Here is a 57,076-nt window from a genome sequence, read left to right on the forward strand (position 1 = left end):
GCGTCGATCACCTCCCGGTGATCACGCCAGCGTCCGCCCCGCTTCGGCGTCCGGTCCGGAAGCAACGGCTCGATCCGCGCCCACTGCGCATCTGTTAACGGCACACCCAGACCAACGACCAGCTGATCCAAACGAAACTGCCTAGCCGGAGCGCCGAGGGGCTGAAGCGCCGGGGAGCCGGGAAGTCGCGCTGCCCGGCGGTCGGTTGGCCGGAGGGTTGTCCGTCGGGCGGCCGTCAGCCGGCTCGGGGACGGTCGTCAGCCGTCGAACAGTCACCAGCCGCCGTCTCCCGTACGGTCGGCCGGGGCCGCCGCGCCAGATGATCGTCCGGGACGCTGAAGGAGCACCCGGCACCCGGCCCGGGCGGCCGATGACCGGGACGAGCGGCGGCCTGTGACCGGCGCCCCGAAGCCCGGTGATCCGCGCCGCCCCAGCCAGCGATAACCGCCCGGCACCCGTCCCGGCTCAGCCCAGCGGATGTGCTGCAAGCAGTTCGCCGAGGGACTCCTCGTGGGCGGCGGCGGGGCCGAGGGACAGTTCGAGCTGCTTGGCCCAGGCGTGGTAGCGGTGCAGCGGATAGTCGGTGTCGGCGCCGAAGCCGCCGTGCAGATGCTGGGCGGTCTGGACGACGCGGCGTACGCCCTCCGAGGCCCAGATCTTGGCCACCGCGACATCTCCGGCGAGCGGTAGCGGGCCGTCCGCTTCGGTGGTGATGCGCCAGGCGGCCTGCCACAGCGTGGCCTCCATGGCGCGCAGGTCGATGAAGCGGTCGGCGGACTGGCAGGCGACCGCCTGGAAGGTGGCCACCGGGAACCCGAACTGTTCGCGCTTGCTGGTGTAGTCGCTGGTCATGGCCAGTACGCGCTCGCCGAGCCCCAGGGCGAGGGCGCAGGTGCCGGTGGTCAGAACGTTGCGCAGCGCATCCCACGCGGTGGGGTCGGTGATCGTTTCCCTGGCGCTGATACGAACGGAATCCAGCCGGACCTCGGCCTGCCGCTCTCCGCTGGTGGATATCTGGTCGGCGAGCGTGAGTCCTGGGTGGGTGCGGGGGACGAGGGCGAGTACGGCGTGGCCGTCGGGGGTGTGGGCGGGGAGCAGGATGCGGTCCGCGGTTCTGGCCCAGGGGACACTGGTCTGAACGCCGTCGAGAACCCATTCGGTGCCTTCCTGATGGGCTTCCACGGCGAGGTCGGCCGGTTCGTGCCCGGTGCGGCCCTGGGCGGCGACGGTGACGACGAGCTCCCCGGAGCCGATCCGGGGGAGCACTTCCGTACGGAGTTCGTCGGTCGCACCACGCTGGAGGGTGAGCGCGGCGGCTCCGGACTCCAGCAGCGGTACCCGTGCCAGTACCTTGGCGGACTCGCGGAGTACGAGGCAGAGTGCGATCGGGTCCAGGCCTGCGCCGCCGTGCTCGGGCCCGATCGTCAGGCTCAGCAGATCGGCGTCGGCGAGCTTGCGCCACAACGCGCGGTCGAAGTCGTCCGCGACCGCGCCGGGGGTGAGCGCCGGGCTGGGCACACTGTCCGGAGCGACCCCCGAGAAGACGGCCCTCGCCGCTTCGACGGCGGCCTGCTGCTCCTCGGTGAAGGTGAAGTCCACTGCTCTGTCCTCCCACGCGGCGCGTCGATCTGACGAAGCGTCAAAATAGAACAGGTTGCAGGAATTGGGAATGGCGGAAGCGGCGGAAGGATGAGGGAGTCGGGGGCCGGGAGCGGCCAGTGAGCGGGTGGGAATGCTTGCGGGGCTTGGCTGGCACCTGTTTCGGAAGCTGCCCTTTGGTGCCCGTGCCCGTGCCCGTGCCCGTGCCCGTGCCGGCACCGGTTGTCGGTTGCCCGTTGCTGGTGTTCGCGTCGGTGCCGTGTGCTTGCCGGAGCGGAGGCGAAGCCCTTCCCCGCTTTTCACGGCAGGCACCGCTGACGGGTGGCCCCGTACAGCGCCCCGGGCCCGAGGCGCCGCCCGGTGGGGCGGCAGGGGCGGAGGCCGCTGGCATCCGCGCCCCGCCCGTCGCATGAGGCCGGTCCGCTTGGCTCGGTGTTGTCGGTCCTATCGGTCGAAGTCCAGCTCGACCTTCTCCGTGACCGGGTGGGACTGGCAGGCCAGGACGTAACCCGCGTCGACCTCGTCGGATTCCAGGGCGAAGTTGCGGTCCATGCGGACCTCGCCCGAGACCAGGAAGGCGCGGCAGGTGCCGCAGACGCCGCCCTTGCAGGCGTACGGGGCGTCCGCGCGGTTGCGCAGGACCGCGTCGAGCAGCGATTCGCTGTCGTGGACGGGCCAGCTGCCGGAGCGGCTGTCGAGGGTGGCGGTGACGGTGCTGTGCGCGGGGGTGGCGGCTCGGGGGGCGGTCGGGGCGCCGTTGTCGACGTGGAAGATCTCTTCGTGGATGTGGGTGCGGGGGACCTCGAGGGCGCGGAGGGCGCGTTCGGCGCCCTGGACCAGGCCGTAGGGGCCGCAGAGGTACCAGCCGTCTACGGAGTCGATCTTCAGGAGCGAGGGCAGCAGGGAGCGGAGGCGGGCCTCGTCCAGGCGGCCGGAGGGCAGGCCGGCCTGTTGTTCCTCGCGGGAGAGGGCGTGGATGAGCTGGAAGCGCTGCGGATAGCGGTCCTTGAGGTCGGCCACCTCCTCCAGGAACATCGTCGACGCCGCCGTCCGGTCACTGCGAATGAGGCAGAAGCGGGCGTCCGGCTGCTGGGCGAGCAGGGTGGCGGCGATGGACAGCACGGGGGTGATGCCGCTGCCGCCGACGATTCCGACGAAGTGGCCGGGGCGTGGTTCGAGGGTGAACCGGCCTGCCGGGGCCATCACGTCCACTGTGTCGCCGACCGCCAGTTCCTTGAGGGCGTACGTCGAGAACGCACCGTCCTCGACCAGCCGGATGCCCACCCGGAGTACGGGCTGGTCGGTGGCCGGGGTGCAGATGGAGTACGTACGGCGGATCTCCTGGCCGTCGACCGATCTGCGCAGCGCGATGTGCTGCCCGGGGGTGTGCCGGAAGGCCGTGCGCAGCTCGGGCGGGACCTCGAAGGTGACGGCCACCGCGTCGTCCGTGAGCCGCTCGATCTCCCGGACCTGGAGCGGGTGGAACATCACAACTCCTTGAAGTGGTCGAAGGGTTCGCGGCAGGACTCACAACGGCGCAGCGCCTTGCATGCCGTGGAGGAGAACCGGCTGAGCAGGGTGGTGTCGGTCGATCCGCAGTTGGGGCAGCGGATGGTGAGGTCGACGGCGACCGGTCCGCCGGCCGGCCCCGTGGGGCGGGGCGGGGCGATCCCGAACTCGGCGAGCTTGCGGCGGCCCTCGGCGGTGATCGCGTCCGTCGTCCATGGAGGGCTGAGGACCGTACGGACCTCGACCTCGGGTATGCCGTGGTCGTGCAGCACCCGCTCGATGTCCGCCGACATCGCCTCGATGGCGGGGCAGCCGGTGTACGTCGGGGTGAGTTGCACCTCGACCCGGTCGGGGGCCGTGAGCTGCACACCGCGCAGCACACCCAGCTCGGCGAGGGTGAGCACCGGCAGCTCGGGGTCGGGAACGGAGCCGGCCAGCGCCAGCAGTTCCTCTTCGAGGGCGGTGGTGGTCACCATGTCGCCCCCGGGTGGCTGCGATGGAGGTGCTGCATCTCGGCGAGCAGCCGTCCGAACGATTCGGTGTGCAGGCCCTGGCGGCCCGCCCCGGCCCGCCAGGCGCCGTGTGCGGGGCCTTCGGGGACGCTGAGGGTGGCTTGCTCCAGCCCGGCGGTGACGCGGGTGGTCCACTCGTCGTGCAGGGCTGCCCAGGGCACCGTCTCCAGTCCGTCCACCGGCTCGAAGAGTTCGCCGGTGAAGCGCCACAGGGAGTCCAGGGCACGCTGCATCCGGGCGTGACTCTCGTCCGTGCCGTCGCCCAGGCGCAGCGTCCACTGGTGGGCGTGGTCGCGGTGGTAGGCGACCTCCTTGACCGCCTTTCCGGCCAGGGGCGCCAACTCGTTCCCGGTGGTGGCGAGATGGTCGAACAGCAGCTCCTGGTACGTGGAGAAGTAGAGCTGGCGGGCGATGGTGTGGGCGAAGTCGCCGTTGGGCTGCTCCACGAGCTGGAGGTTGCGGAACTGCCGCTCCTCACGCAGATAGGCCAGCTCGTCCTCGTCCCCGGCCAGGGAGAGCAGCACACGGGCCTGGCCGAGCAGGTCCAGCGCGATGTTGGCCAGGGCGACCTCCTCTTCCAGGACCGGGGCGTGGCCGGCCCACTCGCCCAGGCGGTGGGAGAGGACCAGGGCGTCGTCACCGAGGGGCAGGGCCGGGGTGGCGGTGAGGTTCCTCAAAGGTGATGCACCCCGTCCGGGATCTCGTAGAAGGTCGGGTGGCGGTAGGGCTTGTCGCCGGCCGGCTCGAAGAAGGCGTCCTTCTCGTCCGGGGAGGAAGCGGTGACCTGTGCTGAGGGCACCACCCAGATGGAGACGCCTTCCGAGCGGCGGGTGTAGAGGTCGCGGGCGTTGCGCAGCGCCATCTCGGCGTCCGGGGCGTGCAGGCTCCCGGCGTGGGTGTGGGAGAGACCGCGGCGGCTGCGGACGAAGACCTCCCACAGAGGCCAGTCGGTGGGCGCCACGGCGGTGGCGGCGTTTTCGGCGGGGAGCGGTGTCGTCATCGGGTGGCCTTCCCGTGCTTGGCGGCGTGGGCGGCGGCTGCCTCGCGCACCCAGGCGCCTTCCTCATGGGCCTGTCGCCGGCGGGTGATCCGTTGTTCGTTGCAGGGGCCGTTGCCCTTGAGGACCTCGCGGAACTCGGCCCAGTCGATCGGGCCGAAGTCCCAGTGGCCCCGCTCGTCGTTCCAGGTCAGGTCCGGGTCGGGGAGGGTCAGCCCGAGGGACTCGGCCTGGGGGACGCAGATGTCCACGAAGCGCTGGCGCAGTTCGTCGTTGGAGTGCCGCTTGATCTTCCAGGCCATGGACTGCGCCGAGTGCGAGGACTCGTCGTCCGGCGGCCCGAACATCATCAGGGACGGCCACCACCAGCGGTTCACCGCGTCCTGCGCCATGGCGTGCTGGGCCTCGGTGCCGCGGCTGAGGGCCAGCAGGAGTTCGTAGCCCTGGCGCTGGTGGAAGGACTCCTCCTTGCAGATGCGGACCATGGCACGGGCGTAGGGGCCGTACGAGCACCGGCACAGCGGAACCTGGTTGGTGATCGCCGCGCCGTCCACGAGCCAGCCGATGGCTCCGACGTCGGCCCAGGTCAGGGTCGGGTAGTTGAAGATCGAGGAGTACTTCTGGCGGCCGGAGTGCAGCTTGTCCAGCAGTTCGTCGCGGCCGGTGCCCAGGGTCTCGGCGGCGCTGTAGAGATACAGGCCGTGGCCGGCCTCGTCCTGCACCTTCGCCATCAGGATCGCCTTGCGGCGCAGGGACGGCGCCCGGGTGATCCAGTTGGCTTCCGGCTGCATGCCGATGATCTCGGAGTGGGCGTGCTGCGCTATCTGCCGCACGAGTGTCGAGCGGTAGGCGTCCGGCATCCAGTCCCGCGGTTCAATGCGCTCTTCCGCGGCCACGGTGGCGTCGAATGCGGCCTCTCGGGCCGTCTCTTCCGGCGCGATCGTCGTCATGTGGTGCCCCCTCGCTGCTCCCGACCGACCGATCGTTCGGTTCAATGGTGAGTGGGCGGACCTCGGGTGTCAAGCCTGTGGATAACGCGGGGGAAGGTGTGCCCGGCGGTGCCGCGTAGGTACGGTTCCGGAGCGGAGTCATCGCTTGGATTCTGGGAACGGGGCGGGAATGCAGTCATACGGGGACGAATCGCGGCCACTGGCCGCGCTCTCGCTGCCCTCGCGGATCGTCATCGGAGTGGCGGCCTGCGCCATCGCGGTCGTCGTCGCGATTCATCTCGCCATGATGTTCTTGCATGTCGCGCCGTCGAACACGCTCAGCAAACAGCAGGGCGCCCTGATCAGCGACTATGTCTATCCCGAGTACGAGCAGAACTGGAAGCTTTTCGCACCCAACCCCCTCCAGCAGAACAGCGCGGTCCAGGTCCGCGCACAGCTGCGTACCGAGGGCGGCGCCTCGCGCACCACGGGCTGGACCGATCTGACCGCCCGCGACGGCCAGGCCATCCGCCACAACCCGATGCCCAGCCACACCCAGCAGAACCAACTGCGCCGCGGCTGGGAGCTCTTCCTCAACACCCACAACGCGCAGAACCGCCCGGCCGGCCCGCGCGGTGAGCTCTCCGAGCGCTACATCCGGCGGCTCGTGATGCTCCGGATGGACGCCGAGTGGACCGGGAACGGCGCCCGGGTCGAGCGGATTCAGGTCCGCTCGCAGACGACGGCGGTCCGCCCGCCGCCGTGGAGCACCGAGAAGATCAGCGACAAGCCCGTGTACCGCGTGCTGCCCTGGTGGCAGGTCACCGCAGCCGACCTGCCCGAGGGGGCGAACCAGTGACGTCACCGACGCCCCAGCAGCCTCAGCAGACCCCCGGCGCACAGCAGACCGTGCACTCCACGGAGCCGGCCGAGGTGCCCGAGCAGCCGCAGGCGCCCCAGGAGCCCGCCCCGTACGAAGAGACCCGTATCGAGCGGGCCATCGGCCGCGGCTTCCGGTACGCCACGGGCCGGGCGCTGGCCCCGTACCAGACCGCCGTGGTCCGGATCGGCTTCTCGGCGACCTGGCTGCTGTTCCTGCTGCGGGAATGGCCGCACCGCGCGGTGCTCTACGGGCCCGACAGCCCCTGGAGCCTGGACATGGCGCGCCGCCTGCTCGGCGGCAACCACGCCTTCTCGATACTGCCCTGGTCCGACGGCCGCGGCTGGTTCGAGTGCGTCTACCTGCTGTCCATCGTGTCCAGCGCGCTGCTGATGCTCGGCTGGCGCACCCGCACCATGTCGGTGCTCTTCATGGTCGGCGTGCTCTCGCTGCAGAACCGCAGCATCTTCATAGGGGACGGCGGCGACAACGTCATCCACCTGATGTCGATGTATCTCGTGCTGACCCGGTGCGGGCAGGTCTGGTCGCTGGACGCGCGCCGTGCGAAGCGGGCCGCGGCCGCGGCGGAGACCGATGGTGCACCCACCGGCTCCCGTGATCTGCCCGGCATCGTCCTGTGGTCCGTGCTCGGCCTCGCTCTGGCCGCCGCCCAGCTGGGCGGCAACTACGGCCTCAGCTGGTTCGAGAACGGCCCGTTCCCGCACATCGGCTGGAGCCTGGTGCTGTGGGGGCTGTGGGCGGCGCACGGACTGTGGTGGGCGGTGCAGCGGTACGCACCCGGCGAGCCGCGCATCGTGCTGGACACCCTCGCCAAGCTCGCCCACAACGGCGCACTGCTGGTGATCATGGTCGAGGTCTGCCTGATCTACGCCACCGCCGGCTGGTACAAGATCCAGGGCAGCCGCTGGCAGGACGGCACCGCGGTCTACTTCCCGATGCACCTGGACTACTTCTCCCCCTGGCCGGCGCTGTCCGAGCTGCTGGGCAGCAACGGCGTGATGATCATGCTGATCACCTACGGCACCGTGATCGTGCAGGTCGCCTTCCCGTTCACGCTCTTCAACCGCCGGCTGAAGAATGTGCTGCTGGTCGTGATGATCTGCGAGCACCTCTCGATCGCGTTCCTGCTGGGGCTGCCGTTCTTCTCGCTCGCGATGATCACCGCGGACGCGGTCTTCCTGCCGACGAAGTTCCTGACCTGGATCTCCGCGCGCGTCTCCGGCCTGCGCGAACGGCTGTTCTCGCGCGGCGAGCCGGCCGGTGCGACCGGCGGGTCCGGCGGCGGTGAGCCGGACGCCCGTACGGACCACGGCGGCGGTGGCCATACGCTCGTGGGGTGAGCAGCGAGAAAACCGCCCCCGCCGAGCCCCTCCAGTACGACGAGGGGTACGGGCCGCAGATCGGCGTCGGACCGCACCCCGAGCCCTGGCCGCAGGACGAGCGGTTCGACCCCGAGCTGCTCGCGCACGGCGACCGCCGCAATGTCGTCGACCGGTACCGCTACTGGACGCGCGAGGCGATCGTCGCCGACCTCGACACCCGCCGCCATGACTTCCATGTGGCCGTCGAGAACTGGGGCCACGACTTCAACATCGGCTCGGTCGTCCGGACCGCGAACGCGTTCCTGGCCAAGGAGATCCATATCGTCGGGCAGCGCCGCTGGAACCGGCGCGGCGCGATGGTGACCGACCGCTACCAGCACGTCCGCCACCACCCGGACACCGCCGACCTCACCGCCTGGGCGGCGGCCGAGGAGCTGCCGATCATCGGGATCGACAATCTCCCCGGCTCCGTACCGCTGGAGACGACCGTGCTGCCGCGCCGCTGTGTGCTGCTGTTCGGCCAGGAGGGGCCGGGGCTGACCGAGGAGGCGCGCCGGCACGTCTCCGTGGTCTGCTCGATCGCGCAGTTCGGGTCGACCCGTTCCATCAACGCGGGGGCCGCGGCCGCCATCGCGATGCACGCCTGGATCGGGCGCCACGCGCGGATCGAGGAGCCGGGCGCCCTCTGACGGGCCCTGACGGTCGCCGGGCGGGGCCGGGAACAGCTCCCGGCCCCTGACCGCACCGGTCACGCCGGGCGGCGCACCTCCACCGTCCGGAAGCGGTTCGCCACGAAGGCGCTGTCGCACAGCACCGCATTGGCCGCCGGGTTGCCGCCCGAACCATGGAAGTCCGAGAAGGCCGCGGTCTGGTTCACATAGACCCCGCCGGTCAGATTCAGCGACAGCTGGGCGCACTCGTCCAGGCAGGCCTCCGACACCAGCTGCTCGACCTCGGGCGAGGTGGTGTACGCGCCGACCGTCATGGCGCCCTGGTCGCGGACCGTGCTCCGCAGCAGGGCCACCGCGTCGGCCGCGGAGTCGACGGCCACCGCGAAGGACACCGGGCCGAAGCACTCCGAGCGATAGGCCGCCTCGTCGTCCGGCTTGGCGGCGTCCAGCTTGACGATCACCGGCGTCCGGACCGTCGCCCCGGGGAACTCGGGGTTGGCCACCTCACGGGAGGCCAGCGCCACCTCCCCGAGCCCGACCGCGGCCTCGATCCGCTCCTTGACCTGCGGATTGACGATGGCGCCCAGCAGGGCGTTGGCCCGGGCGTCATCGCCCAGCAGGCCGCTCACCGCGCCCGCGAGATCGCTGACCACCTCGTCGTACGACTTCGGTCCGGCGTCCGTGCCGATGCCGTCGCGCGGGATCAGCAGATTCTGCGGGGTGGTGCACATCTGGCCGCTGTAGAGCGACAGCGAGAAGGCGAGGTTGCTGAGCATGCCCTTGTAGTCGTCGGTGGAGTCGATGACGACGGTGTTGACGCCGGCCTTCTCCGTGTAGACCTGCGCCTGCCGGGCGTGGGCCTCCAGCCAGTCGCCGAAGGCGGTCGAGCCGGTGTAGTCGATGATGCGGACCTCGGGACGGACGGCCAGCGTCTTGGCCAGTCCCTCACCCGGCTTGTCCACGGCCAGGCACACCAGGTCGGCGGGGAAACCGGCCTCGGTGAGCACCTCGCGGGCCACCCTGACGGTCAGCGCCAGCGGCAGCACGGCGCGCGGGTGCGGCTTGACCAGCACCGGGTTGCCGGTCGCCAGCGAGGCGAACAGGCCGGGGTAGCCGTTCCACGTCGGGAAGGTGTTGCAGCCGATCATCAGGGCGACACCGCGCGGCACGGCCGTGAAGCTCTTCGACAGCTCCAGCGGGTCACGCTTGCCCTGCGGCTTGGACCACGGGGCCTGCTCCGGCGTGCGGATCTGCTCGGCGTACGCGTACGCCACCGCCTCCAGGCCGCGGTCCTGGGCGTGCGGCCCGCCCGCCTGGAACGCCATCATGAAGGCCTGGCCGCTGGTGTGCATCACGGCCTGGGCGAACTCATGGGTGCGCGCACTGATCCGGGCCAGGATCTCCAGACACACCGCCGCCCGCGTCTCGGGGCCGGCGTCCCGCCAGGCGGGGAGCGCGGCGCGCATGGCCGGCAGCAGCACGTCCACATCCGGATGCGGGTAGCTGATGCCCAACTCCGGGCCGTACGGCGAGACTTCCTCGCCCGACCAGTCGTCCGTGCCGGGCTGGTCGAGCTCGAACCGCTTGCCGCGCAGCGCCTCGAAGGCGGCCAGCCCGTCGGGCGCGGCGGTCTCGCCGTACGCCTTCGGGTGCTCGGGGTGCGGGGACCAGTAGGCGCGGGTGCGGATCGCCTCCAGCGCCTGGTCGAGGGTCGGGCGGTGCTTCTCGATCAACTGCGCTGCGGGCATTTCGGCGGCCATCGATGACCAACTCCTCGTCGAGCCGGGCGAGAGTGGATAGGGGCTGGGAGCGGACAGGCAACGGAGTTAGAGTAACCGAACGATCGGTCGGGGCAAGAGGGCCCGGCCAGCCTGTGGAAAAGTCGGTCGGGGAGGATCAGCTGGCATGACGGCAATCGAGCCCAGCAGCACCGTGGCAGTGGTGGGAACCGGCACCATGGGACAGGGCATCGCGCAGGTCGCGCTGGTCGCCGGCCATCGCGTCCGCCTCTATGACACCGCCCCCGGGCGCGCCGCGCAGGCCGCCGAGGCGATCGTGGGACGGCTGGACCGGCTCGTCGAAAAGGGCCGGATTCCGGCGGACGAGCGGGACGCCGCCCGCGCGCGCCTCTCCCCCGCCACCGCCCTCGCCGAGCTGTCCGACGCCGCACTGGTCATCGAGGCGATCCTGGAGCAACTTCCCGCCAAGCAGGAGCTGTTCACCGCCCTGGAGGACGTCGTGGCGGCGGACTGCCTGCTGGCCACCAACACCTCCTCGCTGTCCGTGACCGCGGTCGCGGGCCGGCTGCGCCACCCCGGCCGCTGCGTGGGCCTGCACTTCTTCAACCCCGCTCCGCTGCTCCCCCTGGTCGAGGTGATCAGCGGCTTCGCCACCGACGAGGCGGCCGCCACCACGGCGTACGACACCGCCGCGGCCTGGGGGAAGCGGCCGGTGCGCTGCGCCGACACCCCCGGCTTCATCGTCAACCGCATCGCCCGCCCCTTCTACGCCGAGGCCCTGCGGGCCTACGAGGAGCGGGTCGCCGACCCCGCCACCATCGACGCGGTGCTGCGCGACGGCGCCGGATTCAGGATGGGGCCCTTCGAGCTGACCGACCTCATCGGACAGGACGTGAACGAGGCGGTCACCCACTCCGTGTGGCAGGCCTTCTTCCAGGACCCGAAGTTCACCCCCTCCCTGGCGCAGCGCCGGCTGGTCGAGTCCGGGCTGCACGGCCGCAAGGCGGGGCGCGGCTGGTTCGACTACTCCGAGGGCGCCCGCCGCCCGGAGCCGCGGACCGCGGAGCCCTGCCCGCCGCCCGATTCCGTCGGTCTGCACGCGACGCTTCCCGGGCCCGCCGAGGTGCTGCGCGAACTCATCGAGGAGGCGGGCATCAAGGTGACCCGTGATCGCACTCCGGGGGAGTCGGAGGGCTTCCTCCGTCTGCCCGGCGGGGCCCGTCTGGCGCTGACCAACGGCTGTCCGGCCACGGCTCCCGGCCATGAGAGGTCCCTCCGCTTCGACCTCTCCCTGGACTACCGCGCCGCGACCCGGATTGCCCTGGCGGCCTCGGCGGCGGTCTCCGAGGAGGATCTCGCGGAGGCCGTCGGGCTGTTCCAGGCGCTGGGCAAGCAGGTCAGCGTGATCGAGGACGTCCCGGGAATGATCGTCGCCCGGACGGTCGCGATGATCATCGACTTCGCCGTGGATGCCGCGGCCCGCGGGGTCGCCACCCCTGAGGACATCGACACGGCCATGCGGCTGGGCGTGAACTACCCCGGCGGCCCCATGGAGTGGGTCGAGCGGCTCGGCGCCCCTTGGGTGTGGGATCTGCTGGATTCGATGCACCACCAAAACGCCGGTGGACGCTATGTACCGTCCTGGGCGCTGCGGCGCCGTGCAGACCTCGAGGAATAGGTGCTCTAATCATGACCATGGCCAAGCGCGACACCTATACGCCCGATTCGCTGCTCGCGGTGGCCGTCGAGGTGTTCATCGAGCGCGGCTACGACGGCACGTCCATGGAACACCTCTCCAAGGCGGCCGGTATCTCGAAGTCCTCGATCTACCACCACGTACGCAGCAAGGAAGAGCTGCTGCACCGCGCCATAAGCCGCGCGCTGGACGGGCTGTTCGGCGTGCTGGAGGAGCCGGGCGCCGTCCAGGGGCGGGCGATCGAGCGGCTGGAGCATGTCACCCGGCGCGTGGCCGAGGTGCTGATGGACGAACTCCCCTATGTGACGCTGCTGTTGCGGGTACGCGGAAACACGGACACCGAGCGGTGGGCCATGGAGCGCCGCCGGGAGTTCGACCACGAGGTGTCGGACCTGCTCAAGCAGGCCGCCGCCGACGGTGATCTGCGGGACGACGTGGACATCCGGCTGGCCACCCGGCTGCTCTTCGGCATGATCAACTCGATTGTGGAGTGGTACCGGCCGGGGCGGGGCGGCGCGGCGAGCCGTGACGAGGTCGCCGAGGCCGTGGTGCGTACGGCGTTCGCGGGGCTGCGCAAGCCGTGATCCGCGCCGTCCCCGCGCCCTGAGAGCCTGGTCGACGCGGCATTTCCGCAGGTCCAGCGCCGGTGAGGAGCACGCCAGTGGTGTGCCCGGAGCCGGTCAGTCCTCTTCGGGGCCGAGGTCGGTCTCCTCGAAGACGAGCAGGGTGCGGGTGCTCAGTACCTCCGGTATCGACTGGATACGGGTGAGGACCAGCTCGCGCAGCTCGCGGTTGTCCTTGGTGTGCACCAGCAGCAGCACATCGAAGTCGCCGCTGACCAGCGCGATGTGCGTGGCTCCCGGGAGCGCCGTGAGCTGCTTGCGCACGGTCCGCCAGGAGTTCTGCACGATCTTCAGCGTGATGTAGGCGGAGGCGCCCTGACCTGCCCGTTCCTGGTCGATGAGGGCGCTGAAGCCGCGGATCACACCGTCGTCGATCAGCCGGTTGATCCGGGCGTAGGCGTTGGCGCGCGAGACATGGACGCGCTCGGCCACGGAGCGTATCGAGGCCCTGCCGTCGGTCTGCAGCATGCGCAGGATCGAACGGTCGATGGTGTCCAGCGGGCGCGCGGCCGGTGCGGGCGGAGCGGAGACCGTCGGCGGCGGGCCGGCCGCGGCTGCCGGTTGCCCGCCGGAACTGGCCATCTGTTCGTCCGGCATGTGGTCCCGCCTCCCCTTTATGGACGCCCTGGCTTCATCTCAAGCTGTGGAGAACCGTTTGTCCACAGGCTGAGCCCGCCTGTAGCCAAAATGCATCAGCGACCGAACAATCGGTAGGGCAGGGCGTACCCGCCCTGGCCGATTCCATCCTGCCCACCCGCCGCCCGCCCGCCACCCCCACGAGGCGCATCGCGCCACCCCCTTCGATCCGAGGAGGTGCTCGACATGACGGTCCTTGAGCAGCCCGGCAGCAGCAGGAACACGAGCAGCCTGGCCGGTCCGCCGCCTGCCTGGCGGCCGCGCGTCGACCCCGCGCCCCTCCTGCCCGACGCGGAGCCGTACCGCCTTCTGGGCACGGACGCCGCGGCCCGGCTCGACTCCGGACTGCTGACCCGGCTGTACACCCAGCTGGTCCGCGGCCGCCGGTACAACGCGCAGGCCACGGCGCTGACCCGGCAGGGACGCCTGGCGGTCTACCCGTCCTCCACAGGCCAGGAGGCCTGCGAGGTCGCCGCGGCGCTGGCCCTCGAGGACCAGGACTGGCTCTTTCCCAGCTACCGCGACACCCTCGCCGCCGTGGCGCGCGGCCTCGACCCCGTACAGGCCCTGACTCTGCTGCGCGGCGACTGGCACAACGGCTACGACCCCCACGAACACCGCATCGCGCCCCTGTGCACCCCGCTCGCCACCCAGCTCCCGCATGCGGTGGGCCTGGCGCACGCCGCCCGCCTCAAGGGCGACGAGGTGGTCGCGCTGGCCATGGTCGGCGACGGCGGCACGAGCGAGGGCGACTTCCACGAGGCGCTGAACTTCGCGGCGCTCTGGCAGGCACCGGTCGTCTTCCTCGTCCAGAACAACGGCTTCGCGATCTCGGTGCCGCTCGCTAAGCAGACCGCCGCGCCGTCCCTCGCCCACAAGGCGGTCGGATACGGCATGCCGGGCCGCCTGGTCGACGGAAACGACGCCCCCGCGATGCACGAGGTCCTCACCGACGCCGTGGAGCGGGCCCGCAGGGGCGGCGGCCCCACCCTGATCGAGGCCGTCACCTACCGCATCGAGGCGCACACCAACGCCGACGACGCCACCCGCTACCGCAGCGACGCGGAGGTCGAGACCTGGAAGGCGCACGACCCGATAGCCCTTCTGGAGCGTGAGCTGGCCGCCCGCGATCTGCTGACCGACGATTTCGTCAGTGCCACCCGGGACGGCGCCGAGGACATGGCCGCCGACCTCCGGGAGCGGATGAACGCCGACCCGGAGACGGACCCGATGGACCTGTTCACCCATGTATTCGCCGAGCAGACCAGCCAACTGCGCGCACAGGCCGCACAGTTGCGTGCCGAGCTGGACGCCGAGGCCGCCGGACACACCGAGGACGCAGCGGGCACCGACGGGCCCGCCGAGGAGGCCAGGCCATGACGACCACCGCTCCGGCGACCGCGCGCAAGCCCGCCACCATGGCGCAGGCGCTGACCCGCGCGCTGCGCGACGCCATGGCAGACGACCCGTCCGTCCATGTGATGGGCGAGGACGTCGGCGCCCTGGGCGGCGTCTTCCGGGTCACCGACGGACTCGCCAAGGAGTTCGGCGAGGACCGCTGCACGGACACCGCGCTCGCCGAGGCCGGCATCCTGGGCACCGCCGTCGGCATGGCGATGTACGGGCTGCGGCCGGTCGTCGAGATGCAGTTCGACGCGTTCGCCTATCCGGCGTTCGAGCAGCTGGTCAGCCATGTCGCCCGGATGCGCAACCGCACCCGTGGCGCGCTGACGATGCCGCTGACCATCCGTGTCCCCTACGGCGGCGGCATCGGCGGCGTCGAGCACCACAGCGACTCCTCCGAGGCGTACTACCTCGCCACCCCGGGACTCCAGGTCGTCACCCCGGCGACCGTCGAGGACGCCTACGGGCTGCTGCGCGCCGCGATCGCCTCCGACGACCCGGTCGTCTTCCTCGAACCCAAGCGGCTGTACTGGTCCAAGTCCGACTGGTCGCCCGACGCGCCCACCGAGGTCGCCCCGCTGGGCCGCGCCGAGATCCGGCGCCGGGGCAGCAGCGCCACGCTGATCACCTACGGCCCGTCGCTCCCTGTCTGCATGGATGCCGCCGAGGCGGCCCGTGCCGAGGGCTGGGACCTGGAAGTGGTCGATCTGCGGTCGCTGATGCCGTTCGACGACGAGACGGTCTGCGCCTCGGTGCGGCGGACCGGGCGGGCCGTGGTGGTCCATGAGTCCAACGGGTTCGGCGGTCCCGGAGGGGAGATCGCCGCACGGATCACGGAGCGCTGCTTCCACCACCTGGAGGCGCCGGTGCTGCGTGTGGCCGGCTTCGACATCCCGTATCCGCCGCCGATGCTGGAACGGCACCACCTTCCGGGCGTGGACCGGATTCTGGACACCGTCGCCCGCCTCCAGTGGGAGTCGGACTGGACCGAGGGACGTGGTGAGTGATGGCCGTGGTCCGCGAATTCACCCTGCCCGACCTGGGAGAGGGCCTCACCGAGGCGACGATCGTGCACTGGATGGTCGAGGTCGGCGAGGTGGTGGCCGTCGACCAGCCGGTGGTGGAGGTCGAGACCGCCAAGGCGATGGTGGAGGTGCCGTGCCCGTACGGGGGCGTGGTGACCGCCCGCTTCGGCGAGGAGGGGGCCGAGGTCCCCGTGGGGGCGCCGCTGGTGACGGTCGCCGTCGGGGCCGTGCCGGATGACCTCGCCGGGACAGGTCCCGCGGCGCCGGGCTCCGGCGCGGGTGCGGAAGGCGGTGCGCCCGATGCGGGTGCGCCGACGGCGCCGGCTGCCGGAGGGGCGTCCGCGGACGGAGCGGGGGATTCCGGGTCCGGGAATGTGCTCGTCGGGTACGGCACGAGTGCCGCGGCGGCGCGCCGGCGCCGTATCCGGCCGGGGACCGGAGCGAGCCCCGGGGCGGGCGTGCCACGACCGCCCGGCCGGGCGGCGGACGGCTCGGCCGGCGCCGGAGCGACCGAGGGGATGCCCGGTGTCCCAGGGGCGGTTCCCGCCGGAGCGACTGCCGTGGGGGCAGCCGGTACGGACGGGTCGGCCAGGGCGGACGGGTCTTCCAGGGCCGGTGCGGTGGAGGACGCCGGCCGGACGGTGGCCGTCATCTCCCCGCTGGTGCGGCGGATGGCCCGGGAACACGGCCTGGACCTGCGGGATTTGGCGGGTTCCGGACGGGACGGGCTGATCCTCCGCACGGACGTCGAGTGCGCGATCCGGGCGCTGCGGGAGCGGGAGACGGCCGGTGTCGCCGGAGCGGTCGCCAGGGGCGGTGCCGGTGGGCCGACCGGTGCCGCGGGTGCGGCGCGGATCGGAGCCGTCGGGTCCGCGACCGGCGGCGCCGGTATGGCGGGTGAGGAGCGCATCCCGCTGAAGGGGATGCTCGGTGCGGCCGCCGAGAAGTTCAGCCGCAGCCGCCGCGAGATCCCCGAGGCGACCTGTTGGGTGGAGGCCGATGCCACCGAGCTTCTCGCCGCCCGTAAGGCGATGAATGTGCCGGGCGCCCCCAAGGTGTCGCTGCTCGCCCTGCTGGCCCGGATCTGTACGGCCGCGCTCACGCGGTTCCCGGCGCTCAACTCCACCGTCGACACCGAGGCCCAGGAGATCGTCCGGCTGCCCGCCGTCCATCTGGGCTTCGCGGCACAGACCGACCGCGGCCTGGTGGTGCCGGTCGTCCGGGACGCCCATGCCCGTACGGTCGAGGAGCTGTCCGCCGAGATCGCCCGGCTCACCGAAACCGCCAGGGCCGGCGGGCTCTCCCTGGCCGAGCTGACCCACGGCACGTTCACGCTCAACAACTACGGCGTCTTCGGCGTCGACGGCTCCACGCCGATCATCAACCACCCCGAGGCGGCGATGCTCGGTGTCGGCCGGATAGCCGCCAAACCCTGGGTGCACGAGGGTGAGTTGGCCGTCCGGCAGGTCGTCCAGCTCTCGCTGACCTTCGATCACCGGGTGTGCGACGGCGGCACGGCCGGGGGCTTCCTCCGGTTCGTGGCCGACTGCGTGGAGCAGCCCGCGCTGTTGCTCCGGGCACTGTGAGGGGAGGGCGGCCGGTGCGGGTGTGCCGGTCGCCCCGCCCTGTCCCGGCTGCGTCCGCTGTGGTGGAGCTGACATCCGCCGCCCCTCCGGCAACGGTGTGAACCCGCTGCCCCCGGCCATACTCAAGGGGTGAACGACCTCACCGACCACGACGCCATCGTGCTGGCCGGTGGCGCGGCCCGGCGGCTCGGCGGGGCGGACAAGCCCGCCCTGTCCGTCGGCGGCCGTCCGCTGCTGGACCGGGTGCTCGCCGCCTGCCCCGCCGCGGCGACCACCGTCGTCGTCGGCCCCGTCCGCCCGGCCCTCCGTGAGGTCGTCCCCGCCCTGGAGGACCCGCCGGGCGGTGGCCCGCTCGCCGCGCTGGACGCCGGTCTGCGCCACACCTCCGCCCCGACGGTGCTCGTCCTCTCCGCCGATCTCCCGTTCCTGACGGCGGACACCGTACGGAGCCTGCTGGCGGCGGCGACGGAATCGGCGGGCGCCGCCGGACCCGACGGGGGCCCCGAGCCCCGCGACGGGGCGGTGCTCCGGGACGCCTCGGGCCGGGACCAGCCGCTCGTGGCCGCCTACCGGGCCGGGCCCCTGCGCCGCGAGCTGGCGTGGCTCCGGGCCGCGCACGGCGGTCTGGCCGGACTCCCGCTGCGGGCGCTGCTGGCCGAGTTGGTGCTCGAACGGGTTCCGGACCCCGGCGCCATGGCCTCCTTCGACTGCGACACCTGGGAAGACATCAGCACGGCACGCGCCCGTATCAGGGAGCATGGGAGCGTGTTGGATGAATGGATCACCGCAGTCAAGGCCGAATTGGGCATCGAGCTCGATGTCGACACGGCGGGGCTTCTCGACCTCGCACGGGACGCGGCCCATGGTGTGGCCCGCCCCGCCGCCCCGCTGACGACCTTTCTGATCGGTTATGCGGCGGGCCGCCAGGACCGCGATGTGAAGGAACTGTCCGACCGGGCCGCCGCGCTGGCCCACCGCTGGGCGGCCGAGGCCCAGGCCGCGTCCGACGCCGGCGGCGCCACGGGTGCCGAAGCGAAGCCCGCGGAATGACCGACGGGGAGTGGGGCGGGGAGCCCGGCGCGGTGGGCCGGGCCTGGGGCGAACCCCCGGCCGAGGGGGGTGGTGACCCCTTCGACGACGCGCTCGCGCTGGCCAACGGCACCGCGCCGGCACGGGTCAGGGCCGGGTCCGGGCCCGAGGCGGCGACCGTCACCGTGCCGTACGCCGCCGGAGGGGCCGCGGCGGCCGCCTCCTCCGCGACCGGCGGCGGCGACGCCCCCTACACGCCGGACGACCCGTTCGCCCCCGACGACCCCGCCGCCTCCCGGAGCGGTCGTTCCGGGCCCGCGGAACCGGCGCCTTCCACCCGCTCCGGCCCGCGCCCCACCCTGGACGCCGTCCCCTGGCACACCGCCCGCGCCCTCGCCGGGCGCGCCGTCGCCGGGCCGCCCGCGCCCGAGACCGCGGCGCTCGGTGAAGCACTCGGCCGTACGCTCGCCGCACCCCTCACCGCGCTCACCGATCTGCCGTCGTTCGACACCTCGGCGATGGACGGCTGGGCGGTCTCCGGCCCCGGCCCCTGGCGCCTGGACCGGCCCGCGGACGCGGCCGCCGCTGTCGAGGCCGGCGCCCCGTCCGGCATCCTCGCCGGTCAGGACCCCGCCGAAGGCCTCCTCGACGGCCATGCGATCCCGATCGCCACCGGCGCCCGCGTCCCGACCGGTGCCACCGCCGTGCTGCGCAGCGAGCACGGTGAGGTCCGTGCGCTGGGCGACGGCGGACGCCGGCTGTACGCGCCACGGCCCGCGCCGCCCGGCCAGGACATCCGCCCGCGGGGCCAGGAGTGCCGCCGCGGCGACCAACTGCTGCCCGCGGGCACCCTGGTGACCCCCGCCGTCCTCGGCCTGGCCGCTGCGGCCGGCTACGACGAGCTGACCGCCTACCGCCGGCCGCGTGCCGAGGTCTTCGTCCTGGGCGATGAACTGCTGGACCGCGGGCTGCCGCGGGAGGGCCGAATCCGCGACGCCCTGGGCCCGATGCTCGCGCCCTGGCTGCACGCGCTGGGCGTCGAGGCGGCCCCGCCGCGCCATCTCGCCGACGACGCCGACACGTTGTACGCCGCCCTCACGGAGTCCACCGCCGACGTGGTGATCACGACGGGCGGTACCGCTGGGGGCCCCGTCGACCATGTGCACCCCACCCTGCGCCGGATCGGCGCCGAGGTGCTGGTGGACGGCGTGGCGGTACGCCCCGGCCACCCCATGCTGCTGGCCCGCCTGGCTCCGCGCCGGCACCTCGTCGGGCTGCCGGGCAACCCCCTCGCCGCCGTCTCCGGCCTGCTCACCCTCGCCGAACCGCTGCTCCGTACGCTCGCCGCCCGCCGTCCCGCGGCGCCGTACCGCGTACCGCTGGCCGCCGCGGTCCCCGGGCATCCGCAGGACACCCGGCTCGTTCCGGTGGCCTACCGCGACGACGAGCGGCACGGTCTGACGGCGGTACCGCTGCGCTTCCACGGCCCGGCCATGCTGCGCGGGATCGCCGCCGCCGATGCGCTGGCGGTCGTCCCGCCCGGCGGCGCGGAGCGCGGCACCGAGCTCGACACCCTGGAATTCCCCTGGTCGGCAGGCTGGTCCGCGGGCTGGGCCGCCCCACCAGGCCCCTACGACCCCCCTGAGGCCACCGGAGGCCGCACGTGAAGCTCCCGTCCCAGGACGCCGCGGCGCGTGACGTGCCCGAGGACCGTTCGCACCAGGTGCTGCTGCCGCGCCGCACCCCCAAACCGCCGCTGCGCCAGGTCGCCCGCCGGCTGCTGATGGCGCTGCTCGTGCTGCTCGCGACGGTCTTCATCGTCTGGATCGACCGCGACGAGTACCACGACAACGCCGACGGCAAGGTCGATCTGCTCGACTGCTTCTACTACGCGACCGTCACGCTCTCGACCACGGGATACGGCGACATCGTCCCGTACGGCGACAGCGCGCGGCTGCTGAACATCCTGCTCATCACGCCGCTGCGGGTGCTGTTCCTGATCATCCTGGTCGGCACCACACTGGAAGTGCTGACCGAGCGCACCCGCGAGCAGTGGCAACTGAAACGCTGGAGAAACGCCTTGCGCGATCACACCGTCATCGTCGGCTTCGGGACGAAGGGCCGTTCCGCCGCCCAGACCCTGTGTGCGACGGGGCTGCACCGCGACCGCGTCGTCATCGTCGACCCCAGCAGCAAAGTGATCGACGCGGCGGTCGCCGACGGGTTCGCGGGGGTGGTCGGCGACGCGACCCGCAGCGATGTGCTCCTCCGGGCCGAGGTCCAGCGCGCCCACCAGGTCGTGATCGCCACCCAGCGCGATGACACCGCCGTGCTGGTCTCGTTGACCGCCCGTCAGCTCAACAAGAGGGCGAACATCGTCGCGGCGGTGCGGGAGGAGGAGAACGCCCCGCTGCTGCGGCAGTCCGGCGCCGATGCCGTGATCACCTCGGCCAGCGCGGCCGGCCGACTGCTGGGGCTCTCCGTCCACAGCCCCAGCGCGGGCACCGTCATGGAGGACCTGATCCAGCAGGGCAGCGGCCTCGACCTGGTGGAACGCACGGTGGTGAAGGCGGAGGTCGGCAAGTCCGTACGGGAGACCGACGACTTGGTGGTGTCCGTGCTGCGCGGTCACCGGCTCCTCGGCTACGACGACCCGGAGGCCAGTCCGCTGCAGAGCACGGACCGCCTGATCACCATCGTGCGCGCGGCCGCGGCGGAGCCGGCTGACCACCCCGGTAAGCAGTCCGGCAAGCCGAACCTCCCCGGCACCGGCGTCACCCCGATGCGCCGGGCGGATGAATAACCGCACGTGGAGCGGGGGCGGATGGCCGTTCCTGCGGTAGTCGCCGGCCCCCACACCTTCGCCCCGTGCGCGGACGGCGAGTAGCCTCGCGCCCATGCGAGCGATCACTATCCCGGAGCCCGGTGGCCCCGAAGCACTTGTCTGGGCGGACGTCCCCGATCCGCAGCCCGCCGAGGGCGAGGTCCTGGTCGAGGTCGCGGCCAGCGCCGTGAACCGCGCCGACCTGCTCCAGCGCCAGGGCTTCTACGACCCGCCGCCCGGCTCCTCCCTCTATCCCGGTCTGGAGTGCGCGGGGCGGATCAGCGCGCTCGGCCCCGGCGTGCACGGCTGGGCCGTCGGGGACGAGGTGTGCGCGCTGCTGGCGGGCGGCGGATACGCGGAGAAGGTCGCCGTCCCGGCCGGCCAGCTGCTGCCGGTGCCGGCCGGCGTGGACCTGGTCACGGCCGCCGCGCTGCCCGAGGTGACCTGCACGGTCTGGTCGAACGTCTTCATGATCGCGCACCTGCGGCCCGGGGAGACCCTGCTGGTCCACGGCGGTGCCAGCGGGATCGGCACGATGGCGATCCAGCTCGCCAAGGCCGTCGGCGCACGGGTCGCGGTGACCGCGGGCGGCCCCGAGAAGCTGGCCCGCTGCGCCGAGCTGGGCGCGGACATCCTCATCGACTACCGCGAGCAGGACTTCGTCCAGGAGATCCGCAAGGCCACCGACGGCAAGGGCGCGGACGTCATCCTCGACATCATCGGCGCCAAGTACCTGCAGCGGAACGTCAAGGCGCTGGCGGTCAGCGGACGGCTGGCGATCATCGGGCTGCAGGGCGGGGTGAAGGCGGAGGTCAATCTCGCCGCTCTGATGGCCAAGCGCGCCGCGATCACCGGCGCCGGGCTGCGCGCCCGCCCGCTGAACGAGAAGGCGGCCATCGTCGCCGCGGTGCGCGAGCACGTCTGGCCGCTGATCGCCAACGGTCAGGTCCGGCCGATCGTGGACCGCACGATCGCGATGGCGGACGCCGCCGAGGCGCACCGCGTCGTGGACGCGAGCGCACACGTCGGCAAGGTCGTACTGACCGTCTGAACCGACGCCCGCCCCTCCCGCGACCCGAGCCGTTCGCGCCCGCCGGCCGCCCCAACTGCGCCCGGTAACCCGGCCGAGCTGTCCGAGATGCCGTGAATCTCGTCACATGTGACGCTGGTCAGGTCACTCGACGGCTCGGCACGGGAGGGGCACTGTGGTCGCTCCAGGTTTCCGTTCGCGCATCGCCACCGGTCTGTTGGTGGCTGCCGTCGTGCTGCCCGTACCGATAGGGGCCACCTCCGCGGTGGCCGCGGACCGGCGGGCCACACCGGTCGACCGTCCCCCGCATCTCGTCCGCCCGGGCGACCAGCCCGACGACGCCCCGGGAGACGGCGGTGCCGACGGTTTCGGCCCCGACGGGTACGGTGCCGACGACTTCGGGACCGGTCCGCCCGCCGAGGGGCCCGGTGCCGGAGGGGGCCGGGCGCGCGCCGGACACCCCGGTCACCCGGGAGCCCCGGGACGCCTTCCGGGTCTGCCGGACCGCTTCCCCGGCCTGCCGTACGCCCTTCCGGACTACCCGCACCGGCCGCATCACCACTTCGGGTTCCGTGGGTACGGCCGCTGGCACCACCACCCGCATCACCCCTTCGAGCCGGGCTCCGCGGCACCGCCGTACTCCGATGGCGGGAGCGCCGAATCCCCGGGGCACGGCAGGCACCGGCACTCCGCCTCGGCGGGCTCGCCCGACGCCGACCGTGCGCACGCGCGGCCCGGCCGGCGTGCCCCGAAGCCGAAGCACCGCAAGCCCTCCGCATCCGCCTCCCGCCACGCCGCGGCCACCCCGTCCCGGCCCTCCCCGTCCCGGCGCGATGTCGCGGACCGGCACACCCGGCGCTCCTACGAGGCCTTGCCGCCGCTCCCGACGCCCGATCCGGAGGACGTCCGCTCCGCACCGGAGAACGTGGACGACACAGCGGCGGCAACGGCGACCCCGTACGCCATGGAGACCCCAGGCGCTCCTGTCGAGCGGGTGCTCCCGATGGGTGCCGGGCTTGCTCTCACGGGGCTGGGGCTGGCCTTCTTCGCCCTGCGGCTGCGCCGGGGCTGATGCCGGCGTCGGTTTCACGTGAAACGGCGGGAATCCACGGTTTCACGTGAAACAGCGACGCCCGGATTCGCGCGGAAAGGGTGGATCACCTTCTCCCAGGGGCACCACTTGTGGGGAGCCCAGGTACGAGAGAATGGCGGCATGGAGATGCCGATGAATGAACGGTCGCAGGAGAATCCGCACGTCCTGGTGGTCGGCCCGGACGGAATGGCGCTCGGCGGTGGCGTCGGCTCCGGTGGCGGGGAAGACGGCGAAGAATCCCGGGAGACCCCCTTGACGGACATGGTCGAACAGCCTGCGAAGGTCATGCGCATCGGCAGCATGATCAAGCAGCTGCTGGAGGAGGTGAAGGCCGCCCCGTTGGACGAGGCGAGCCGGGTCCGGCTCAAGGAGATCCATTCCAGCTCGGTCAAGGAGCTGGAGGACGGTCTGGCGCCCGAGCTGGTCGAGGAGCTGGAGCGTCTGTCGCTGCCGTTCACCGATGAGTCGGTGCCGACGGACTCGGAGCTGCGGATCGCCCAGGCCCAGCTGGTCGGCTGGCTGGAGGGCCTTTTCCACGGCATCCAGACCGCGCTCTTCGCCCAGCAGATGGCGGCCCGTGCCCAGCTGGAGTCGATGCGCCGTGCGCTGCCGCCCGGTGCCATGCCGATGGAGGGCGAGGAGGGCCAGCCCGGTCACGGCGGCGCCCGCTCGGGCCCGTACCTCTGAGCCGGGGTTTCTTCGTTCAGCGACCCGCAGCAAGCAGAAGGGGCCGGCACGCGGCGTGCGCGCCGACCCCTTCTTGTCCGGTCCTGATCAGTAGTGCCCCGTCGAGACGGTCAGCTCGATCGTCTCGCCGCTCTTCGGGTCCCAGCGTTCAAGGCTCGCCGGTTTCGTCTGTATGACCGTGTTCTTGGCCGTGTACCCGCGGTCCTCTTCTGTGACCTTGTACTTCCAGCCCGCCGCGTCGAGGCAGGACTTCACCGAGTCCAGGTTCTTGTAGGTGAGGAACGGGAAGTAGATCTTCTTCGGTTCGCTGTAGGGCGAGTCCGGCTTGGTGCACTCCGTCGAGTCAACCGTCTTCGTCTTGTCCTCAGGCATGACGCTCTGGGTGGGGGACGACTTGTAGGAGTAGGTCGATGTCGGGTCGGGGTCCGGGTCGTCGCCTCCACCGGCGCTCAGACCGATGCCGATCGCGATCGCGGTGACCACGATGACACCGACAATCGCCGAGACGACGATCACCGCGGAGTTGTTCTTCCGCGGGGCGGGACGGACGGGCGGCGGCATCGTGGGCGCCACCTGCGGCGAGGGGTACGCCGGGGGCTGGTAGCCACCCGTGTTGAACGGCGCCGGGCCCGGAACGGGGCCCGGCGCGGGCGTCGGATAGGTGTTGTTCGGCGGCGGCGGGGGCGTCGAGGGGCCGAAGGCCGCCTGCGTCGGCTGGTACGGCTGCTGCACGCTCGGCGGCGCCGGGGTGTGCGGGTTGCCGGACGCGGTCGGGAAGACGGCGGAGGAGACCGACGCACCACTGGTCCGCGCCCGCGGGCCCTCGCCGATGATCAGCGGCGTCGCACCGGACTGCCCGGACCCGACGATCCGCAGACACTCGTCCCGCATCGCCTCGGCGGTGGGGAACCGTTCGTTGGGGTTCTTCTTCAGCGCACGGGCCACCAGCGCGTCCACGGCCGGCGGCAGCGAGCTGTTGATGCTCGACGGGACCGGGGGCTCTTCCTGGACATGGGCGTAGGCGATGGCGAGCGGGGAGTCCGCGTCGAACGGCAGCTGGCCTGTCACCAGCTCGAAGAGCAGGATGCCGACGGAGTAGAGGTCGGAGCGGGCATCCACACCGCGTCCCAGCGCCTGCTCGGGCGACAGGTACTGCGGGGTGCCGACGACCATGCCGGTCTGCGTCATGGACGTCACGCCGGACTGCATGGCGCGGGCGATGCCGAAGTCCATGACCTTCACGACGCCGCGCTTGTTCAACATCACATTGCCGGGCTTGATGTCCCGGTGGACCAGGCCCATCTCATGGCTGACCTCGAGCGCGGCCAGCACATCGCCCGTGATCTTCAGGGCCTTATCCGTCGGCATCGCGCCAACCTGGGCGATGTCGGTGTCCAGATCGGAGCGCAGCGGCTGGCCTGCGACGTACTCCATGACGATGTACGGCACCATGCCGCCGTCGAGCTCGTCCTCACCGGAGTCGAAGACGGAGACGATATTGGTGTGCGTGAGCTTCGCCACGGACTGCGCCTCACGGCGGAAGCGCTCGCGGAAGGCCGGCTCACGGCCGAGCTCGGTGTGCAGGGTCTTGATCGCGACCTCGCGGTCCAGCACGGTGTCGTAGGCGAGGTGAACGGACGCCATACCGCCCGCGCCCAGAAGATCACGAAGCTGGTAACGTCCTCCGCCGACCGAACGGCCCTCGAATTGGCCCTGAGCGCCGTCCTGGCTCATCGTTCCGCTTCCCCCTAGGCGCACTACCCGTACGTATAGCGATCAAAATCTGGAATTTCGCAGCCAAGTCTGCCCCAGGCCCCGGACACGTCAAGCCGTGTGCCCGTTCCGTGACCAGATGTGCAAGATCCCGTCACGGCCAGGGGACTTTTCGGTGCCCGATTACCCCCGGTGAACTTGCGGTGTTTGACTTCCGGCGGCTTTGATGGCCGGTCCACGACGGACCGGTGGGTGCCGCGGAACCTGTAGCGTGCTCTAGCGAAGACCGATGACCTTACCGCTCTCATGCGGATTGATTCGACGGCGAGGACCGATGGCACCGACGCAGAGCCCCCAGGGCCCGTCCGATCCTGACGCCACCGGCTCCAATATCCCCGACGCACCGGAGATGTGGGGCAACGGCGGGCTGGTCGGCGATGGCCGCTACCGGCTCACGCGACGGCTGGGCCGCGGCGGTATGGCGGAGGTGTTCGCGGCGGAGGACGTACGGCTCGGCCGGACCGTCGCCGTGAAGCTGCTGCGGGCCGACCTCGCCGAGGACCCGGTTTCCAAGGCCCGCTTCACGCGGGAGGCACAGTCCGTGGCCGGGCTGAACCACCACGCGGTGGTGGCGGTCTACGACTCCGGCGAGGACCTGGTCGGCGGCAACACCGTGCCGTACATCGTGATGGAGCTGGTCGAGGGCCACACCATCCGCGATCTGCTGCTCAACGCCGACGCCCCGCCGCCGGACCAGGCGCTGATCATCGTCTCCGGTGTGCTGGAGGCGCTGGCCTACAGCCACCAGCACGGCATCGTGCACCGTGACATCAAGCCCGCGAACGTGATCATCACCAACAGCGGCGCGGTGAAGGTCATGGACTTCGGCATCGCCCGCGCCCTGCACGGCGCGCAGTCGACCATGACGCAGACCGGCATGGTCATGGGCACCCCCCAGTACCTCTCCCCGGAGCAGGCGCTCGGCAAGACCGTCGACACCCGCTCCGACCTGTACGCCACCGGCTGTCTGCTCTACGAACTCCTCACGCTGCGGCCCCCGTTCACCGGTGAGACGCCGCTGTCGGTCGTCTACCAGCATGTGCAGGACATGCCGGTGGCGCCGTCCCACGTCGCCGACGCGGTGCCGCCGGAGCTGGACGGCCTGGTCATGCGGTCGCTGGCGAAGGACCCGGACGACCGCTTCCAGTCCGCCGAGGAGATGCGCGGCCTGGTCCAGTACTCGCTGCAGATGCTGCACGAGCAGGGCGGCCACACCGGCACCTGGAGCACCGGCCCGGTCGCCGTCCACGAGGGCGGGCTCACCTCCCCCATGGGCACCGCGGCCACCACGGCGATGCCGCACCCCGACGCCGGCAAGACCACGGCGCAGCCGATCCTGACGCCCGGAATGCGGGATGACGACGGCGGCTTCGACGGCGGGCCCCGGCCGGGCAAGGGCGGCCGCGGCAAGATCTGGCTGATCGCGGCCCTGGCGGTGATCGCCATCGCGGTGGGCGTGGCCTTCGCGCTCCAGAACACCGGTGGCCAGGACAAGAAGCACCAGACGCCCACCTCGGAGTCGCCCAAGCCGTCGAAGGACGACGAGACCAGCGAGCCGCCTTCGGAGGAGCCGAGCGTTCCGGAGAGCGAGCCCGAGGACACGGGCGATGACGGCGGCACCTATTCCCAGCCGCCTTCGGAGCAGCCCAGCACTCCGGAGACGTCCCAGCCGCCGACCTCGCAGCCGCCCTCCTCGCAGCCGCCGACGTCCGAGCCGCCCACGTCCGAGCCGCCCACGGACCCCACGGACCCCACGGACCCGACCGACCCCACCGGCGGTGCCGCTGACGGGGGCGCCGCCGACGGCGGCCCGGACACCGGTGTGACGGCGGGCGCGACCGGCTGACCGGTCCGTCCCCGCCTCAGCGGGTGAACGCGTTCCGTACGGCCCGGTACTCGCGGGTCCACCACACGGCCAGTGCGGCCGCCGCCGGGAACTGTGGATCGGTGCGGCGGTCGCCCAGCTGGTAGCGCCAGGTGAGCATCCAGAAGTCGTTCAGCCGCTCCCACCACACCCGGTGGACGGCCGCCGCGAGCTCCTCGGCGCCGGCTCCGCAGGCGTGGCGGTAGGCGCTCGCGTAGGCCGCCACCTTGGCGAGGTCCAGGGTGCCGCAGGGCCGTACGAAGAAGATCGCGGCGGCGCGCACCGCCTCTTCGGCGCGCGGCTGGACGCCCAGCCGGTCCCAGTCGACGATCGCGGTCGGCTCGGTGCCCCGGTAGAGCACGTTCAGCGGGTGGAAGTCGCCGTGCACCCAGCCCGCGGGCGGCTCCGCGCCGGGGGCCGGGCGGCGGTGCGCCTGCTGGGCCAGCAGGGCCCGGCGCTCCAGCAGACGGTGTTCGGCCAGCTCGTCGAAGCTGGTGCGCGGCCGGGCCCCGCGGGCCAGGGCCAGCAGCTCGTCGATCGTCTCGAAGGTCCGCTCGGGGTCGGCGCCGGCGTCCGCGCAGGGCGGCCGGGGCGGATGCGGTTCGTCCGCCATGACCTCCGCCAGCGCGTTGTGTACGACCCCGAGCAGGGCGCCGAGCCGCCGGGACTGGTCGCGGGTCAGCGCGGCGCCGCCGAGATGGCGGCCTTCGACCCAGGGGTGCAGGGCGTAGCAGCGGCCGTCGAGGACCGTGACCGTGCGGCCGTCCGGATGGGCGACGGGCGGGGCGACGGGCAGGCCGAGCGCGGCGAGCCGGTAGGTGGCGCGGTGCTGGCGGGTGAGGGCCGCGTGGTCGCCGTCGAGGTGGTGCTTGAGGAAGTAGCGGCCGCGGGTGGTGGCGAGGAAGTAGCCGTGGTTGAGCAGGCCTTCGGCGACCGGTTCACAGGACAGCGGCGTACCGGCGCCCGTGTAGTGGCGGAGCAGGGAGCCGAGAGTGTCTCTGTCGGGCGTCGCCGCCGTCCGGACTACAGATGAGCGCAGCACGCGCCAGATGTTAGATCAACTACGCCCGTCGGAGTGGGTGTGCCGGAAGGCCTCACGCAGCGTGCGCACAAGGACGGAGGGCGCTCCGGCTTCCGCCCGGCGGGGCCTGGGGCGGCAGAGATTCCGTGCTTCCGCAGGGCCGTTCTCCGAGGGGTGCTGTCGCTTTCCCTGGCTGGTCAGTGCCGTTCCGCCTGCATTCGGGCGACATAGGCGGCGGCCTGGGAGCGGCGTTCCATACCGAGCTTGGACAGCAGGCTGGAGACGTAATTCTTGATCGTTTTCTCGGCGAGATGGAGCCGTTCGCCGATGGCGCGATTGGTCATTCCCTCGCCGATCAGATCGAGGATCTTGCGCTCCTGGTCGGTGAGGCGCGCCAGCCGGTCGTCGCCCTTCGCGGTGTTGCCGTCGCGCAGCCGTTCCAGCACCCGGGCGGTGGCCACGGGGTCGAGCAGGGACTTCCCGGCCGCCACCTCGCGCACCGCGGAGAGCAGTTCGTTCCCCCGGATGGCCTTGAGGACATATCCGGCCGCACCGGCCATGATCGCGTCGAACAGCGCCTCGTCATCGGCGAAGGACGTGAGCATGAGGCATTTGATGTTCTCGTCCTGCGAACGGATCTCGCGGCAGACCTCGACGCCGCTCCCGTCCGGCAGCCGGACATCGAGCACCGCTACGTCCGGACGGGTCGCCGGTATCCTGACCAGGGCATCTGCGGCGGTGCCCGCCTCGCCGACGACCTCGATGTCCTCCTCGACCGAGAGCATTTCGTGGACACCGCGCCGGACAACTTCGTGGTCATCGAGCAGGAATACCGTGATTTTTCCGTCTTCGCGCACCTCACCAGTCTCACACATCAACCCTTCCCGTGCTCCAGGTCACCGATATAACGTGCCGTTGTCCCGGCGGCCTGCAACGCTGTGACCAGGAGTTGTTCCAAGCCTTCGCGATTTACTTGGAAATCCAAGCAAAATCGCAGGTCAGCGCCGTTTCCACTTCGGCTTTGACAATGGGTAACGTGCAATGAGCAGGCCACTGTCCGGGAGCTTTGTTCCACCCGGAGCCGGCCGCGAACGCACACACCCCGTGCGCCGTATCGGATACCGGGTGAGCCGCAATACGGCCACCGGCGGACCCCGGGGGCCGGACAGACGGAGGAGCAGCACGTGACCGTGGAAGGCACTGCGCAGCGGAAAAACGCCCGCGGCAGCAGCAAGCGCACCACCGCCAAAAAGGCGACGTCGGCGAAGAAGGCGTCCCCGGCCAAGGCCCGGAACTCCGGCCGGCCCGAGCAGGCGGAGCACGACCAGCTCGTACAACTGCTGACGCCCGAAGGCAAGCGGATCGAGCACCCGGATTACTCGATCGACCTTTCCGCCGAGGAACTGCGCGGGCTCTACCGCGACATGGTGCTGACGCGTAAGTTCGACGCCGAGGCGACCACCCTCCAGCGCCAGGGCGAACTGGGCCTGTGGGCCTCGCTGCTGGGTCAGGAGGCCGCCCAGATCGGTTCCGGCCGCGCGCTGCGCGACGACGACTACGTCTTCCCGACCTACCGTGAGCACGGTGTGGCGTGGTGCCGTGGGGTCGACCCGACGAACCTGCTGGGCATGTTCCGCGGTGTCAATCACGGCGGCTGGGACCCCAACAGCAACAACTTCCACTTGTACACCATCGTCATCGGCTCGCAGACGCTGCACGCGACCGGCTATGCGATGGGTGTGCAGAAGGACGGCGCGGATTCCGCGGTCATCGCCTATTTCGGTGACGGTGCCTCCAGCCAGGGAGATGTCGCGGAATCCTTCACCTTCTCCGCGGTCTACAACGCCCCGGTCGTGTTCTTCTGCCAGAACAACCAATGGGCGATTTCCGAACCCACCGAGAAGCAGACCCGGGTGCCGCTCTACCAGCGCGCCCGCGGTTTCGGATTCCCCGGTGTACGGGTCGACGGCAATGACGTTCTGGCGTGTCTGGCGGTGACCAAGGCGGCGCTGGAGCGGGCCCGTACCGGCCAGGGGCCGATGCTCATCGAGGCGTTCACCTACCGCATGGGCGCGCACACCACCTCCGACGACCCGACGAAGTACCGGGAGGACGAGGAGCGGGTGGCCTGGGAGGCCAAGGACCCGATTCTGCGGCTGCGGACGTACCTGGAGGCCGAGGGCATCGTCGACGACGCGTATCTCGCCTCGATCGACGAGGAGAGCGAGGCCCTGGGCAAGCGGGTCCGCGATGCCGTACGTGCCATGCCCGACCCGGACAACATGGCGATCTTCGAGAATGTCTATGCCGACGGGCATGCGCTCGTCGATGAGGAGCGCGCGCAGTTCGCCGCGTATCAGGCGTCGTTCGCCGATGCCGATCTTGCCGCGGAGGGGAACTGACCATGGCCGTCTTCGAGAAGATCACCATCGCCAAGGCGATCAACGAGTCGCTGCGTGCCTCCATGGAGGCCGACCCCAAGGTCCTCGTCATGGGCGAGGACGTCGGCAAGCTCGGCGGCGTCTTCCGCGTCACCGACGGTCTGCAGAAGGACTTCGGCGAGGACCGGGTGATCGACACCCCGCTCGCCGAGTCCGGCATCGTCGGCACCGCGATCGGGATGGCGCTGCGCGGCTACCGCCCGGTCGTCGAGATCCAGTTCGACGGCTTCGTCTTCCCCGCCTACGACCAGATCGTCACCCAGCTCGCGAAGATGCACGCCCGCGCGCTGGGCAAGGTCAAGGTGCCGGTCGTCATCCGCATCCCGTACGCGGGCGGTATCGGCGCGGTCGAGCACCACTCCGAGTCCCCCGAGGCGCTGTTCGCGCATGTCGCCGGACTCAAGATCGTTTCTCCCTCGAACTCCTCCGACGCCTACTGGATGCTCCAGCAGGCCATCGCCGGCGACGACCCGGTCATCTACTTCGAGCCCAAGCGCCGCTACCACGACAAGTCGCGGCTGGACACCGAGTCGATCCCGGACCCGCTGCACAAGGCCCGGATCGCCCGGACCGGCTCCGACCTGACGCTGGCCGCCTACGGACCGATGGTCAAGGTCTGTCAGGACGTCGCCAACGTCGCGGCCGAGGAGGGCAAGTCGCTCGAGGTCGTCGACCTGCGCTCGCTCTCCCCGATCGACTTCGACACCGTGCAGTCGTCGGTGGAGAAGACCGGCCGGCTGATCGTCGTCCACGAAGCCCCGGTCTTCTTCGGCGCGGGTGCCGAGATCGCCGCCCGGATCACCGAGCGGTGCTTCTACCACCTGGAGGCCCCGGTCCTGCGGGTCGGCGGCTTCCACTCCCCGTACCCGCCCTCCCGTCTGGAGGACGAGTACCTTCCGGGACTGGACCGGGTGCTCGACGCCGTTGATCGCGCGTTGGCGTACTGAGGGTTTGAGGAGAGTTCGTGACCATGACTGCAAGTACCGCCAAGGCTCAGCGCTTCCGCGAGTTCAAGATGCCGGACGTCGGCGAGGGGCTGACCGAGGCCGAGATCCTCAAGTGGTACGTCCAGCCGGGCGACACCGTCACCGACGGCCAGGTCGTCTGTGAGGTCGAGACCGCCAAGGCCGCCGTCGAACTGCCCATTCCCTACGACGGGGTGGTGCACGAGCTGAACTTCGGCGAGGGCGTCACCGTCGACGTCGGCACCGTCATCATCTCCGTGGACACCGACCCGGGCGCCGGGCCCGCCACGGCACCGGCGGCGGCCCCCGCTCCGCAGGAGGCCGCCAAGGCCGAGGAGGAGGCCGAGCCGCAGGGCCGGCAGGCGGTGCTGGTCGGTTACGGCGCCGCGCCGTCCTCGACCAAGCGCCGGGCCCGCAAGCCCCAGACGGGGGTGCCGGCCCAGCCGGAGCCCGTGAGCGCCGCGCTCCAGGCGGAGCTGAACGGACGGACGGCGCCCGCTCCCGTGGCGCCGGCCGCGCCGGTCGCTCCCGTGGCTCCGGTCGTGAACGGCACGGGTGCCGGGGCCGCCGGGCGGCCGCTGGCCAAGCCGCCGGTGCGCAAGCTCGCCAAGGATCTCGGGATCGACCTGGCGACGATCGTCCCGAGCGGACCGGACGGCATCATCACCCGCGAGGACGTCCATGCCGCCGCCGCCCCGGCAGCGGCGCCCGCCCCGGCCGAGGCGGCTCCCGTCGCGGCTCCCGCGGCGGCAGCCGGGACCGGTGTCGTCGACGCCGCCGCCCGTGAGCGGCGGGTGCCGGTCAAGGGCGTCCGCAAGGCCACCGCACAGGCGATGGTCACCAGCGCCTTCACCGCGCCGCATGTCACGGAGTTCATCACCGTCGACGTGACCCGCACGATGAAGCTCGTCCAGGAACTCAAGCAGGACCCGGACATGGCCGGGCTGCGGGTCAACCCGCTGCTGCTGGTCGCCAAGGCCTTCCTGGTCGCCCTCAAGCGCCACCCGGAGGTCAACGCGGCCTGGGACGAGGCGCGGCAGGAGATCGTCTACAAGGACTATGTGAACCTCGGGATCGCGGCGGCCACCCCGCGCGGGCTGATCGTCCCGAACATCAAGGACGCAGCGGCCAAGACGCTCCCCCAGCTCGCCGAGGAACTGGGCGAGCTGATCTCCACCGCCCGCGAGGGCAAGACCTCCCCGGCGGCGATGTCCGGCGGCACGGTCACCATCACCAACGTCGGCGTCTTCGGCGTCGACACCGGTACGCCGATCCTCAACCCGGGGGAGTCGGCGATCCTCGCCTTCGGCGCGGTCAAGCTCCAGCCGTGGGTCCACAAGGGCAAGGTGAAGGCGCGTCAGGTCACCACCCTCGCGCTGTCCTTCGACCACCGCCTGATCGACGGTGAGCTGGGCTCCAAGCTGCTCGCGGACATCGCGGCGATCCTGGAGCGCCCCAAGCGGCTCATCACCTGGGGATGAGCCGGAATGCGGGACCGGGCGGTTCGGAGCGGCGTTTCACGTGAAACGCCGCCTCGGGTCCGCCCCGGCCCGGTGGACGAGCAGCCGGTCGGCAGCCCCGCGCCGCCGCTCCGGCCGTACGTCAGCTCCTACGCCGGATACCGGCAGGCCGGGCTGCCACCGGGCCGGCACCGTGGGCTTCCCTCGCCCCGGCTGACCCTGATCTTCACCCTCGACGAGCCGCTCACGCTGACCGGCCATCCCGATCCCGCACAGGCCCCCGGCACCTACGACACCCTCATCGGCGGTCTGCACACCCGCCCCGCGCTGATCGCCCACCCGGGCCGTCAGTCCGGAATCCAGGTCGGTCTGTATCCGCTGGCCGCCCGTGCCCTGCTGGGGCTGCCGGCCGGCGAGCTGGCGAGCATCGACCTCCCCGCGGACGCCGTCCTCGGACGGCACGGCGCGGAGCTCGGAGAGCGGCTGCGAGCGGCCCATGGCTGGCCGGAGCGGTTCGCGCTGCTGGACGCCTACTTGCTGCGCTGCCTGTCACGGGAGCCGGGCCGCCCCGGACCGTCGCCCGAAGTGGTGCGTGCCTGGCAGCTGCTGGCACGGTCACGGGGCGCCGCGCCGGTGGCCGCGCTCGCCGAGGACGTCGGCTGGAGTGCGCGCCATCTGACCGCCCGCTTCCGGCAGGAGACCGGTCTGGCGCCCAAGGCCGCCGCCCGGGTCATCCGCTTCGACCGGGCGCGCCGGCTTCTCGGTGCCGAGGCCCGTACGGGCCGGTCACCGCTGCTGGCCGATCTGGCCGTGCGCTGCGGCTACTTCGACCAGGCCCATCTCGCCCGGGAGTTCCGCTCGCTGGCCGGCTGCCCGCCCAGCCAGTGGCTCGCCGAGGAGTTCCGAAACGTCCAAGCCGCCGGGGACGTCTCGGGGAACGCTGAATCCGGCGGCCCACCGGGGGCCGCGTTCCGATCCAGGAGGTCCGGCGAACATGCCCGAGAACCTGACCGACATCACGCCCGCACCCCAGGTATGGCCGACGCTGCGGGCCCGTGACGCCCGTGCGCTGATCCGCTTCCTGGCCGATGCGTTCGGTTTCGAGGAGACCGTGGTCCATGGCGAGGGCGAGCGCGTCGAGCACGCCCAGCTCTCCTGGCCCGAAGGCGGCGGCATCATGCTCGGCTCCGTCAGGGACGCGGAGAACGACCACTGGCCACTGCGACCCGGAACGTTCGGGGGCTATGTCGTCACCGACCGCCCCGACGAGCTGTGTGCCCGCGCCAGAGCCGCCGGAGCGGAGATCATCGAGGAGCTGACCGACACCGACTACGGCTCGCGGGGCTTCGCTGCCCGTGATCCTGAGGGCAATCTCTGGTCGTTCGGCACGTATCGCGGCGCGCCGCGCACGGCGTAGCGGCCGGTGACGGGGCCGGTGGCGGTCAGCCGCGGATGAGCTCCACCGCGCGGCTGAAGTGGCCCACCGGTCCGGTCGAGCCGGACTCGTCGGTGTGTGCGGCGCCGCGGGTCAGGGCGACGCCCGCCCACAGGCAGGCGACGATCAATGCCAGCACGACGGTGTTCCGCGTACGGCGGCCGGCGTTCGTCCTGGGCTGCATGGTCAACTCCCCTTGGGTGTCGGAGCCTCCCCGGCTCCCTGTCTCTATTCACCCATGAGATTCACCGCCGTCTGTACGCGGCAGGTACGGACTCTCGTCCGCCTTGAGGTGGACCCGACATCCCCCTGGAGTCTCCCTGCCCGAGGGGGCCGGGAAAGGGTTTGCCGTGGCCGGCCGGGCTGTTTACGGTCGGCGCAATGAGCAGCGAAATGATCATCCGGCGCTATCACCCGTCCGACCAGGACGTTGTCACCGACCTGTGGTCCCGGGCCGCGCGGCAGGCGCACCCGTTCCTCGACGGGGAGGGCACGGGCGAACGGGCCCGGCTCCTCCGCGAGGTGTACCTCGTCGAGGGGGAGAACTGGGTGGCCGAACGCGCGGGCCGCGTCATCGGACTTCTCGGACTGCCGGCCGGCGGGCCCGGGGACGGCAACGGGGCGGAGATCGGCGGTCTGTTCGTGGCGCCGGAGGCCCAAGGCGGCGGAGTCGGGCGGGAGTTGCTGGAGCATGCGGCGGCGCTGCACGGCGCGCTGACCCTGGAGGTCTTCGAGGACAACGACCGGGCCCGCGGCTTCTCCGCCCATCTGGGCTTCGAGGAGCAGGGGCGGCGCACGGACGAGGAGACCGGCCGTCCGCTGATCGCCCTGGAGCGTGCCGCGCCGCTGAGGTCGGTGAGCTGGCTGCATCTGCGCGAGGGACGGCTGCTGAGCGTACGGACGCGCGGGAACGACACCTTCTATCTCCCGGGCGGCAAGTACGAGCCCGGCGAGACCGCCCGGGAGGCGCTGTCGCGCGAACTCGGCGAGGAACTCGGCCTGGTGGTACCCGCCGAGGAGTTGGAGGAGGCGTTCGTCATCCACGACGTCGCCCACGGGAAGAACGGGCGCCGGCTGCACATGACCTGCTTCACCGGCGGGCCCCAGGACATCGCACCGGCCCCCGGCCGGGAGATCGCGGAGTACGCCTGGTTCGACCGCCGGGAGGCGCGGGAGCGCTGCGCCCCCGCCCATGCGCAGGTCGTGCGCCGACTGGTCGCCCAGGGGCGGATGCCGGGCTGAGGACGTCGCCGGGCGGCGGACGGGCAGGGGCACGCGTCGGGCGGTGGCTGCGCCGGGCGATGGCCGGTCCGGGCGTGCCGGCGGCGGCCGGGCCGGAGGCGCTCGGCGGTGGCCGGGCCGAGGTGCGGGCGGCGCACACCGGCCCGGCTGGCTGCCGCGACGCCGCCCCGACGGCCTCATAACGCCCCTACCAGGGCAAACGCGACCTTCCCTGTCCGCATCGCGGAACGGAGTGTCGGACGCATACCTGTTGTATCTATCCTGTGCGCATGTCCTCAGCGTCCACGCCCACCGCCCCTGCCAGAGAGTCCGCCGCCAAGCAGCCGCCCGCCGCCGAGCGGGTCTACGCGCACATCAAGGACGCCGTCCTGGAGCGCCGCTACGAGGGCGGAATGCTGCTGACCGAGGGGGAGCTGGCCGATGCCGTGGGGGTGTCGCGGACGCCGGTGCGCGAGGCGCTGCTGCGGCTGGAGGTCGAGGGGCTGATCAAGCTCTACCCCAAGAAGGGCGCGCTGGTGCTGCCGGTCTCGGCGCAGGAGATCGCCGATGTCGTCGAGACCCGGCTGCTGGTGGAGAAGCACGCCGCGGCCAAGGCGGTGCCCGCGGGCGAGCCACTGCTCGGCGAGCTGACCGAACTGCTGGAGACGATGCGGGAGCAGGCCGCGTCCGGCGATCTGGCCGCCGTCTCCGTCACCGACCGCGCCTTCCACGCCGCCATCGTGCGCAGCGCCGGCAACCAGATCCTGGACCGGCTCTATGAGCAGCTGCGCGACCGTCAGCTGCGGATGGGGGTCGCGGTGATGCACGCGCATCCGGACCGGATCGCCAAGAACATCACCGAGCACGCGGAGATCCTCGAGGCGCTGCGCGCCGGGGACGCGGACGCCGCCACCGACGCCGTGCAGCGGCACGTCAGCTGGGTCCGCAACCTCGCGCAGGGGGACGTGCGATGACCGCCGGCAGCGGAAGCGCCGGCGGCTCACCCGGCCAGGACGGTACCGGCGGCTCCGGTATAGGCGGCGCCGCCCGGCTGATGCCCGCCGACCCGCCCGGCGGCCGTAAGGCGATGGCCGTCTGGGGCATCGGCGTCGCGGTCTACTTCGTCGCGATCACCTACCGCACCAGCCTCGGCGTGGCCGGGCTGGACGCCGCCGACCGCTTCCACATCAACGCCTCGGCACTGTCGACGTTCTCCATCCTCCAGCTGCTGGTGTACGCGGGGATGCAGATCCCCGTGGGTCTGCTGGTCGACCGGCTCGGCGCCAAGAAGGTGCTGACGCTCGGCGTGGTGCTCTACACCCTCGGCCAGTTCGGCTTCGCGCTCTCCGCGTCGTACCCCATGGCACTCGGCTCGCGTGCGCTGCTCGGCTGCGGCGACGCGCTGACCTTCATCAGCGTGCTGCGGCTGGGCTCCCGATGGTTCCCGGCCCGCCGCGGCCCGATGATCGCCCAGATCGCGGCGCTGGTCGGGATGGCGGGCAACCTGGTCTCCACGCTCGTCCTCGCCCGGTTCCTGCATTCCTTCGGCTGGACCCCGACCTTCGCCGCCAGCTCCGTCGGCGGCATCGTCGTGCTGATCGTGCTGCTGCTCTTCCTGAAGGACCACCCCGAGGGCTTCGCTCCGCCGCCCGCGTCCGCCCAGCACACCGGCGCGGGGTTCGTGCGCCGGCAGATCGCGGACGCCTGGCGCGAACCCGGCACCCGGCTGGGCATGTGGGTGCACTTCACCACCCAGTTCCCCGCGATGGTGTTCCTGCTGCTGTGGGGGCTGCCGTTCCTGGTCGAGGCGCAGGGCATGTCCCGCGGCACCGCCGGTGAACTGCTCACCCTGGTGGTGCTCTCCAACATGGCGGTCGGCCTGGTCTTCGGCCAGATCATCGCCCGTCACCACGCGGCCCGTACCCCGCTGGCCCTGGGCACCGTCGGTGTCACGGCGCTGACGTGGGCGCTCGTGCTGTCCTGGCCGGCCGATCATGCGCCGATGGCGCTGCTGGTCGCGCTGTGTGCGGTCCTGGGCGCCTGCGGTCCCGCCTCGATGATCGGCTTCGACTTCGCGCGGCCCGCCAACCCACCCGAGCGGCAGGGCACCGCCTCCGGCATCGTCAACATGGGCGGCTTCACCGCCTCGATGACGACGCTGCTCGCCATCGGGGTGCTGCTGGACGCGACCGGGGACAACTACCGGATCGCCTTCGCCTCGATTTTCGTCCTGGAGGCGTTCGGCGTCGCACAGATCCTGCGGCTGCGCCGCAGCGCGGCACAACGCGAGCGGGAACGGCTGGTCGTCAGTCGCGTCGAGGCGGTTCACGTTCCGGCCTGAGGCGGCCGAGCGGTTCGCGGCCGAGTCCGTTTCACGTGGAACGGACAGGGCTGTTTCACGTGAAACGGCTCATACTCCGAGGCCGGCTCTCGCTCCGGCACTCCGACGGGCACGGGTGCGGCGCGGCGGAGGCCCGCCCGGACACCGTCCCACCCACCCTCGGGCTACGGCGTGACCGCGAAGTGGTCCAGGACCGCCGCGGCCAGTTCGGCGTCGCCCTCGATCTTGATCTGCTCGGCGACGGCCGACGGGCGCACCCGGCCGCAGGCCAGCTGGTGGAAGGTGTCCCAGTCCAGAGCGAGTGTCAGCGTCGGGCCGAGCGAGACGCTGCCGTCGATCGAGGCCTTGCCCTCGGCGTCGACGCGGACCGTCCGCAGGAACTCCAGCGGTCCGCTGACGTCGAAGACCACCGCCGAATCGGCGGGCGCCTGGGCGCGCTTGGCGACGATGCCGGGCAGCAGCTTCACCAGCAGATCGCGCGTCACCTGCGCGCCGGGGGAGTCGAGATTGCCGGGCTTGCCGAGCGCCCGGCGCAGGTCCTGCTCATGTGCCCAGACATCGAATGCCCGCTGCCGCAGCACGAATTCCAGCGAACGGTCCTCGCCGAGCGGGCTGCGGACCACGGCGTCCGGCTGGCGGGACTCGTTGCGCAGCTGCCGGGAGCGGCGGATGACGGTGTATTCGAGCTCGCTGAGCATCTCCGGCGCGGTGTGGTGCCGGCGGACGTCGACCTGCACCTCCATCCGTCGCGCCGACTCGGTGCGGACGTGGTAGAGATCGCGCGGCAGGGTGTGGATCGGCCGTGGGTCGCCCAGCATTTCGCATTCCAGGCCGATGACATGGGAGACCACATCGCGCACGGACCATCCTGGGAGGCCCGTCGCCCTGTTCCACTCGCCTTCGACGAGCGGAGTCACCAGCTCGGTTATCGCTTCTATGGAGTGCGTCCAGGCATCGATGGAGGACTGAAGACTGGGATGGACGGTCACGGGACCCCTCGGACGGTTCGTACGCGGGCTGCTGTCTGTGCAGTCAAGTTACGCTGCGCACGGGCACCCCGGCAGTGCTTTCGGACGACCATCGTAGGCCGATGCCCCCCGGTCGCAGAGGGGTGCGCGGTACACCCGGAACGCGTGCTTCTCAGTCCTCTCCGCGCTCCCGCTCGGCCAGCCGGATCACACACACCGCGATGGCGATCAGCAGCGGCGGATCGGCATCCTCCCGTACGACGTTGACCGCATAGGTGTCGCGCACGGTCAGCCAGCGCCGCGAGATCTCGGCGAGCAGTTCGCCCTCGTACTCGATCGCGAACTCCCGGTCCAGGATCTTTCCGCTGACGTCCAGCTCGGTGCCGTCCACCAGCTCGACGCGGTAGTGGTTGCGCAGCAGCGAGAGCCGTTTGCGCCGGATCGTGGCCAGCGGCTGGTCGTCCCGCTCGATGGTCATCGTGTCGCGCAGGCTGAGCATCTTCTTGCGGATGGTGATCAGCACCCGCCGCTCGGGGTCCTTCAGCTCGAAGGTCTCCCGCAGCCGCAGCGCCTTCCCGTCCACGAGGAAGGCGTGCCGACCGTGCTCGTCCTCGATCCAGTAGTCGTCACCGATGCCGAAGATGCGGTCGCGTACCAGGTACTTGCTCGGGCGCGGGGAGGCTTCCCCGGGAGATGGGTGCATGGCTGACCTGTTCCCCCGGGGCCCTGCGGAATGCGCACGCACCGGAGTGACGTTGAATGTGCACATGGCTTCACGTGCACGCGTCCGCGCCCCCGAGCTGACCGGCAAGGGCGGCTGGCTGAACACCGGCAACAAGGATCTGACCCTCTCCGACCTGCGAGGACGCATTGTCGTCCTGGATTTCTGGACCTTCTGCTGTGTGAACTGTCTGCATGTCCTGGATGAGCTGCGGGAGCTGGAGGAGCGGCACCGCGACACCGTCGTGATCATCGGCGTGCACTCCCCGAAGTTCGTGCACGAGGCCGAGCATCAGGCCGTCGTCGACGCCGTGGAGCGGTACGGCGTCGAGCACCCCGTCCTCGACGACCCCGAGCTCGCCACCTGGAAGCAGTACGCGGTACGGGCCTGGCCGACGCTCGTGGTGATCGACCCCGAGGGATATGTGGTCGCCCAGCACGCCGGCGAGGGCCATGCGCACGCCATCGAGAGGCTCGTCGAGGAGCTGGAGGCCGAGCACACGGCGAAGGGGACCCTGCGCCGCGGCGACGGACCCTACGTACCGCCGGAGCCGGTGGCCACCGATCTGCGTTTCCCCGGCAAGGCGGTCCGGCTCCCGGGCGGCGGTTTCCTCGTCTCGGACACCACCCGTCACCAGCTGGTGGAGCTGGCGGCGGACGGCGAGCAGGTGCTGCGCCGGATCGGCAGCGGCGAGCGCGGGCTGACCGCGGACTCCTTCAACGAGCCGCAGGGCCTGGCACTGCTGCCCGACGGCAGGGTGGTCGTCGCGGACACCGTCAACCACGCCATCCGCGTCTTCGACCCTGCTAGCGGCACGCTGGAGACGGTGGCCGGCACCGGCAGGCAGTGGTGGCAGGGCTCGCCGACCTCGGGTCCGGCGCGCGAGGTGGACCTCTCCTCGCCGTGGGATCTGGCCTGGTGGCAGGACCGGCTGTGGATCGCGATGGCCGGGGTGCACCAGCTGTGGACGTACGACCCGGTGGCCGGCACGGTCCAGGTCGCGGCCGGCACCACCAACGAGGGCCTGGTGGACGGCCCGGCCGACGAGGCGTGGTTCGCCCAGCCGTCCGGGCTCGCGGCGGCCGGCGACCGGCTGTGGGTCGCGGACTCGGAGACCAGCGCGGTCCGCTGGGTCGAGCCCGCCGAGGCGGGGGACAGCTATGTCGTCCGTACGGCCGTCGGCACCGGCCTGTTCGACTTCGGGCACCGCGACGGCGCCGCCGGCCAGGCGCTGCTGCAGCACCCGCTGGGGGTGACCGCGCTGCCTGACGGCTCGGTCGCCGTCGCGGACACCTACAACCACGCACTGCGCCGCTTCGACCCCGCGAGCGGTGAGGTGACGACGCTGGCGAAGGATCTGCGCGAGCCGTCCGACGCGGTGCTCGTCGACGGCGACATCGTGGTGGTGGAGTCGGCGCGGCACCGGCTGACCCGGCTGCGGCTGCCGGAGGAGGCGATCCGCGTCGAGTCGGTGGCGCATCGCACCCAGCGCGCGGCCACCGAGGTCGCCCCGGGAGCGCTGCGGCTGGAGGTGGTCTTCCAGGCCCCGGCCGGGCAGAAGCTGGACACCCGCTACGGTCCCTCGACCCGGCTGCTGGTCAGCGCGACGCCGCCGGAGCTGCTCGCCGACGGCGCGGGCGCCGGCACCGACCTCACGCGGGACCTGGTGCTCGCGGACGGTGTGACCGAGGGCGTGCTGCATGTCTCGGCGATGGCCGCGTCCTGCGACGACGCCCCGGACATCGAGTACCCCGCCTGCCATGTGCACCAGCAGGACTGGGGCGTTCCGGTCGAGATCGTCGAGGGCGGGGCGGCCCGGCTGGGGCTCGTGCTGGCCGGGCTGGACGCCGAGTAGGAGCGGGAGCCCCGGGCTCGTGGGGCGGGCCCGGGGCGAGGCCGGCCGGTGTGGGCTACTTGCCGACGCCGCCGGCCAGCTGCGCCCCGTGGATGCTGGAGCTCCAGTTGGTGACCTTGCTCTTGCCGACGGAGATGTGGAGCCGCTTCTCCGCGAAGCTGACGGTGGCCGGACCGTGCGTCGGGGAGCCGGCCGAGATCCCCATGAAGTCGACGGCCACCGACTTCTGCTCGGTGCCCTTGGTGGCCGCGGTGTTGGTGGGGATGACCGCGTAGGCGTAGCCGTGGGCGGGCACGGTGATGCGGGTGCCGTCGAGGTGGCCGGGCGTGCCCTGCAGCAGGGGCAGCGGCTTCTTGGCGTTGTCGAAGCGCAGCAGCGGCGCGTTGTAGAGCTTGCAGTCGCGGCTGCCGGAGTTCTTGAACTTCACGGCCACATGGCTCTTCGGGCCGGTCTGCTGGGAGAACGTGACCTTGTACGTGCTCGGGTAGCAGTCGGGCACCCGCCGCGAGGCCGCTCCCGTGCCCGCCGCTGCCGCACCGCCACCGATGATCTTGCGCTTCTTGCTCTTGGAGGACGAGAAGGAGGACTTCTTCGACTTCTTCGAGGAGTGGCTGTTGCAGCCGGTCAGCGCGAGCGAGCCCGCCAGACCGAGGGCCAGCGCGGCATACGCGGCGGAGCGGCGGCGGGAGCGGCGTGCGGTCATGGGTGGTCCCCCAGTGAGTTGCTGCGGTGTCAGCGTGGTGTGTCTGTCATGGCACGGCCACGATATCCATAGCGGGCCGGGGCGCCGGGGTCGGTGCACCGCGCACCCTGCCGCGATGACGTCATCGCAGGTCAGAGCGGTACGCGTGGGTCCGTGACGGGGGTGAGGGCCGATCTGTGGGGCATGAAGATCCGCTCTCGCACCGGTGCCGGGGAGTCAGTCCGGGCAGCCGGGCAGCGCGGTGTTCTCCACCTGTTCCGGGCGAATACGGATGGCCGGCACCCACACCTGAGCGCCGTCGCGATCGACCCGGAACCACATGCTGCTGTGCCCGCCCACCTCGTCGGTGACCGTGACCCCGTCGGCGATCCGGCAGACCGCGCGCAGCACCTCACCGTGCCGGACATGGCCCACGACGTTGGAGCGGCGATAGAGCCGGTACGGATCACGGGCCAGCCCGAGCGCGCAGTCGTCGGTGCGCCGGTGCTGACAGCGCCGTTCGATGTTGTGGACGGTGATCCGGGCGGAGCCGGTGGCCGACGCCGCGCCCTCCGCGCCCCGCGCCCTGCCGTCGCCGCTGCGGTCCGGCGACCCGTTCGAGCCGGTCAGCGCCGGTACGGCCAGCGCCGCGGCGAGGAGCACCGCGGCGGTCCCGGCCCCGGTGAACGCCAGCCGCCGCCTTCGCCGCGCGGCCACCGTGGCTCCGGCTTCCGCACCTCCGCCGGCCGGCCCCTCGGCATCCGCCTGGACCTCCCCGTCGGAAGCGCCGTCCCGCTCCGCCGCCCGCTCGCCCGCGTCCGCCGCCGGCTGGGCGCGGTGCAGCAGGTCGACGAGGGCGGGCAACCGGTCCTCACCGGTGAAGGAGAGCTTGCACCACTGCACCAGCAGCCGTTCATCGGGCAGGCTCTGCCCCCGCAGATAGCGGGACAGGGAGGAGCGGCTGGCGGGCAGCCTGCTCTCCAACTCCTTCAGGCTGTAGCCGAGTTCGCCGTGTATGCGGCGTAAGGCGGCGACGAAGTCCCGTACCGGGCCGGAGAGTTCGTCGGGCAGCGGGGCCAGAGGCTTACGGCGGACATGAGCGGCATGGTTCTGATGGCCAGGCACGTCTCGCATTCCAGCACAGCGGGCATGCGCGCGCGAGGGGCACTTCCGCTCCCCTGCGGCGGAAGTGCCCCTCGTGACACGATCCGGATCGCACCCGGACCCCTTGGTGACGTTTCACGTGAAACAGCGTGAGATCTTCCGTCGGGCCGCGTGCTCCGGCCGGCCGGAGTCAGTCGCCGAACTTCACCGGACGGTAGGGCGTGAACTCGGCGTCGCCGCCGGGCAGGCCGTAGGTCAGCGTCCGGTGGTCGGTGCCGTGGCCACCGCGCTGCTCATAGGCGGTGTACGAGGAATGGGCGTCGTTGTTCCACTTCTCGAAGATCACCACATGCCGGGTGTTGTTGTCACCGGAGGCGTCGATGAGCAGATCACCGGGCTTGAGCGCGCCGACCGGGATGGGCCGGGTGATGCCCCGGTCGGTGGCCAGCCCCACGGTGTTGGTGCCGGGCACCGGCAGCCCGAGCGCCATCGAGACATAGCCCGAGCAGTCCTGGCGATAGCCGTCCTTCCAGACCTTGGCCTGGCTGTACGGAACCTGGGCGCCGTTATCGGCGGTCAGCCAGGTGGCGGCGCGGTTCAGCGTCTCCTCACGCGAACCGCCGGGCTGTGGCTGCGGCTGCCCACCGCCGCCCTGGACCGGGACACCCGGCAGCCGGTCCTGCGCGATGTCCACCGCGACCACACTGAGGAAGCCGCTGACCGGCCCGGTGAGGTGCGCCATGAACGTCGAGCAGGAGCTGCCCTCGCACACCTTGCGGCCGGTGTCGACCTGGTAGTCGGCGGTGACCCGGTCCTGCCCCGGCGCCGACTTGTTGATCATTCCGACGGCGGGGGAGCTGCTGTCCGCGGTGGCATGCACCACCCAACGGGTGCCCCATGTCGGGAAGTCGGCAGCGGCGGCCTGCCGTGCGGCGCCGGTGCCCGCGGTGCGGACGGTGCGGGCGGAGCTGTCGTGGGAGAGCCCGCTGGCGGTGTGCCCGTCAGTGGTCGCGGCGCCCCTCTCGCTGCCGTGGGCGGTCGCGGCGAACCCGGTGACGCCGATCCCGGCGGCCGCCACCGTCCGCAGGACCGTGCGCCACACGGTCCTGCGGAACGGGGACCGCCAACGGCGCGTCCGGTCCGCGGGGGGTGTGGTGTCCGCGGGGTGCGTGCTGCTGTGCTCGTCCATGCCGATTCCCCTCCGTCTACGGCCGGTTGGCCGATCGCTGAGCCGCCGGACGGTCTGCTCACGGCGACGGAAGCCATCGTCGAGCGGGGCACCGGGGCGGCCCGGAGGTTTCTCGTCCCCCGGGATGTCCCGGCCGTGTGCACGGCTGTGACCAGCACAGTCGCCGGGAGCGCGGGACAGGACGAGTCGGAGCGTGGGACATGACGGGACGGTGGGCAAAGGAAAGGGCGCCCGCTGGGGGATGCGGGCGCCCTGGTTCAAGGGGGCTCTGCCGTCGGCCTCTTCAGCCTGTGTCAGACGGCGGACGGCCTGCCGGGCGGTTCACCGGCCCCCGGACCGGGGGCGCGGACCGACGCGTCACCGGCCGGGGTTCACCACGTGGTCGCGGCGCTCGGATCGGCCTGCCAGTACGTCACCCATGCGCTGTCGTCCACGTACACCGAGCCGCCGGGGAGTGCCACCGTCTTCGAGCCGCCGATGCTGCCCTTGCCGTCGCGGCCGGGGAGGCTGACCGACAGTGAGGTCATTGTGCGGCCGTTCCTGCCGGAGCCGTCCGCGGACGAGGTCAGCACGCCGGCGTAGCCGGACTCGCCGGGGGCGAGGGTGACCACGGCCTGCGGCCGGCTGTCCGGCAGCTCCGCGAGGGGGGACTGCGCGTCGTCGAACCGCAGGTAGGGGGCGAGGTGGAGGTCGCAGGTGGCGCCGGAGGTGTTGGTGGCCTTCAACAGCAGGTGGTTGACCGGCCGCTTCAGCCGCTGGGCGACGATCCGCATCTTCGCGGCGTCGCAGGCGGTGTGCCGGGCGTCGGTGCCGGCGCCGTCGCTCCTGCCCGCGTTGCGCATGCCCTCCCCGGTGCCGCTCGCCCCGGCACCCGCGCCGGAGCCGCGGTGCCCCGCCGCTGCCTGCTCCGCACGGCCGCCGTCGGGCCGGGCACCGCCCTGGGGGCCGCCGTCACCCTGCGCCGCCGGGGCCTTGACGGCCTCGGGCGCCGGGTTGAACGGCTTGGCGGCGCCGGTCTGGAGCGGGTTGTCCTGGCCGCCGCAGGCCGTGAGGGTGAGCGCGGCGACGGCGGTCAGCCCCGCCGCGGCGATCCGCAGCGTGCGGCGGCGGATCGCGCCGGACGGCCGGGAGGCGTCGGCCCCGGCGCCGGTCCCGATGACGGTCTCGGAGCGGTCGTGGCTGCTCGGCATTCCGGTCTCCCCCGGTCGGTGGTCCGTGCCGTGTCGGCGGTACGTCCCGTGGTCTGTCCTGCGGTGTGACCACTACCTTGCCGACCGCCGCTGCCGTGCCACTAACGTGCGCCTAACGTCCCGTCGCCGGGGCCGCCAGGCGCTCAGCGCCGCCGCTCGTCACGCCTCCTGGCCGTCCCCCGTACCGCGCCTGCCCTCGCCGCTCTCCCCGCGCTCGTCCCGCGCGAACAGCTGCGTCAGCGTGCTGATCGTGTAGACATCGGTGGCCTCCTCGTCCACCAGATGCATCTCCGCCAGCCGGTCCAGACCGTCCTGGGTGCGCTCCGGGTCGTAGCCGGCGAGCGCCGCCGCCAGCGACGCGTTGAGGTGCCCGTCCGCGCTGGTCGCCAGCGCGCTGAGCAGCTGTGCGTCGTCGGCCGACAGCCGGGCGACGGACATCCGCAGGGCCGCCGCGATCCCGGTGTCCTCCGCGGACAGCAGCGCCAGCCGCCGCCGTTCGTCGCGCAGCGCCGCCGCCAGCCGGGCCAGCCGCCAGCGCGGCCGGGCGGTCAGCTGGGCGGCCGCGGCCCGCAGCGCCAGCGGCAGACCGTCGCACAGATCGACCAGTTCGCGGGCGGCCGCCGGGTCCTCGGCGACCCGCTCCGGGCCGAGCATGGCACCGAGCAGCGCCGCGCCCTCCTCGTGGCCGAGCGTCTGGAGGCCGACCGGCCGGGCGCAGTCGGTGGCGACCAGCCCGTCGAGGCGGCTGCGGCTGGTGACGACCGTGGCGCAGTGCGGGCCGCCGGGCAGCAGCGGCCGTACCTGCGCCGAGCTGCGCGCATTGTCGAGCACGACCAGCAGCCGGCGCTCCGCGACCAGCGAGCGGAACAGCGCGGACGCGGCCTCCGCCGAACCGGGCACCCGCTCCGGCGGGGTGCCCAGCGCCAGCAGGAAGTCGCGCAGGATCTCGGCCGGCGCCGTCTCGTCGCCCTCGCCGAAACCGCGCAGATCGGCGAAGAGCTGGCCGTCGGGGAAGGCCCCGGCGTGCTGGTGTGCCCACTGCACGGCACAGGCGGTCTTGCCGACACCGGCCGGTCCCGCCACCACCGCGAGCGGGCTCTCCCCGGTCGCACGGTCCGTCAGCACCGCTGTCAGCGCGGTGAGCTGGTCCTCCCGGCCCAGGAAGCGGGCCGGCGGCCGGGGCAGCAGCCGTGGTGCCGCACCGGACCGCGGCGTGCCGGACCCGGCACGGGCGCCGTCCTCCGCGCTCGTCCGCGTCCTGTCGGCCCCGGACTCCGCACCGCTGCCGCCCGGTGCGGGCATCTGACCCGCACCTGCGGCAGCCTGCGGCCCACCGCCCGCCGGGGCACGGCCCGCTGCGGAAGCCCCGCCGCGACCGTCCCCGGAGGCGCCACCGGAGGCGGCGCCCGCCGTACGGGCCTGGCCCGCCGGCTTCGCCCGTCCGCCGCCGGCCGCCTCCGCGCGCAGAATCTCCTCGTAGGCGCCGCGCAGCCGTTCGCCGGGATCGACGCCCAGCTCCTCGTTGAGCAGCCGCCGGGTGCGGTGGAACCACTCCAGGGCATCGGACTGCCGCCCCGTACGGAACAGCGCCCGCATCAGCCCGGCGATCAGGCCCTCCCGCAACGGGTGGTTGACCGCCGCCGAGTAGAGGATGGCCGCGGCCTGTTCGTGCTCGCCGAGCGCGCCGTGCGCCCGGCCCAGCGCCTCCACGGCCGTCAGCCGCCGCTCCTCCAGCGCGTGGGCGGCGGCCGCGAACGGCGGGCTGGTGACCGTGCCGGTCAGCGCGGGCCCACGCCACAGGCCGAGCGCCTCGCGCAGCAGGGGCACCGCATCGGCCGGCGCCGCCTCGGGGCGCGCCAGTGCCACCAGCTCACCGAACCGGTGAGCGTCGATCAGTTCCTCCGGCAGCCGCAGGAGATAGGCGGAGCCATGGGTGGTCAGCTCGATGCCGTACGCCTCCGCACCGCCCTCGGCGAGCGTGGCGCGCAGTCGCGAGACATGCCCCTGGACGACCGTACGGGCGTGTTCGGGGGGCTCGTCCTCCCACAGGGAGTCGATCAACTGCTCCAGTGGGACGGTGGTGTTGGGTTGCAACAGGAGCAGCGCCAGCACACTGCGCCGTTTGGCGGGCCCGAGCGACAGCTCCGCGGAGCCGGTCGTCACGGCGATCGGGCCGAGCAGTGAGAACTCCAACTCAGCCCTCCAAGAAGGCCGTCAGGGCGTTCGCCAGCAGATACGGGTCCTCGGCGCCGCACAGCTCACGTGCCGAGTGCATGGACAGGATGGCCACTCCGATGTCGACCGTCGAGATGCCGTGCCGGGCCGCGGTGATCGGCCCGATGGTGGTCCCGCACGGCATCGAGTTGTTGGAAACGAAGCTCTGCCACGGCACCCCGGCCCGCTCGCAGGCCGCCGCGAAGACGGCCCGCCCGCTGCCGTCGGTGGCGTAGCGCTGATTGACGTTGACCTTGAGAATCGGTCCCCCGTTGGGCATCGGGTGGTGGCCCGGGTCGTGCCGCTCACCGTAGTTGGGGTGCACGGCGTGCCCGGTGTCGGATGACAGGCAGAGGGTGCCGGCGAAGGCCCGCGCCCGGTCCTCGTACGAGCCGCCGCGGGCGAAGACCGAGCGCTCCAGGACCGTGCCGAGCAGCGGACCGTCCGCGCCGGTGTCGGACTGGCTGCCGTTCTCCTCGTGGTCGAAGGCGGCCAGCACCGGAATGCTGGTCAGGGCGCTTCCGGCGGCCGCCGCGGCGATGAGCGCGGCCGTACCGGCGTGTACCGAGAGCAGGTTGTCCATTCTCGGACCGGCGACCAGCTCGCGGTCGCGGCCCAGATAGGCGGGTGGTTCGATGCTGTGGACCATCAGGTCCCAGCCCTTGATGTCACCGGCCGGGACGCCGGTCTCCTCGGCGACGAACGCGATCAGATCGCCCTCGGCCACCTCGCCCAGGCCCCAGATCGGCGTCATGTGGCGCTGCTTGTCCAGCTTCAGCCCCTCGGCGTTCACCGAGCGGTCGAGGTGCACGGCCAGCTGCGGCACCCGCAGCAGCGCCCGGTCGACATGCACCAGCCGGTGGCTGCCGTCCGCGAGCGTCACCCGCCCGCTCAGCCCCAGATCGCGGTCGAGCCAGGTGTTGAGCAGGGTGCCGCCGTAGATCTCGACGGCGATCTGCCGCCAGCCGCGGGCGGCGGTGTCCGGAATCGGCTTGACCCGCAGATTGGGAGAGTCGGTGTGAGCCCCGACAATTCGGTACGGAGTGGCCGCGTGCGCGCTCTCCGGCACGTACCAGGCGACTATCGCGCCGCCGCGCAGGACGTACTTCCCGCCGCTCTCGCCGTCCCAGGCGTCGACCTCGGCGACCTGCCGGAAACCGGCCTTCTCCAGCCGCTCCGCCGCATTTGCGACCGCGTGGTAGGGCGACGGACTCGCGGCGAGATAGGACATCAGGTCGTCGGTGTGGCCGCGATCGAAGCGGGCGGAGTTGGTCATGGAATCAGCATAAGGAGCCGGACCCCGCATTCCCTGTGCGCGTGCGCCGCGACTGCGCACCCTTCCGGCCAGGATTTCCTTCTCCCGGGCCGGTAAGGGGAGCGGAGCGGTGGATTCCGGGGGCCCCGTCCGCGCTGCCGGCCCACGGGAGGCGTGCCCGCCGTGTCGCCCTGCCATCCGTCGTACCTCCCCGGACATGACGGAGCCCGCCTCTCCGGGGGAAGAGAGGCGGGCCACGTCAGTCTGAACGGTCAATCTGAGAGACCTCTAAGAGAAGCGCCGCGGCCTGGGCCGCGGCGCGTGCCGTCAGAACGCGGCTTCGTCGAGCTCCATCAGCGACTGGTCGACGGACTCGGCCAGACCGCGCTGGACGCTGACACCCGGCAGCACGTTGTGCGCGAAGAACTTCGCCGCGGCGATCTTGCCGGTGTAGAACGGCTTGTCCTTCGCCGAGGCGCCGGCCAGCTTCTCGGCGGCCACGGCCGCGCCCTTGAGCAGGAGGTAGCCGATGACGACGTCGCCGGAGGCCATCAGCACGCGGGTGGTGTTGAGGCCGACCTTGTAGATGGACTTGACGTCCTTCTCGGTCGCCGCGAGGTCGGTCAGCATCGCGCCGACGATCGCCTCCAGGTCGGCGGCGGCCTTGGCCAGCTCGCCACGGGCCTGCTCCAGCTCCTCGCCACCGATGTTGTCGGCGAGGAACTTCTTGATCTCGTCGGAGAGGGCGGTGAGCGCCTGGCCCTGGTCGCGGACGATCTTCCGGAAGAAGAAGTCCTGGCCCTGGATCGCGGTGGTGCCCTCGTAGAGGGTGTCGATCTTGGCGTCCCGGATGTACTGCTCGATCGGGTACTCCTGGAGGTACCCGGAGCCACCGAAGGTCTGCAGCGACTGCGCCAGCTGCTCGTAGGACTTCTCCGAGCCGTAGCCCTTGACGATCGGCAGCAGCAGGTCGTTGAGGCGGATCGCGGCGCTCGCGTCCTCGCCCGCGGCCTCCTTGACGAGGATCTCGTCCTGGACCGTGGCGGTGTAGAGCACCAGGGAGCGCATGCCCTCGGCGTACGCCTTCTGCGTCATCAGGGAGCGGCGCACATCGGGGTGGTGGGTGATGGTGACGCGCGGGGCGGTCTTGTCGGTGAAGGCCGCCAGGTCCGGACCCTGCACGCGCTCCTTGGCGTACTCCAGCGCGTTGAGGTAGCCGGTGGAGAGGGTGGCGATGGCCTTCGTGCCCACCATCATCCGGGCGAACTCGATGATCTTGAACATCTGGCGGATACCGTCGTGCTTCTCGCCGAGCAGCCAGCCCTTGGCCGGGTGGTTGGCGCCGAACGTCATCTCACAGGTGTTGGAGGCCTTGAGGCCCATCTTGTGCTCGACGTTGGTGGCGTAGGCGCCGTTGCGCTCGCCCAGCTCGCCGGTCTCCCAGTCGAAGTCGTACTTCGGCACGATGAACAGCGACAGGCCCTTGGTGCCCGGACCGGCACCCTCGGGGCGGGCGAGGACGAAGTGCACGATGTTCTCGGACATGTCGTGCTCACCGGAGGTGATGAAGCGCTTGACGCCCTCGATGTGCCAGGTGCCGTCCGCCTGCTGCACGGCCTTGGTGCGGCCGGCGCCGACGTCCGAACCGGCGTCCGGCTCGGTGAGCACCATCGTGGAGCCCCACTGCTTGTCCACCATCAGCTGGGCTATGCGGTGCTGCTCCTCGGTGCCCTCCTCGTGGAGGACGCCGGCGAAGGCGGGTCCGGACGCGTACATCCACACGGCCGGGTTGGCGCCCAGGATCGTCTCGGCGAAGCCCCAGAGGAGGGAGCGCGGCGCGGTGGTGCCGCCGAGCTCCTCCGGGATGCCCAGACGCCACCACTCGGCGTCCATGAAGGCCTGGTAGCTCTTCTTGAAGGTGTCCGGCACCGGCGCGGTGTTGGTGTCCGGGTCGAAGACCGGCGGGTTGCGGTCCGCGTCGGCGAACGACTCGGCCAGCTCGTTCTCGGACAGCCGGGTGATCTCGGACAGCACGCTCTTGGCGGTGTCGACGTCCATCTCCGCGAACGGTCCGGTGCCGTACACGCTGTCCCGGCCGAGCACCTCGAAGAGGTTGAACTCGATGTCGCGGAGATTCGACTTGTAGTGCCCCATGGATACGGCTCCGTAAGGGTTCGGGAGGGAGGACCTCAAACGCAAATACCAGCAAGTAGCAAGTGCCTACGATGATGCTACCCACCGGTAATAAGAATCAACCCCTACCGCCCATCTGTGACGAGCGTCCCCCGGCGAATCGCCGACTCAGTACGCTGTGGCGCATGTACGGCTACGACCAGAACGCGGGTGCCGGGCAGCAGCAGTACGGAGCGCCGCCCCCGCCGCAGCAAGCGGCCCCCGGGGGCTACGGCGAGCAGCCGCTGTATCCCGAGCCGTCCCCGCCGTCCCTCGCCGACGCGGTGCGCGCCTTCACCACCGGCTCGATGTCCGCCGAGGACTTCCAGGGCATCTTCTCCACGTCCAAGATCTACTGCCCGCGCGGTGACAACCCCGGCTTCCTGGCGCTGCACAACACCCAGCAGCCGGTGATCCCGATGTTCACCTCGCTCAAGGAGCTGCGGCGGTACGCGGGCAAGGAGTCCAAGTACTTCGTGATCACCGGCGCCGAGGTGCTCGACCTGCTCCCGACCGGCTACGGCTTCGTCCTCGACATGGAGGGCGACCACCGGATGGTCTTCGACGCGAAGGCCGTGGAGGAGATGGTCGACTTCGCGATGCGGCGGATGTACGGCTAGCCGCCCCTGGCGCGCGGCGGGCGGAGGGCCGCTGCCGGGCTGAATCGAGGGCCGGTCCCGTGGAGGGGCCGGCCCGTAGTGCGTCTGGAGGTGTGCGCAGTGCCGAGTGTCCGTCTGACCAGGAGGAATGCGGGCGGGAATGCCGTGAGCCTTGCGGGTTGTTCACTGTTCAACTAAGTTGGTGAGCGACCGAGGAGGCCGTCATGCCCGCAGTGACCGTAGAGAATCCGCTGACCCTGCCGCGTGTGGCGGCGCCCGCCGCGGCGCACGCCCGTCCCGTGGTGGCCGTGGCCACCGCTCCGAGCGGATTCGAGGGCGAGGGATTCCCGGTGCGCCGCGCGTTCGCCGGGATCGACTACACGCACCTCGACCCGTTCATCATGATGGACCAGATGGGTGAGGTGGAGTACGCGCCGGGCGAGGCCAAGGGCACGCCCTGGCACCCGCACCGCGGCTTCGAGACCGTGACCTATCTGCTCGACGGCACCTTCGTGCACCGTGACTCGCACGGTGGCGGCGGCGTCATCAACGACGGCGACACCCAGTGGATGACGGCAGGTTCGGGGCTGCTGCACATCGAGGCGCCGCCTGAGTCGCTCGTCATGGCCGGTGGCCTCTTCCACGGCCTCCAGCTGTGGGTGAACCTGCCGAAGAGCGACAAGATGATGGCTCCCCGCTACCAGGACATCGGCGGCGGCAAGGTCAAGCTGCTGACCTCCGGCGACGGCGGCGCGCTGCTGCGGCTGATCGCCGGTGACCTCGACGGCCACCAGGGGCCGGGCATCACGCACACGCCGATCACGATGATGCATGTGACGGTGAACCCGGGCGCCGAGCTGACGCTGCCCTGGCGCAAGGATTTCAACGCACTCGCCTATGCCCTGGCCGGACGCGGTGCGGCCGGTGCCGAGGGGCGCCCGTTCCGTATGGGCCAGACGGTCGTGTTCGGGAACGGAGGAGACTCGATCACGATCCGCGCGGACGAGTCCCAGGAGTCGCGCAGCCCGAACTTCGAGGTGGTGCTGCTGGGCGGGCTGCCGATCCGTGAGCCGATGATGCACTACGGCCCGTTCGTGATGAACACCCACGCCGAACTGGCCCAGGCCTTCGAGGACTTCCAGGCCGGACGGCTCGGGTCGATCCCCGCCGGCGAGCGCTGACGGTACGTCGGCAGCGGGGGCGGCGTTTCACGTGAAACGCCGCCCCCGGCCTCTTCCGCGGTGCGCTTCCGGACCTTCTGCCGTGGTGGACTGTCCGGGTGCGAAACGACTCGGAGGAAAACCGGCCCGGCGCCGACGGCGAACGGCCGCAGGTCATCGGCCCGTTGCTGCCGATCGAGGCCCGCCGTGCCGGTGCCTGGTGCCTGGTGGCGCTGCTGATCGCGGCCGTGCTGGCCGTCGGGGTGTGGCTGTGCGTCGAACTGAGCGCGGCCGTGACGCCGGTGCTGCTGGCGCTGCTGGGCAGCGGGCTGCTCGGGCCGCTCTACCGGCGGCTGGTGGCGATGAAGCTCAACCGTTCGCTGGCGGCCGGGCTGACCTGTGCGGTCCTCGTGGTGGTGGTCGGCGGCGCCGGATACATCGTCGTCAACGCGCTGGTCGACACCGGGGACCAGATCATCGCCTCGCTCCGGAGCGCCGCCAAGGACCTCTCCCAGCACTTCGGGGCGGCCGGTACGTCGCTCGACGACCTCGCCGCCAAGTCCAAGAACCTGGTGGCCAAGTTCGGGGGCACCGCGGCCTCCGGGCTGCTGGCCGGTGTCAGCGTCGTCGGCCAGTTCCTCGCCGCCTCGGTCCTGGCCCTGCTGCTGACCTTCTTCTTCCTGCGGGACTCCGACAAGGCCGTACGCGCCCTGCGGGACTGGGCGCCCGGCAACTCGGCACCGCAGCTGGAGCGGATGGCCCGCCGCGGCTTCCAGAGCATCGAGGGCTTCATGCGCGGCACCACCTTCATCGCGCTGATCGACGCCATCTGCATCACCGTCGGGCTGCTGATCCTTCAGGTGCCCGGCGCCGTCGGGCTGGGCGCCCTGGTCTTCGTCGGTGCCTACATCCCCTATCTCGGCGCCTTCATCTCCGGCGCGGTGGCGATCCTGGTGGCGCTGGCCGACCGCGGCTTCGTGATCGCGCTGTGGGCGCTCGGCGTCGTCCTGGCCGTGCAGGTGCTGGAGGGGCACGTCCTCCAGCCGATGATCCAGAGCCGTACGGTCCAGATGCACCCGGCGACCGTGATGCTGGCGATCACCGCGGGCGCCAGCGTCGCCGGCATCCTCGGCATGCTGCTGTCCGTACCGCTGACCGCCGCCGTGACCGGGGTGCTCCACGAGCTGCGGGTGCACTACGCCGCGGGCTCGGACTCCGACGACAGCGGGCCCGCCGCCTCCCCCGCCTCCTCGTAGAGCTCGAACCACGTCGACTTGCCGTCCCCGCGCGGGTCCACGCCCCACGCGCCGGCCAGCAGCTCCAGCAGCACCAGGCCGCGCCCCGACGACGCCAGCTCGCCGGGCCGGCGGCGGTGCGGCAACTCATCGCTGCTGTCGGCCACATCGACCCGGATGCGCCGGGCGCCCCGCTCACCGGTGATCTCGGCGACCAGCAGCGCGTCCCCGTCGGTGTGCAGCAGGACGTTGGTGACCATCTCCGAGACCATCAGCACCGCCGAGTCCACCTGGTCCGGGTCGGCCCAGTCGTGCAGCACGTCCCGGACCTGCCGGCGGGCCGCGGCTATCCGCTCCGGTTCGGCCTGCGCGACGGAGAGCACGGTGCGCCGGACGGGCTGCGGGGGCAGCAGGCCGCCGGTACCGACCGCGCAGGCGGCGCCCTCCCGGCGCAGCAGCAGGAGGGCGATGTCGTCCTCGCGGCGGTCCACCAGCGGCCCGGTGGTGTGGTGCGACGGCGGCCCGTGCACGGCCTGGACCAGCGCGTCGGCGAGCCGTTCCAGGCTCTCGCCGTCCGTACCCTCCGCGCCGTCCTCGCCGGACTCCTCCGCCTCCAGGACGCCGCGCAGCCGTGCCCAGCCGGTCTCCAGGTCGTGGCCGCCGGTCTCGATCAGCCCGTCGGTGCACACCAGCATGGTCTCGCCGGGCTCCAGGACCAGCCGGGTGGTGGGGTAGTCGGTGTCCGGGACGATGCCCAGCGGCAGCCCGCCCGCGGTGGGCCGGACCAGCATCGTGCCGTCGCTCATCCGGACCGCCGGATCGGGGTGCCCGGCCCGCGCGATGTCCAGCAGCCCCGTCGCCGGATCTACCTCGATGTAGAGGCAGGTCGCGAAGCGCTGGTCCTCGCCGTGGCCGCGCAGCTCGGTCTCGTTGATCCCGGCCAGGAAGCGGGAGGCGCGGGAGAGCACCGCATCGGGGTGGTGGCCCTCGGACGCGTAGGCCCGCAGCGCGATCCGCAGCTGCCCCATCAGGCCGGCGGCCCGTACGTCGTGCCCCTGGACGTCCCCGATGACCAGCGCGATCCGTCCGGACGGCAGCGGGATCATGTCGTACCAGTCGCCGCCGACCTCCAGTCCGCCGCCGGTCGGGACATAGCGGGCCGCCACCGTCATCCCCGGGATGTCCGGCTGCACCGTCGGCATCATGCTGCGCTGCAGCCCCAGCGCCAGCTCCTGCTGCTCCTCCTGCACACCCGCCCTGGCCAGCGCCTGGGCCAGCATCCGGGCGACGGTGGTCAGCACCGAGCGCTCGTCGGGGGTGAAGGCCACCGGCTGGGCGAACGCCGCCATCCAGGCGCCGATCGTCCGGCCCGCGTTCACCAGCGGCAGGAACGCCCAGGACGTCCGGCGGAACCGGGTGTCCGGCGGCCAGGTGGCCGGGTAGCGGCGGCGGTACTCCGCCGGGGTGGGCAGGTAGAGCGCCCGGCCGGTGCGGACGACCTCGGCGGCCGGGTGGTCGGTCGCCAGCGTCATCGCGGCGAACGGCCCCTCGTCACCGGACTGGTGGCCGTGGTGGCCGATAACCGACAGCCGGTCGCCCTCGAAGCCGAAGACCGCCAGCCCGTCGGGCATGAACCCCGGCATGGACAGCCCGGCCGCGACCCGCAGCACCTCGGCGGTGGACCGTGCCTCGGCCAGCGCCCGGCCCGCGTCCAGCAGGAACGCCTCGCGGGAGCGGCGCCAGTCGCCGGTGATCGGGGTGTGCGCGGCAGCGGTGCCGGGCTGCGGTTCGGGCACCTCCTGAAGGGTGCCGACCAGCTCGAAGCCGCCGTCGACGCTCCGGGGGCGGGAGCGGGAGCGGACGATGCGCTGGATGCGCCCGTGTTCGTCCACGATGCGCAGCCGGGCCTCGGCGAGCGTCTCCTCGGCGACCGCGAGCTGCACGATCCCGTTGACCTCGGCGAAGTCGACGGGATGAAAGCGGGAGCGCACCGCCGCCTCGGTCAGCTCCACGGGCTCGGCGGGCAGCCCCAGCAGCCGGGCCGCTTCGGCGTCGAGGGTCACCCGTCCCGATGCGTTGTCCCACCGCCACAGGCCGGTCGCGATGGCGGCCAGGAGATCCTCGGTGCGCATTGCCTCACTTTAGGGGCGTTTGGTCCGGCCCGACCAGCGAGCCGGACGTGACCGTCGTCCCATTCGGATGCCGCGATCCGGCCCCGTGGACGCTGACGCGTATATGTCAGCGAAGGGGTGCGGGCCGGGACGGTAACCTGGAGCGGTTATGTCAATCCTGGGGTGGCCTTTCGGGTGATCCACGGGGAGAGCGACCGGGCGGACCAGCCCGTGCACCTTTTCCTCTCCCTCTCCCGACAACTCCTCACCTCGACACTCGCGACGACT

The 57,076-nt window shown here is 71.8% G+C and carries 50 protein-coding genes; 27 read left to right on the forward strand and 23 right to left on the reverse strand.

Going from position 1 to position 57,076, the window contains the following annotated elements:
- The 7 genes from ACWC9R_RS03480 to paaA form a co-directional block, all read right to left on the reverse strand.
- A partial coding sequence (locus ACWC9R_RS03480; protein ID WP_450728872.1) for a transposase occupies positions 1–122 on the reverse strand: 122 nt, incomplete at its 3' end.
- 343 nt (positions 123–465) lie between these two features.
- Positions 466–1,599: an acyl-CoA dehydrogenase family protein gene (locus ACWC9R_RS03485; RefSeq protein ID WP_450728624.1), complete on the reverse strand. Its 1,134-nt coding sequence runs from the start codon at positions 1,597–1,599 to the stop codon at positions 466–468.
- Positions 1,600–2,043: 444 nt separating this feature from the next.
- Positions 2,044–3,087 carry a 1,2-phenylacetyl-CoA epoxidase subunit PaaE gene (gene paaE / locus ACWC9R_RS03490; protein ID WP_362600497.1) on the reverse strand — a complete coding sequence of 348 codons (1,044 nt, stop codon included), beginning with the start codon at positions 3,085–3,087 and terminating at the stop codon, positions 2,044–2,046.
- Positions 3,087–3,584, reverse strand: a complete 498-nt coding sequence (gene paaD, locus ACWC9R_RS03495; RefSeq protein WP_450728626.1) for a 1,2-phenylacetyl-CoA epoxidase subunit PaaD — start codon at positions 3,582–3,584, stop codon at positions 3,087–3,089. Before paaD ends, paaE begins: the two co-directional genes overlap by 1 nt.
- Entirely contained in the window at positions 3,578–4,297 is a 720-nt protein-coding gene (gene paaC, locus ACWC9R_RS03500) for a 1,2-phenylacetyl-CoA epoxidase subunit PaaC (RefSeq protein ID WP_450728628.1), read from the reverse strand. Before paaC ends, paaD begins: the two co-directional genes overlap by 7 nt.
- Positions 4,294–4,620 (reverse strand): 1,2-phenylacetyl-CoA epoxidase subunit PaaB, encoded by a 327-nt coding sequence (gene paaB, locus ACWC9R_RS03505; protein WP_450728630.1) that lies wholly within the window; start codon positions 4,618–4,620, stop codon positions 4,294–4,296. The genes paaC and paaB overlap by 4 nt, the downstream gene beginning before the upstream one ends.
- On the reverse strand, positions 4,617–5,567 hold the full coding sequence (gene paaA / locus ACWC9R_RS03510; protein ID WP_450728632.1) for a 1,2-phenylacetyl-CoA epoxidase subunit PaaA: 951 nt from the start codon (positions 5,565–5,567) through the stop codon (positions 4,617–4,619). Before paaA ends, paaB begins: the two co-directional genes overlap by 4 nt.
- A 169-nt stretch (positions 5,568–5,736) precedes the next feature.
- Between paaA and ACWC9R_RS03515 the strand changes: the two genes are divergently transcribed.
- From ACWC9R_RS03515 to ACWC9R_RS03525, 3 genes are read left to right on the forward strand one after another with little or no spacing between them, the layout of a single operon-like run.
- Positions 5,737–6,405, forward strand: coding sequence for a DUF5819 family protein (locus tag ACWC9R_RS03515; protein WP_450728634.1), 669 nt, complete (start codon positions 5,737–5,739; stop codon positions 6,403–6,405).
- Positions 6,402–7,787, forward strand: coding sequence for an HTTM domain-containing protein (locus ACWC9R_RS03520; protein WP_450728636.1), 1,386 nt, complete (start codon positions 6,402–6,404; stop codon positions 7,785–7,787). Before ACWC9R_RS03515 ends, ACWC9R_RS03520 begins: the two co-directional genes overlap by 4 nt.
- The gene (locus ACWC9R_RS03525) at positions 7,784–8,458 is read left to right on the forward strand and encodes a TrmH family RNA methyltransferase (RefSeq protein WP_450728638.1); all 675 of its coding nucleotides are present in this window, start codon (positions 7,784–7,786) and stop codon (positions 8,456–8,458) included. Before ACWC9R_RS03520 ends, ACWC9R_RS03525 begins: the two co-directional genes overlap by 4 nt.
- Positions 8,459–8,517: 59 nt before the next feature.
- On the opposite strand, the gene paaN is transcribed toward ACWC9R_RS03525, so the two are convergent.
- Entirely contained in the window at positions 8,518–10,200 is a 1,683-nt protein-coding gene (gene paaN, locus ACWC9R_RS03530; RefSeq protein ID WP_450728640.1) for a phenylacetic acid degradation protein PaaN, read from the reverse strand.
- Between the two features lie 145 nt (positions 10,201–10,345).
- On the opposite strand from paaN, the gene ACWC9R_RS03535 reads away from it, so the two are divergent.
- A complete protein-coding gene (locus tag ACWC9R_RS03535; RefSeq protein ID WP_450728642.1) occupies positions 10,346–11,857 on the forward strand; it encodes a 3-hydroxyacyl-CoA dehydrogenase in 1,512 nt (503 codons plus the stop codon).
- 11 nt (positions 11,858–11,868) lie between these two features.
- The gene (locus tag ACWC9R_RS03540) at positions 11,869–12,459 is read left to right on the forward strand and encodes a TetR/AcrR family transcriptional regulator (RefSeq protein ID WP_362600525.1); all 591 of its coding nucleotides are present in this window, start codon (positions 11,869–11,871) and stop codon (positions 12,457–12,459) included.
- A gap of 96 nt (positions 12,460–12,555) precedes the next feature.
- Here the strand turns inward: ACWC9R_RS03540 and ACWC9R_RS03545 are convergent, their stop codons facing one another.
- Complete coding sequence (locus ACWC9R_RS03545) at positions 12,556–13,095, reverse strand: Lrp/AsnC family transcriptional regulator (protein ID WP_362600528.1); 540 nt, start codon at positions 13,093–13,095, stop codon at positions 12,556–12,558.
- A 225-nt stretch (positions 13,096–13,320) separates the two neighbouring features.
- Here ACWC9R_RS03545 and pdhA (ACWC9R_RS03550) point away from each other — a divergent pair, with 225 nt between their 5' ends.
- From pdhA (ACWC9R_RS03550) to ACWC9R_RS03590, 9 genes are all read left to right on the forward strand, one after another.
- Positions 13,321–14,514: a pyruvate dehydrogenase (acetyl-transferring) E1 component subunit alpha gene (gene pdhA, locus ACWC9R_RS03550; RefSeq protein ID WP_450728645.1), complete on the forward strand. Its 1,194-nt coding sequence runs from the start codon at positions 13,321–13,323 to the stop codon at positions 14,512–14,514.
- Positions 14,511–15,545: an alpha-ketoacid dehydrogenase subunit beta gene (locus tag ACWC9R_RS03555; RefSeq protein WP_450728647.1), complete on the forward strand. Its 1,035-nt coding sequence runs from the start codon at positions 14,511–14,513 to the stop codon at positions 15,543–15,545. The genes pdhA (ACWC9R_RS03550) and ACWC9R_RS03555 overlap by 4 nt, the downstream gene beginning before the upstream one ends.
- The gene (locus ACWC9R_RS03560) at positions 15,545–17,149 is read left to right on the forward strand and encodes a dihydrolipoamide acetyltransferase family protein (RefSeq protein ID WP_450728649.1); all 1,605 of its coding nucleotides are present in this window, start codon (positions 15,545–15,547) and stop codon (positions 17,147–17,149) included. The genes ACWC9R_RS03555 and ACWC9R_RS03560 overlap by 1 nt, the downstream gene beginning before the upstream one ends.
- A gap of 129 nt (positions 17,150–17,278) precedes the next feature.
- On the forward strand, positions 17,279–18,199 hold the full coding sequence (locus ACWC9R_RS03565) for an NTP transferase domain-containing protein (RefSeq protein WP_450728651.1): 921 nt from the start codon (positions 17,279–17,281) through the stop codon (positions 18,197–18,199).
- A complete protein-coding gene (locus ACWC9R_RS03570) occupies positions 18,196–19,845 on the forward strand; it encodes a molybdopterin molybdotransferase MoeA (protein ID WP_450728653.1) in 1,650 nt (549 codons plus the stop codon). Before ACWC9R_RS03565 ends, ACWC9R_RS03570 begins: the two co-directional genes overlap by 4 nt.
- Complete coding sequence (locus ACWC9R_RS03575; RefSeq protein WP_450728655.1) at positions 19,842–20,981, forward strand: potassium channel family protein; 1,140 nt, start codon at positions 19,842–19,844, stop codon at positions 20,979–20,981. Before ACWC9R_RS03570 ends, ACWC9R_RS03575 begins: the two co-directional genes overlap by 4 nt.
- Positions 20,982–21,075: 94 nt before the next feature.
- Positions 21,076–22,053, forward strand: a complete 978-nt coding sequence (locus tag ACWC9R_RS03580) for an NAD(P)H-quinone oxidoreductase (protein ID WP_450728657.1) — start codon at positions 21,076–21,078, stop codon at positions 22,051–22,053.
- 154 nt (positions 22,054–22,207) lie between these two features.
- Positions 22,208–23,104, forward strand: a complete 897-nt coding sequence (locus tag ACWC9R_RS03585) for a hypothetical protein (RefSeq protein WP_450728659.1) — start codon at positions 22,208–22,210, stop codon at positions 23,102–23,104.
- 141 nt (positions 23,105–23,245) lie between these two features.
- Complete coding sequence (locus ACWC9R_RS03590; RefSeq protein ID WP_362600555.1) at positions 23,246–23,812, forward strand: bacterial proteasome activator family protein; 567 nt, start codon at positions 23,246–23,248, stop codon at positions 23,810–23,812.
- 87 nt (positions 23,813–23,899) lie between these two features.
- Here the strand turns inward: ACWC9R_RS03590 and ACWC9R_RS03595 are convergent, their stop codons facing one another.
- Positions 23,900–25,546, reverse strand: coding sequence for a protein kinase domain-containing protein (locus tag ACWC9R_RS03595; protein ID WP_450728661.1), 1,647 nt, complete (start codon positions 25,544–25,546; stop codon positions 23,900–23,902).
- 313 nt (positions 25,547–25,859) lie between these two features.
- Here ACWC9R_RS03595 and ACWC9R_RS03600 point away from each other — a divergent pair, with 313 nt between their 5' ends.
- Positions 25,860–27,431, forward strand: a complete 1,572-nt coding sequence (locus ACWC9R_RS03600; protein ID WP_450728663.1) for a protein kinase domain-containing protein — start codon at positions 25,860–25,862, stop codon at positions 27,429–27,431.
- A 16-nt stretch (positions 27,432–27,447) separates the two neighbouring features.
- On the opposite strand, the gene ACWC9R_RS03605 is transcribed toward ACWC9R_RS03600, so the two are convergent.
- Both ACWC9R_RS03605 and ACWC9R_RS03610 read right to left on the reverse strand, forming a co-directional pair.
- A complete protein-coding gene (locus ACWC9R_RS03605; RefSeq protein WP_450728665.1) occupies positions 27,448–28,491 on the reverse strand; it encodes a phosphotransferase in 1,044 nt (347 codons plus the stop codon).
- Between the two features lie 176 nt (positions 28,492–28,667).
- A complete protein-coding gene (locus tag ACWC9R_RS03610; protein WP_450728667.1) occupies positions 28,668–29,327 on the reverse strand; it encodes a response regulator in 660 nt (219 codons plus the stop codon).
- A gap of 327 nt (positions 29,328–29,654) precedes the next feature.
- On the opposite strand from ACWC9R_RS03610, the gene pdhA (ACWC9R_RS03615) reads away from it, so the two are divergent.
- The 5 genes from pdhA (ACWC9R_RS03615) to ACWC9R_RS03635 all read left to right on the forward strand — a co-directional run bounded on the left by pdhA (ACWC9R_RS03615) (position 29,655) and on the right by ACWC9R_RS03635 (position 34,753).
- Positions 29,655–30,872: a pyruvate dehydrogenase (acetyl-transferring) E1 component subunit alpha gene (gene pdhA / locus ACWC9R_RS03615; protein ID WP_362600570.1), complete on the forward strand. Its 1,218-nt coding sequence runs from the start codon at positions 29,655–29,657 to the stop codon at positions 30,870–30,872.
- Positions 30,873–30,874: 2 nt separating this feature from the next.
- Positions 30,875–31,858, forward strand: coding sequence for an alpha-ketoacid dehydrogenase subunit beta (locus ACWC9R_RS03620; protein ID WP_450728669.1), 984 nt, complete (start codon positions 30,875–30,877; stop codon positions 31,856–31,858).
- 23 nt (positions 31,859–31,881) lie between these two features.
- Positions 31,882–33,357, forward strand: a complete 1,476-nt coding sequence (locus tag ACWC9R_RS03625; RefSeq protein WP_450728671.1) for a dihydrolipoamide acetyltransferase family protein — start codon at positions 31,882–31,884, stop codon at positions 33,355–33,357.
- A gap of 72 nt (positions 33,358–33,429) precedes the next feature.
- Positions 33,430–34,395 (forward strand): helix-turn-helix domain-containing protein, encoded by a 966-nt coding sequence (locus tag ACWC9R_RS03630; RefSeq protein ID WP_450728673.1) that lies wholly within the window; start codon positions 33,430–33,432, stop codon positions 34,393–34,395.
- Positions 34,331–34,753, forward strand: coding sequence for a VOC family protein (locus ACWC9R_RS03635; protein ID WP_450728675.1), 423 nt, complete (start codon positions 34,331–34,333; stop codon positions 34,751–34,753). The genes ACWC9R_RS03630 and ACWC9R_RS03635 overlap by 65 nt, the downstream gene beginning before the upstream one ends.
- Before the next feature lie 25 nt (positions 34,754–34,778).
- Here ACWC9R_RS03635 and ACWC9R_RS03640 read toward each other — a convergent pair whose 3' ends face one another.
- Entirely contained in the window at positions 34,779–34,955 is a 177-nt protein-coding gene (locus ACWC9R_RS03640; RefSeq protein WP_450728677.1) for a hypothetical protein, read from the reverse strand.
- A gap of 197 nt (positions 34,956–35,152) precedes the next feature.
- Here ACWC9R_RS03640 and ACWC9R_RS03645 point away from each other — a divergent pair, with 197 nt between their 5' ends.
- From ACWC9R_RS03645 to ACWC9R_RS03655, 3 genes are all read left to right on the forward strand, one after another.
- Positions 35,153–36,013: a GNAT family N-acetyltransferase gene (locus tag ACWC9R_RS03645; protein ID WP_450728679.1), complete on the forward strand. Its 861-nt coding sequence runs from the start codon at positions 35,153–35,155 to the stop codon at positions 36,011–36,013.
- 269 nt (positions 36,014–36,282) lie between these two features.
- Positions 36,283–36,966 carry a GntR family transcriptional regulator gene (locus tag ACWC9R_RS03650; RefSeq protein ID WP_450728681.1) on the forward strand — a complete coding sequence of 228 codons (684 nt, stop codon included), beginning with the start codon at positions 36,283–36,285 and terminating at the stop codon, positions 36,964–36,966.
- A 113-nt stretch (positions 36,967–37,079) separates the two neighbouring features.
- Entirely contained in the window at positions 37,080–38,333 is a 1,254-nt protein-coding gene (locus tag ACWC9R_RS03655; RefSeq protein ID WP_450728873.1) for an MFS transporter, read from the forward strand.
- 164 nt (positions 38,334–38,497) lie between these two features.
- On the opposite strand, the gene ACWC9R_RS03660 is transcribed toward ACWC9R_RS03655, so the two are convergent.
- Both ACWC9R_RS03660 and ACWC9R_RS03665 read right to left on the reverse strand, forming a co-directional pair.
- On the reverse strand, positions 38,498–39,322 hold the full coding sequence (locus tag ACWC9R_RS03660) for a maleylpyruvate isomerase family mycothiol-dependent enzyme (RefSeq protein WP_450728683.1): 825 nt from the start codon (positions 39,320–39,322) through the stop codon (positions 38,498–38,500).
- Positions 39,323–39,473: 151 nt separating this feature from the next.
- Positions 39,474–40,004, reverse strand: a complete 531-nt coding sequence (locus ACWC9R_RS03665; RefSeq protein WP_393357948.1) for an LURP-one-related/scramblase family protein — start codon at positions 40,002–40,004, stop codon at positions 39,474–39,476.
- A gap of 64 nt (positions 40,005–40,068) precedes the next feature.
- Here ACWC9R_RS03665 and ACWC9R_RS03670 point away from each other — a divergent pair, with 64 nt between their 5' ends.
- Positions 40,069–41,877 (forward strand): NHL domain-containing thioredoxin family protein, encoded by a 1,809-nt coding sequence (locus tag ACWC9R_RS03670; protein ID WP_450728685.1) that lies wholly within the window; start codon positions 40,069–40,071, stop codon positions 41,875–41,877.
- A 55-nt stretch (positions 41,878–41,932) separates the two neighbouring features.
- Here the strand turns inward: ACWC9R_RS03670 and ACWC9R_RS03675 are convergent, their stop codons facing one another.
- The 7 genes from ACWC9R_RS03675 to ACWC9R_RS03705 form a co-directional block, all read right to left on the reverse strand.
- Positions 41,933–42,580 (reverse strand): DUF4232 domain-containing protein, encoded by a 648-nt coding sequence (locus ACWC9R_RS03675; protein WP_450728687.1) that lies wholly within the window; start codon positions 42,578–42,580, stop codon positions 41,933–41,935.
- A gap of 216 nt (positions 42,581–42,796) precedes the next feature.
- Positions 42,797–43,693 carry a helix-turn-helix domain-containing protein gene (locus ACWC9R_RS03680; protein WP_450728689.1) on the reverse strand — a complete coding sequence of 299 codons (897 nt, stop codon included), beginning with the start codon at positions 43,691–43,693 and terminating at the stop codon, positions 42,797–42,799.
- Between the two features lie 160 nt (positions 43,694–43,853).
- On the reverse strand, positions 43,854–44,852 hold the full coding sequence (locus ACWC9R_RS03685) for a hypothetical protein (RefSeq protein WP_450728691.1): 999 nt from the start codon (positions 44,850–44,852) through the stop codon (positions 43,854–43,856).
- 371 nt (positions 44,853–45,223) lie between these two features.
- Positions 45,224–46,042, reverse strand: coding sequence for a DUF4232 domain-containing protein (locus tag ACWC9R_RS03690; RefSeq protein WP_450728693.1), 819 nt, complete (start codon positions 46,040–46,042; stop codon positions 45,224–45,226).
- A 159-nt stretch (positions 46,043–46,201) separates the two neighbouring features.
- Positions 46,202–48,235 carry a BTAD domain-containing putative transcriptional regulator gene (locus tag ACWC9R_RS03695; protein ID WP_450728695.1) on the reverse strand — a complete coding sequence of 678 codons (2,034 nt, stop codon included), beginning with the start codon at positions 48,233–48,235 and terminating at the stop codon, positions 46,202–46,204.
- Position 48,236: 1 nt separating this feature from the next.
- Positions 48,237–49,532, reverse strand: coding sequence for a M18 family aminopeptidase (locus ACWC9R_RS03700; protein ID WP_450728697.1), 1,296 nt, complete (start codon positions 49,530–49,532; stop codon positions 48,237–48,239).
- Between the two features lie 306 nt (positions 49,533–49,838).
- Complete coding sequence (locus ACWC9R_RS03705) at positions 49,839–51,665, reverse strand: acyl-CoA dehydrogenase (protein ID WP_450728699.1); 1,827 nt, start codon at positions 51,663–51,665, stop codon at positions 49,839–49,841.
- 164 nt (positions 51,666–51,829) lie between these two features.
- Here ACWC9R_RS03705 and ACWC9R_RS03710 point away from each other — a divergent pair, with 164 nt between their 5' ends.
- The 3 genes from ACWC9R_RS03710 to ACWC9R_RS03720 all read left to right on the forward strand — a co-directional run bounded on the left by ACWC9R_RS03710 (position 51,830) and on the right by ACWC9R_RS03720 (position 54,698).
- Positions 51,830–52,303 carry an SseB family protein gene (locus ACWC9R_RS03710; protein ID WP_018092739.1) on the forward strand — a complete coding sequence of 158 codons (474 nt, stop codon included), beginning with the start codon at positions 51,830–51,832 and terminating at the stop codon, positions 52,301–52,303.
- Between the two features lie 203 nt (positions 52,304–52,506).
- The gene (locus ACWC9R_RS03715) at positions 52,507–53,463 is read left to right on the forward strand and encodes a pirin family protein (RefSeq protein WP_450728702.1); all 957 of its coding nucleotides are present in this window, start codon (positions 52,507–52,509) and stop codon (positions 53,461–53,463) included.
- Between the two features lie 98 nt (positions 53,464–53,561).
- A complete protein-coding gene (locus ACWC9R_RS03720; protein WP_450728704.1) occupies positions 53,562–54,698 on the forward strand; it encodes an AI-2E family transporter in 1,137 nt (378 codons plus the stop codon).
- Here the strand turns inward: ACWC9R_RS03720 and ACWC9R_RS03725 are convergent.
- Positions 54,638–56,809, reverse strand: coding sequence for a SpoIIE family protein phosphatase (locus ACWC9R_RS03725; protein WP_450728706.1), 2,172 nt, complete (start codon positions 56,807–56,809; stop codon positions 54,638–54,640). The genes ACWC9R_RS03720 and ACWC9R_RS03725 overlap by 61 nt on opposite strands.
- Positions 56,810–57,076: the final 267 nt, after the last annotated feature.

The sequence above is a fragment of the Streptomyces sp. NPDC001219 genome, assembly GCF_053597915.1.

Coding starts and splice junctions, on each gene's coding strand:
- ACWC9R_RS03595 (WP_450728661.1), bottom strand. CDS start 25,546: ATGAGCCAGGACGGCGCTCAGGGCCAATTCGAGGGCCGTTCGGTCGGC.
- ACWC9R_RS03725 (WP_450728706.1), bottom strand. CDS start 56,809: ATGCGCACCGAGGATCTCCTGGCCGCCATCGCGACCGGCCTGTGGCGG.
- ACWC9R_RS03545 (WP_362600528.1), bottom strand. CDS start 13,095: ATGCCGGACGAACAGATGGCCAGTTCCGGCGGGCAACCGGCAGCCGCG.
- paaA (WP_450728632.1), bottom strand. CDS start 5,567: ATGACGACGATCGCGCCGGAAGAGACGGCCCGAGAGGCCGCATTCGAC.
- ACWC9R_RS03650 (WP_450728681.1), top strand. CDS start 36,283: ATGTCCTCAGCGTCCACGCCCACCGCCCCTGCCAGAGAGTCCGCCGCC.
- paaB (WP_450728630.1), bottom strand. CDS start 4,620: ATGACGACACCGCTCCCCGCCGAAAACGCCGCCACCGCCGTGGCGCCC.
- paaD (WP_450728626.1), bottom strand. CDS start 3,584: ATGGTGACCACCACCGCCCTCGAAGAGGAACTGCTGGCGCTGGCCGGC.
- pdhA (WP_450728645.1), top strand. CDS start 13,321: ATGACGGTCCTTGAGCAGCCCGGCAGCAGCAGGAACACGAGCAGCCTG.
- ACWC9R_RS03580 (WP_450728657.1), top strand. CDS start 21,076: ATGCGAGCGATCACTATCCCGGAGCCCGGTGGCCCCGAAGCACTTGTC.
- ACWC9R_RS03590 (WP_362600555.1), top strand. CDS start 23,246: ATGGAGATGCCGATGAATGAACGGTCGCAGGAGAATCCGCACGTCCTG.
- ACWC9R_RS03560 (WP_450728649.1), top strand. CDS start 15,545: ATGGCCGTGGTCCGCGAATTCACCCTGCCCGACCTGGGAGAGGGCCTC.
- ACWC9R_RS03535 (WP_450728642.1), top strand. CDS start 10,346: ATGACGGCAATCGAGCCCAGCAGCACCGTGGCAGTGGTGGGAACCGGC.
- paaE (WP_362600497.1), bottom strand. CDS start 3,087: ATGTTCCACCCGCTCCAGGTCCGGGAGATCGAGCGGCTCACGGACGAC.
- ACWC9R_RS03705 (WP_450728699.1), bottom strand. CDS start 51,665: ATGGGGCACTACAAGTCGAATCTCCGCGACATCGAGTTCAACCTCTTC.
- ACWC9R_RS03710 (WP_018092739.1), top strand. CDS start 51,830: ATGTACGGCTACGACCAGAACGCGGGTGCCGGGCAGCAGCAGTACGGA.
- ACWC9R_RS03700 (WP_450728697.1), bottom strand. CDS start 49,532: ATGACCAACTCCGCCCGCTTCGATCGCGGCCACACCGACGACCTGATG.
- ACWC9R_RS03645 (WP_450728679.1), top strand. CDS start 35,153: ATGAGCAGCGAAATGATCATCCGGCGCTATCACCCGTCCGACCAGGAC.
- ACWC9R_RS03640 (WP_450728677.1), bottom strand. CDS start 34,955: ATGCAGCCCAGGACGAACGCCGGCCGCCGTACGCGGAACACCGTCGTG.
- ACWC9R_RS03670 (WP_450728685.1), top strand. CDS start 40,069: ATGGCTTCACGTGCACGCGTCCGCGCCCCCGAGCTGACCGGCAAGGGC.
- paaN (WP_450728640.1), bottom strand. CDS start 10,200: ATGGCCGCCGAAATGCCCGCAGCGCAGTTGATCGAGAAGCACCGCCCG.
- ACWC9R_RS03570 (WP_450728653.1), top strand. CDS start 18,196: ATGACCGACGGGGAGTGGGGCGGGGAGCCCGGCGCGGTGGGCCGGGCC.
- ACWC9R_RS03635 (WP_450728675.1), top strand. CDS start 34,331: ATGCCCGAGAACCTGACCGACATCACGCCCGCACCCCAGGTATGGCCG.
- ACWC9R_RS03625 (WP_450728671.1), top strand. CDS start 31,882: ATGACTGCAAGTACCGCCAAGGCTCAGCGCTTCCGCGAGTTCAAGATG.
- ACWC9R_RS03665 (WP_393357948.1), bottom strand. CDS start 40,004: ATGCACCCATCTCCCGGGGAAGCCTCCCCGCGCCCGAGCAAGTACCTG.
- ACWC9R_RS03715 (WP_450728702.1), top strand. CDS start 52,507: ATGCCCGCAGTGACCGTAGAGAATCCGCTGACCCTGCCGCGTGTGGCG.
- ACWC9R_RS03680 (WP_450728689.1), bottom strand. CDS start 43,693: ATGCGAGACGTGCCTGGCCATCAGAACCATGCCGCTCATGTCCGCCGT.
- ACWC9R_RS03515 (WP_450728634.1), top strand. CDS start 5,737: ATGCAGTCATACGGGGACGAATCGCGGCCACTGGCCGCGCTCTCGCTG.
- ACWC9R_RS03600 (WP_450728663.1), top strand. CDS start 25,860: ATGGCACCGACGCAGAGCCCCCAGGGCCCGTCCGATCCTGACGCCACC.
- ACWC9R_RS03620 (WP_450728669.1), top strand. CDS start 30,875: ATGGCCGTCTTCGAGAAGATCACCATCGCCAAGGCGATCAACGAGTCG.
- ACWC9R_RS03675 (WP_450728687.1), bottom strand. CDS start 42,580: ATGACCGCACGCCGCTCCCGCCGCCGCTCCGCCGCGTATGCCGCGCTG.
- ACWC9R_RS03655 (WP_450728873.1), top strand. CDS start 37,080: ATGGCCGTCTGGGGCATCGGCGTCGCGGTCTACTTCGTCGCGATCACC.
- ACWC9R_RS03685 (WP_450728691.1), bottom strand. CDS start 44,852: ATGGACGAGCACAGCAGCACGCACCCCGCGGACACCACACCCCCCGCG.
- ACWC9R_RS03555 (WP_450728647.1), top strand. CDS start 14,511: ATGACGACCACCGCTCCGGCGACCGCGCGCAAGCCCGCCACCATGGCG.
- ACWC9R_RS03690 (WP_450728693.1), bottom strand. CDS start 46,042: ATGCCGAGCAGCCACGACCGCTCCGAGACCGTCATCGGGACCGGCGCC.
- ACWC9R_RS03540 (WP_362600525.1), top strand. CDS start 11,869: ATGACCATGGCCAAGCGCGACACCTATACGCCCGATTCGCTGCTCGCG.